Source organism: Stenotrophomonas sp. Y6 (assembly GCF_022436665.1).
GTDB classification, from domain to species: Bacteria; Pseudomonadota; Gammaproteobacteria; order Xanthomonadales; family Xanthomonadaceae; genus Stenotrophomonas; species Stenotrophomonas acidaminiphila_A.
On record NZ_JAKUKB010000009.1, the window covers coordinates 173014 to 229002 of the forward strand.

General features: G+C 67.2%; 54 protein-coding genes and 1 pseudogene (2 of these 55 cut by a window edge). 33 read left to right on the forward strand and 22 right to left on the reverse strand.

Annotated features, from left to right (window positions below; genetic code table 11):
• From mcrC to MKP15_RS12335, 6 genes are all read left to right on the forward strand, one after another.
• A protein-coding gene (gene mcrC / locus MKP15_RS12310) for a 5-methylcytosine-specific restriction endonuclease system specificity protein McrC (protein ID WP_240212883.1) crosses the window boundary here: on the forward strand, window positions 1-935 show its 3' portion. 226 nt of this gene lie to the left of the window's left edge; 935 of the gene's 1161 nt are visible here — the last part of the coding sequence; its start codon lies beyond the left edge, outside the window; it ends in the stop codon at window positions 933-935.
• A 241-nt stretch (window positions 936-1176) separates the two neighbouring features.
• A complete protein-coding gene (locus MKP15_RS12315) occupies window positions 1177-2133 on the forward strand; it encodes a DUF932 domain-containing protein (RefSeq protein WP_240212884.1) in 957 nt (318 codons plus the stop codon).
• Window positions 2133-2510 (forward strand): hypothetical protein, encoded by a 378-nt coding sequence (locus tag MKP15_RS12320; protein WP_240212885.1) that lies wholly within the window; start codon window positions 2133-2135, stop codon window positions 2508-2510. Before MKP15_RS12315 ends, MKP15_RS12320 begins: the two co-directional genes overlap by 1 nt.
• A gap of 67 nt (window positions 2511-2577) precedes the next feature.
• The gene (locus MKP15_RS12325; RefSeq protein ID WP_240212886.1) at window positions 2578-3573 is read left to right on the forward strand and encodes a lambda-exonuclease family protein; all 996 of its coding nucleotides are present in this window, start codon (window positions 2578-2580) and stop codon (window positions 3571-3573) included.
• On the forward strand, window positions 3567-4463 hold the full coding sequence (locus MKP15_RS12330; RefSeq protein ID WP_240212887.1) for a hydrolase or metal-binding protein: 897 nt from the start codon (window positions 3567-3569) through the stop codon (window positions 4461-4463). Before MKP15_RS12325 ends, MKP15_RS12330 begins: the two co-directional genes overlap by 7 nt.
• Window positions 4460-4768, forward strand: a complete 309-nt coding sequence (locus MKP15_RS12335) for a hypothetical protein (RefSeq protein WP_240212888.1) — start codon at window positions 4460-4462, stop codon at window positions 4766-4768. Before MKP15_RS12330 ends, MKP15_RS12335 begins: the two co-directional genes overlap by 4 nt.
• A gap of 508 nt (window positions 4769-5276) precedes the next feature.
• On the opposite strand, the gene MKP15_RS12340 is transcribed toward MKP15_RS12335, so the two are convergent.
• The gene (locus MKP15_RS12340; protein ID WP_240212889.1) at window positions 5277-6659 is read right to left on the reverse strand and encodes a DUF3987 domain-containing protein; all 1383 of its coding nucleotides are present in this window, start codon (window positions 6657-6659) and stop codon (window positions 5277-5279) included.
• 296 nt (window positions 6660-6955) lie between these two features.
• Here MKP15_RS12340 and MKP15_RS12345 point away from each other — a divergent pair, with 296 nt between their 5' ends.
• The 7 genes and pseudogenes from MKP15_RS12345 to MKP15_RS12370 all read left to right on the forward strand — a co-directional run bounded on the left by MKP15_RS12345 (window position 6956) and on the right by MKP15_RS12370 (window position 14408).
• Window positions 6956-7159, forward strand: coding sequence for an AlpA family transcriptional regulator (locus tag MKP15_RS12345; protein ID WP_240212890.1), 204 nt, complete (start codon window positions 6956-6958; stop codon window positions 7157-7159).
• Between the two features lie 302 nt (window positions 7160-7461).
• A complete protein-coding gene (locus MKP15_RS12350; RefSeq protein ID WP_240212891.1) occupies window positions 7462-8790 on the forward strand; it encodes an inovirus-type Gp2 protein in 1329 nt (442 codons plus the stop codon).
• Window positions 8791-8879: 89 nt separating this feature from the next.
• Window positions 8880-10166 (forward strand): hypothetical protein, encoded by a 1287-nt coding sequence (locus tag MKP15_RS12355; protein ID WP_240212892.1) that lies wholly within the window; start codon window positions 8880-8882, stop codon window positions 10164-10166.
• A gap of 659 nt (window positions 10167-10825) precedes the next feature.
• A complete protein-coding gene (locus MKP15_RS12360; protein ID WP_240212893.1) occupies window positions 10826-11140 on the forward strand; it encodes a hypothetical protein in 315 nt (104 codons plus the stop codon).
• A 9-nt stretch (window positions 11141-11149) separates the two neighbouring features.
• Window positions 11150-11245 (forward strand): annotated as a pseudogene (locus MKP15_RS17030) (transposase); the annotation flags it as partial.
• A gap of 479 nt (window positions 11246-11724) precedes the next feature.
• Window positions 11725-12869, forward strand: a protein-coding gene (locus tag MKP15_RS12365) for an IS3 family transposase (RefSeq protein ID WP_240212894.1) whose coding sequence is annotated in 2 segments (ribosomal slippage) — window positions 11725-11968 and window positions 11968-12869 — 1146 coding nt in all. Because the reading frame shifts where the segments join, the coding sequence is not laid out codon by codon here.
• 318 nt (window positions 12870-13187) lie between these two features.
• Window positions 13188-14408, forward strand: a complete 1221-nt coding sequence (locus MKP15_RS12370; RefSeq protein WP_240212895.1) for an AAA family ATPase — start codon at window positions 13188-13190, stop codon at window positions 14406-14408.
• Window positions 14409-14901: 493 nt separating this feature from the next.
• Here the strand turns inward: MKP15_RS12370 and MKP15_RS12375 are convergent, their stop codons facing one another.
• The 10 genes from MKP15_RS12375 to MKP15_RS12420 form a co-directional block, all read right to left on the reverse strand.
• Entirely contained in the window at window positions 14902-15078 is a 177-nt protein-coding gene (locus tag MKP15_RS12375) for a hypothetical protein (protein WP_240212896.1), read from the reverse strand.
• Between the two features lie 361 nt (window positions 15079-15439).
• Entirely contained in the window at window positions 15440-16003 is a 564-nt protein-coding gene (locus tag MKP15_RS12380) for a fasciclin domain-containing protein (protein WP_104940080.1), read from the reverse strand.
• A gap of 143 nt (window positions 16004-16146) precedes the next feature.
• Complete coding sequence (locus MKP15_RS12385; RefSeq protein WP_240212897.1) at window positions 16147-16821, reverse strand: hypothetical protein; 675 nt, start codon at window positions 16819-16821, stop codon at window positions 16147-16149.
• A gap of 524 nt (window positions 16822-17345) precedes the next feature.
• Complete coding sequence (locus tag MKP15_RS12390; RefSeq protein ID WP_104937865.1) at window positions 17346-18425, reverse strand: cyclopropane-fatty-acyl-phospholipid synthase family protein; 1080 nt, start codon at window positions 18423-18425, stop codon at window positions 17346-17348.
• A gap of 22 nt (window positions 18426-18447) precedes the next feature.
• The gene (locus MKP15_RS12395; RefSeq protein WP_240212898.1) at window positions 18448-19221 is read right to left on the reverse strand and encodes a DUF1295 domain-containing protein; all 774 of its coding nucleotides are present in this window, start codon (window positions 19219-19221) and stop codon (window positions 18448-18450) included.
• Window positions 19218-19751: a DUF2878 domain-containing protein gene (locus tag MKP15_RS12400; RefSeq protein WP_104937867.1), complete on the reverse strand. Its 534-nt coding sequence runs from the start codon at window positions 19749-19751 to the stop codon at window positions 19218-19220. Before MKP15_RS12400 ends, MKP15_RS12395 begins: the two co-directional genes overlap by 4 nt.
• Window positions 19748-21001: a cyclopropane-fatty-acyl-phospholipid synthase family protein gene (locus tag MKP15_RS12405; protein ID WP_240212899.1), complete on the reverse strand. Its 1254-nt coding sequence runs from the start codon at window positions 20999-21001 to the stop codon at window positions 19748-19750. The genes MKP15_RS12400 and MKP15_RS12405 overlap by 4 nt, the downstream gene beginning before the upstream one ends.
• On the reverse strand, window positions 20998-21774 hold the full coding sequence (locus MKP15_RS12410) for a DUF1365 domain-containing protein (protein WP_161614229.1): 777 nt from the start codon (window positions 21772-21774) through the stop codon (window positions 20998-21000). The genes MKP15_RS12405 and MKP15_RS12410 overlap by 4 nt, the downstream gene beginning before the upstream one ends.
• Entirely contained in the window at window positions 21771-23021 is a 1251-nt protein-coding gene (locus MKP15_RS12415) for an FAD-dependent oxidoreductase (protein WP_240212900.1), read from the reverse strand. Before MKP15_RS12415 ends, MKP15_RS12410 begins: the two co-directional genes overlap by 4 nt.
• A gap of 1 nt (window position 23022) precedes the next feature.
• Window positions 23023-23988: a fatty acid desaturase gene (locus MKP15_RS12420; RefSeq protein ID WP_161614231.1), complete on the reverse strand. Its 966-nt coding sequence runs from the start codon at window positions 23986-23988 to the stop codon at window positions 23023-23025.
• A gap of 144 nt (window positions 23989-24132) precedes the next feature.
• Between MKP15_RS12420 and MKP15_RS12425 the strand changes: the two genes are divergently transcribed.
• Entirely contained in the window at window positions 24133-24771 is a 639-nt protein-coding gene (locus tag MKP15_RS12425) for a sigma-70 family RNA polymerase sigma factor (RefSeq protein ID WP_104937871.1), read from the forward strand.
• Window positions 24768-25436: a ChrR family anti-sigma-E factor gene (locus MKP15_RS12430; protein WP_104937872.1), complete on the forward strand. Its 669-nt coding sequence runs from the start codon at window positions 24768-24770 to the stop codon at window positions 25434-25436. Before MKP15_RS12425 ends, MKP15_RS12430 begins: the two co-directional genes overlap by 4 nt.
• 64 nt (window positions 25437-25500) lie before the next feature.
• On the opposite strand, the gene folE is transcribed toward MKP15_RS12430, so the two are convergent.
• The 4 genes from folE to MKP15_RS12450 all read right to left on the reverse strand — a co-directional run bounded on the left by folE (window position 25501) and on the right by MKP15_RS12450 (window position 29181).
• Window positions 25501-26220 carry a GTP cyclohydrolase I gene (gene folE / locus MKP15_RS12435; protein ID WP_104937873.1) on the reverse strand — a complete coding sequence of 240 codons (720 nt, stop codon included), beginning with the start codon at window positions 26218-26220 and terminating at the stop codon, window positions 25501-25503.
• A 107-nt stretch (window positions 26221-26327) separates the two neighbouring features.
• Window positions 26328-27857 (reverse strand): cryptochrome/photolyase family protein, encoded by a 1530-nt coding sequence (locus MKP15_RS12440; protein WP_240212901.1) that lies wholly within the window; start codon window positions 27855-27857, stop codon window positions 26328-26330.
• On the reverse strand, window positions 27854-28606 hold the full coding sequence (locus MKP15_RS12445) for a hypothetical protein (RefSeq protein ID WP_240212902.1): 753 nt from the start codon (window positions 28604-28606) through the stop codon (window positions 27854-27856). Before MKP15_RS12445 ends, MKP15_RS12440 begins: the two co-directional genes overlap by 4 nt.
• Window positions 28603-29181, reverse strand: a complete 579-nt coding sequence (locus tag MKP15_RS12450) for a lipocalin family protein (protein WP_240212903.1) — start codon at window positions 29179-29181, stop codon at window positions 28603-28605. Before MKP15_RS12450 ends, MKP15_RS12445 begins: the two co-directional genes overlap by 4 nt.
• A gap of 213 nt (window positions 29182-29394) precedes the next feature.
• Between MKP15_RS12450 and MKP15_RS12455 the strand changes: the two genes are divergently transcribed.
• From MKP15_RS12455 to MKP15_RS12470, 4 genes are all read left to right on the forward strand, one after another.
• A complete protein-coding gene (locus MKP15_RS12455; RefSeq protein ID WP_240212904.1) occupies window positions 29395-29526 on the forward strand; it encodes a DUF2256 domain-containing protein in 132 nt (43 codons plus the stop codon).
• 11 nt (window positions 29527-29537) lie between these two features.
• A complete protein-coding gene (locus MKP15_RS12460) occupies window positions 29538-30203 on the forward strand; it encodes an oxidoreductase (protein ID WP_240212905.1) in 666 nt (221 codons plus the stop codon).
• A 78-nt stretch (window positions 30204-30281) separates the two neighbouring features.
• Complete coding sequence (locus tag MKP15_RS12465) at window positions 30282-31046, forward strand: EAL domain-containing protein (protein WP_104937877.1); 765 nt, start codon at window positions 30282-30284, stop codon at window positions 31044-31046.
• Window positions 31034-32326 carry a sensor domain-containing diguanylate cyclase gene (locus MKP15_RS12470; protein WP_240212906.1) on the forward strand — a complete coding sequence of 431 codons (1293 nt, stop codon included), beginning with the start codon at window positions 31034-31036 and terminating at the stop codon, window positions 32324-32326. Before MKP15_RS12465 ends, MKP15_RS12470 begins: the two co-directional genes overlap by 13 nt.
• A gap of 113 nt (window positions 32327-32439) precedes the next feature.
• Here MKP15_RS12470 and MKP15_RS12475 read toward each other — a convergent pair whose 3' ends face one another.
• Both MKP15_RS12475 and MKP15_RS12480 read right to left on the reverse strand, forming a co-directional pair.
• Window positions 32440-32727: a hypothetical protein gene (locus tag MKP15_RS12475; protein ID WP_104937878.1), complete on the reverse strand. Its 288-nt coding sequence runs from the start codon at window positions 32725-32727 to the stop codon at window positions 32440-32442.
• 207 nt (window positions 32728-32934) lie between these two features.
• A complete protein-coding gene (locus MKP15_RS12480) occupies window positions 32935-33180 on the reverse strand; it encodes a hypothetical protein (RefSeq protein WP_240212907.1) in 246 nt (81 codons plus the stop codon).
• A gap of 708 nt (window positions 33181-33888) precedes the next feature.
• On the opposite strand from MKP15_RS12480, the gene MKP15_RS12485 reads away from it, so the two are divergent.
• Window positions 33889-36522 (forward strand): EAL domain-containing protein, encoded by a 2634-nt coding sequence (locus tag MKP15_RS12485; RefSeq protein ID WP_240212908.1) that lies wholly within the window; start codon window positions 33889-33891, stop codon window positions 36520-36522.
• A gap of 10 nt (window positions 36523-36532) precedes the next feature.
• Here MKP15_RS12485 and MKP15_RS12490 read toward each other — a convergent pair whose 3' ends face one another.
• Entirely contained in the window at window positions 36533-37369 is an 837-nt protein-coding gene (locus tag MKP15_RS12490; RefSeq protein ID WP_240212909.1) for an SAM-dependent methyltransferase, read from the reverse strand.
• A 163-nt stretch (window positions 37370-37532) separates the two neighbouring features.
• Here MKP15_RS12490 and MKP15_RS12495 point away from each other — a divergent pair, with 163 nt between their 5' ends.
• On the forward strand, window positions 37533-38471 hold the full coding sequence (locus MKP15_RS12495; protein ID WP_240212910.1) for a hypothetical protein: 939 nt from the start codon (window positions 37533-37535) through the stop codon (window positions 38469-38471).
• 246 nt (window positions 38472-38717) lie between these two features.
• Window positions 38718-39791, forward strand: coding sequence for a chitinase (locus MKP15_RS12500; RefSeq protein WP_240212911.1), 1074 nt, complete (start codon window positions 38718-38720; stop codon window positions 39789-39791).
• Window positions 39792-39875: 84 nt separating this feature from the next.
• On the opposite strand, the gene MKP15_RS12505 is transcribed toward MKP15_RS12500, so the two are convergent.
• Window positions 39876-40340, reverse strand: a complete 465-nt coding sequence (locus MKP15_RS12505) for a hypothetical protein (RefSeq protein ID WP_240212912.1) — start codon at window positions 40338-40340, stop codon at window positions 39876-39878.
• A gap of 98 nt (window positions 40341-40438) precedes the next feature.
• Here MKP15_RS12505 and MKP15_RS12510 point away from each other — a divergent pair, with 98 nt between their 5' ends.
• Window positions 40439-42523 (forward strand): gluconolaconase, encoded by a 2085-nt coding sequence (locus MKP15_RS12510; protein ID WP_240212913.1) that lies wholly within the window; start codon window positions 40439-40441, stop codon window positions 42521-42523.
• Between the two features lie 799 nt (window positions 42524-43322).
• On the opposite strand, the gene MKP15_RS12515 is transcribed toward MKP15_RS12510, so the two are convergent.
• Both MKP15_RS12515 and MKP15_RS12520 read right to left on the reverse strand, forming a co-directional pair.
• Window positions 43323-46340, reverse strand: coding sequence for a TonB-dependent receptor (locus MKP15_RS12515; RefSeq protein ID WP_240212914.1), 3018 nt, complete (start codon window positions 46338-46340; stop codon window positions 43323-43325).
• A gap of 307 nt (window positions 46341-46647) precedes the next feature.
• Window positions 46648-47019 carry a YciI family protein gene (locus MKP15_RS12520; RefSeq protein WP_240212915.1) on the reverse strand — a complete coding sequence of 124 codons (372 nt, stop codon included), beginning with the start codon at window positions 47017-47019 and terminating at the stop codon, window positions 46648-46650.
• Between the two features lie 170 nt (window positions 47020-47189).
• Here MKP15_RS12520 and MKP15_RS12525 point away from each other — a divergent pair, with 170 nt between their 5' ends.
• The 9 genes from MKP15_RS12525 to MKP15_RS12565 all read left to right on the forward strand — a co-directional run bounded on the left by MKP15_RS12525 (window position 47190) and on the right by MKP15_RS12565 (window position 54795).
• Window positions 47190-47621: a YciI family protein gene (locus tag MKP15_RS12525; RefSeq protein ID WP_240212970.1), complete on the forward strand. Its 432-nt coding sequence runs from the start codon at window positions 47190-47192 to the stop codon at window positions 47619-47621.
• Between the two features lie 22 nt (window positions 47622-47643).
• Entirely contained in the window at window positions 47644-48081 is a 438-nt protein-coding gene (locus MKP15_RS12530; protein ID WP_161615534.1) for a VOC family protein, read from the forward strand.
• Window positions 48078-48488: a VOC family protein gene (locus tag MKP15_RS12535; RefSeq protein ID WP_240212971.1), complete on the forward strand. Its 411-nt coding sequence runs from the start codon at window positions 48078-48080 to the stop codon at window positions 48486-48488. The genes MKP15_RS12530 and MKP15_RS12535 overlap by 4 nt, the downstream gene beginning before the upstream one ends.
• Window positions 48489-48549: 61 nt before the next feature.
• The gene (locus MKP15_RS12540; RefSeq protein ID WP_161615535.1) at window positions 48550-48906 is read left to right on the forward strand and encodes a DUF1428 domain-containing protein; all 357 of its coding nucleotides are present in this window, start codon (window positions 48550-48552) and stop codon (window positions 48904-48906) included.
• A gap of 54 nt (window positions 48907-48960) precedes the next feature.
• Entirely contained in the window at window positions 48961-50214 is a 1254-nt protein-coding gene (locus MKP15_RS12545; RefSeq protein ID WP_240212916.1) for an RNA polymerase sigma factor, read from the forward strand.
• Between the two features lie 289 nt (window positions 50215-50503).
• Window positions 50504-52153, forward strand: coding sequence for a M28 family metallopeptidase (locus tag MKP15_RS12550; RefSeq protein WP_240212917.1), 1650 nt, complete (start codon window positions 50504-50506; stop codon window positions 52151-52153).
• 211 nt (window positions 52154-52364) lie between these two features.
• Complete coding sequence (locus tag MKP15_RS12555) at window positions 52365-53654, forward strand: histidine kinase (protein ID WP_240212918.1); 1290 nt, start codon at window positions 52365-52367, stop codon at window positions 53652-53654.
• Window positions 53644-54417, forward strand: a complete 774-nt coding sequence (locus tag MKP15_RS12560; protein WP_240212919.1) for a LytTR family DNA-binding domain-containing protein — start codon at window positions 53644-53646, stop codon at window positions 54415-54417. The genes MKP15_RS12555 and MKP15_RS12560 overlap by 11 nt, the downstream gene beginning before the upstream one ends.
• Before the next feature lie 33 nt (window positions 54418-54450).
• The gene (locus tag MKP15_RS12565; protein ID WP_240212920.1) at window positions 54451-54795 is read left to right on the forward strand and encodes a hypothetical protein; all 345 of its coding nucleotides are present in this window, start codon (window positions 54451-54453) and stop codon (window positions 54793-54795) included.
• Between the two features lie 36 nt (window positions 54796-54831).
• Here MKP15_RS12565 and MKP15_RS12570 read toward each other — a convergent pair whose 3' ends face one another.
• Window positions 54832-55434, reverse strand: a complete 603-nt coding sequence (locus MKP15_RS12570) for a hypothetical protein (RefSeq protein WP_240212921.1) — start codon at window positions 55432-55434, stop codon at window positions 54832-54834.
• 330 nt (window positions 55435-55764) lie between these two features.
• Here MKP15_RS12570 and MKP15_RS12575 point away from each other — a divergent pair, with 330 nt between their 5' ends.
• On the forward strand, window positions 55765-55989 hold the 5' end (the start) of the coding sequence (locus MKP15_RS12575) for an oxygenase MpaB family protein (protein ID WP_240212922.1). 696 nt of this gene lie beyond the right edge of the window; the window shows 225 of its 921 coding nt (coding positions 1-225); the start codon lies at window positions 55765-55767; its stop codon lies beyond the right edge, outside the window.

Here is a 55989-nt window from a genome sequence, read left to right on the forward strand (position 1 = left end):
GTCTTGGATATCGATCTCGTGACGCAGTCATCAATCGCGTGCGTGGCCGGATCGACGTCTTGACCACCGAACGCCATCAGTTGATGGATAGAGGCCTGGTGGCGTGCCGGTTCGACGAACTCACCATCGACACCCCACGCAATCGTTTCGTACGAGCAGCCTTGGAGTCCATCTCCAGGATCGTTCAGAGGAAGGACGTTGCCCATCGGTGCCGCGCACTTGCGGGTGGCATGAAGGCAATGGGTGTATCAGGGGACGCACCGACCCGCGCCCAAATGAGCACCGATCGTTTCGGCCGTAACGATGCGGACGACCGATTCATGGTGGCAGCCGCAAAGCTGGCGTTCGACCTAGTGCTACCTACGGAGGCGTCGGGTGCGAATGTGCTCTCTCTGCCGGACAGAGAAGCGACGTGGGTACGCCGTTTGTTCGAGCGGGCGGTGGGCGGCTTCTACGAAGTCGTATTGAGTCCGCAGGGCTGGCGGGTGCTATGCGGCGGGACGATGGGCTGGCAGATCGAGCAGAAGACGGCGGGGATCGACAAGATCCTGCCGACGATGCGAACTGATGTCGTGCTCGACCACCCGTCAACCGGGCAGAGGATCGTCATCGATACCAAGTTCACCTCGATTGTGACGGGCGGTTGGTACCGTGACGAAACCCTGCGCAGCGGATACGTGTACCAGATCTACGCCTATCTTCGCTCCCAGGTTGGGTGCGGCGATGCGCTTGCAGATCACGCGAGTGGGTTGTTGTTGCATCCCGCGATCGGCCAGATGGTCGACGAGACAGTGCTGATCCAGGGGCATCGCATTCGTTTTGCCACCGTGGATCTGACTGCGTCGACGGCGGATATTCGATCGCAACTGCTGCGATTCTTTGACCCGATCCAGTCCAATACTGAAAAAATTTTCAGACCTACATTACAACTCTGAAGCAGGCAGTTCTGCTTCTCGTCTGGGCGCTTCGGTTCAAGCGCCCCGTGGAGGTCAACGCATGTGCGATGACACCAAGGAGACGATTGTTCAGGTGCTGACCGTTGCGGCCGTGATCCTCGCGGCCATCTTCGGCAGGACCAACACTCGGATCTGACTCGCCACGTTGCTGGCAGCACAGAAGGCCCGCCCTCACCGGCGGGCCTTCTGCGTTTATGCCGCTGATTCAAGGAGCAGGAACATGCATCTGGTGGAAACGATGGCCTATACCGGCGAGAAGCCCTGGCACGGCCTTGGCAACAAGCTGGCCCCGCAACAACCCATCGAAGTGTGGCGGCAGCAGGCAGGGATGGACTGGAAGATCGAAGAGTCCGAAGTCCGCTACATCACCGGCAACAACAACCTGGGCGTGATCAACGCCTTCCCGGAGCAGAAGGTGCTGTACCGCTCGGATACGCGTTCGCCGCTGGCGGTGGTCAGCAAGCGCTTCAAGGTGGTGCAGCCGGGCGAGATCCTGGAGTTCTACCGTGACCTCACCAGCCAGAGCGGTTTCGAGCTGGAGACCGCTGGTGTGCTTCGGGAGGGCCGCAAGTTCTGGGCGCTCGCCCGCACCGGTCAGAGCACGACGCTCAAGGGTCGGGACAAGGTGGATGGTTACCTGCTGCTGGCCACGGCCTGCGATGGCACGCTGGCCACCACGGCGCAGTTCACCTCGGTCCGTGTGGTCTGCAACAACACCCTGCGGGTGGCGCTGGGCAACAACAACGGCGCGGTGAAGGTGCCGCACCGCAGCGAGTTCGACCCGGATGCGGTGAAACGCCAGCTGGGGATCACGGTGGCGTCCTGGGATGGCTTCGTGGCGCGCATGAAGGCGCTGGTGGAGCGCCCGGTCGATCCGGATACGGTCGAAGGGCTGCTGCGCCGGGTGCTTACCTACGCCGCACCAGATGGGCGTCCCGATATCGTCAACGAGCAGGCGCTGGCCAACGTCCGCGCGCTGTACGAGGGCGGCGGGCGTGGCGCAATGCTGCCTTCCAGCCGCGGCACAGCGTGGGGGCTGCTGAACAGCGTCACCGAGTTCGTCGATCACCATCGGCGGGCGCGCAGTGACGACCACCGCAGGGATGCGGCCTGGTTCGGCCAAGGGGCGCAGCTCAAGCAACGGGCGTGGGACGAGGCGATGAAGCTGGTGGCGTAATGGATCGCCCGCCACTGCAGCCAAGCCCGGCCGCACGGCCGGGCAAGCTCGCCGACGTTGTTCCGGATCCACTGGACATCGCCTACATCGCCATTGGGGCAAAGCGGGCCCTCGCAGAGTGGCGCGAAGGCCCGCCAGCGCCCTTCCCGTTCGAAGGGGAGCTTGCCTACATCGAGGCATGCATCGGGCAGGCCCCCGCCTTGCAACGCGCCTGGGAGGCTGTCCAGGACCGCTGGGACTTTGTCTGGTGCTACGAGGTGGCTGAGCCGTTCGGCCTGGCCTATGGCAGGCACCTGTTGCAGGGCGGCGGGCCGGACGCCGCCGCCGGATTGCTGCATGACCTCGTGGGCGATGCGTTGCTCCCGCCCTCCGCCTGACCCCCAACCTCTTGGGATGACACACAGCGCCCGGCCTTTGGTCGGGCGTTTTCTTTGGAGAAGACAGATGAAGAAGCAAAGCGCTCTGCGGCTGGTCGACACCCGCACCATGGACCGCGAGCAATGGCTGGAAGTCCGCAAGGGCGGCATCGGCAGCTCGGATGCCGCAGCTGCCGTGGGGCTGTGCCCGTACAAGAGCCAGCTCGAGTTGTGGATGGAGAAAACCGGCAGGACGCCGACCGAAGCGGCCCCGCCCGGGATGGACGATCCGCGTTACTGGGGCACGCTGCTGGAGCCGTATGTGGCCGTGGCCTATTCGCAGAAGACCGACCGCAAGGTACGGCGCTGCAATGCCGTACTCCAGCATCCGACGTTCCCTTTCATGCTGGCGAACATCGACCGGGAGATCGTCGGGGATCCCGAGGTCAAGATTCTGGAGTGCAAGACCGCGGGCGAGTTTGGCTCCCGCCTGTGGAAGGACGGCGTACCCGAGTACATCCAGCTGCAGGTGCAGCACCAGCTGGCCGTGACTGGACATGCGGCAGCGGACGTGGCCGTCCTGCTGTGCGGCCAGGCGCTGGAGATCCACCGGATCCAGCGGGACGAGGATCTGATCGGCCGCCTGATCCTGCTGGAGTGCCGGTTCTGGGAGTACGTCACCAGCGACACCCCGCCGCCGGCCGATGGCAGCGACTCGGCAGGCAGGGCGCTGCGGCAGCTGTTCATTGGCAACGACACCAGCCTGGACTTCACCGGGAACGCGGAGCTGTGCGCCACGTTCGATGCCCTGGCCGAGCTCAAGGGCGAGCTGGAAGCAAGCGAGCAGGAAGCCGAACGCCTGAAGCAGACCCTGCAGCAGGCGATGGGAGATGCCTCCAAGGCGCTGTTCGCCAATGGGGCCATCACCTATCGGCGTGCGAAGGACTCGCAGGTGCTGGATACCAAGCAGCTGGCAGCAGATCACCCCGCGCTCGCCTCCCGCTACACCACCACACGACCCGGTGCCAGGCGCTTCCTGCTGGCCAAACACACGCAAGACGATGCAAGGAGAACGACATGCTGAAGGGCTTGGCGATTACCCCGCCCATGGTCGGGCGGATCTCGATTGGCCGGGTGGTTGAGCGCAATGGCAAGCGCCTGCCGGAGAAGGACGACCAGTTCACCCTGACCAGCCAGGTGCAGAACCGCGAAGGCTGGGTGCTGCACCCGCTGGACGAAGCCCTGCGCAAGGACGCCGGGGGCAAGCTGCGGGCGATCCCGGTGCGGCTGCTGTTCAACGACCCGGCCCTAAACCTGCGGGCCGACTACTCGCTGTTCGACCGGGCGACCGGCAGACCGGTCTGCGTGGGCAATGGCGAGAGCTGCCGGCGGATGACGCCATCCGGGGTGGAGTCCTTGCCATGTCCGGGGCCGCAGGAATGCGGGTTCTCGAACGGCGAGTGCAAGGCCTATGCGCGACTCAACGTACTGATCGGCGATGGCGAGGAGGACGCGCTGGGCAGCTTCGTGCTGCGCACCACGTCCTTCAACACCATCCGCACGCTGGCGGCCCGGATGGCCTACTACAGCGCGCTGTCGGGCGGCCAGCTGGCCAGCCTGCCGCTGGAACTCAAGCTGCGGGGCAAGTCCACCACGATGAGCTACCGGGCACCGATCTACTACGTGGATCTGGTGCTGCGGACGGGCTTCACGCTCGAGACCGCCATTGCCGAAGCACGCGAGCGCGCCGAGCGCCGAACCGAGGCCGGGATCGATCTGGTGGCCATGGAAGCAGCGGCCAGGCATGGATTTGCCAACGGTGCGTTCGAGGATCTGGAGGAGGACGTGCCCGCGGTGGTCGAGGAGTTCTTCCCGGAAGCCACCGTGACGCCGGGCCCGATGGCTGTGCCCAGTGATCTGAAGGGCAAGCTCGAAGCGAAGGTCGGGCAGATGCCCAAGGAGTCGGCGGCATGAGTCGCAGGCGCCACCTGCCCCCACCGGCATTGCTGGAAATCGACGAGCAGACGTTCTGGGAGAAGTATCGGCCCATCGTCGAGCCGGCCGAGGGGCAGGTCATCCGTGGCCCGGAACACGTGGCCAACCTGATGGCTGAAAACGCCTCGATGGCCGATGCCATCCTTGCGCTCGCCGAAGCCAATGCCCGACAGCAGGCCGACTTGGGTTTGCTGTTGAAGCAACTCAACGCCGTTCCGGAACTGGTCAAGGCGCTGCTCCAACTGCCGCAGCTATCCAGCGCCAGCAAGGAAGGCGCTGCTTGAGCTGGTTGGCGAGGATGGCGGCGCTCGCTGAGCAGGCTGGCTAGGGCCTCACTCGCTGCTCGTGTTCTGCCTGCGTTCGTTGAAGCGGCTTTCCAGATACGTGGTCAAGCCCAGCAGGGCGAAGCCGTAGACGACGACACCACCGATCACCTTGAACATGACCGCTTCTTTCTCCCGCCGAGGGATCAATGGGCGAGCAGTCGTTCGGCGTGACGATTACTGGCCATCGGTCAGTTCATGTCTGCGACCGATGGGGGCCATCTTCCTGATGGGTGCGACAGGGTGCGTCGCTGTCGATTCGGGGCGTGGGATCAGGAGGCAATGGGCCTGAGTGTCGGCAAGCAGATTGGATGAAGGGATGTCAGCGGGACGGGAGCCCATGCTCCCGTCCCGCTGATGCCAGCAGCTTTTTTCGGTTCGACGGCGGGTTGTGCATGCGATCCCACTCCGCACGCATGGTTGGCCGAATAATAGGGAAGCATTCCGCTCGCCTAGTTGAATTCAGCCGTCAACGAGTACGAACCACCGTGGCGGACTCGTCAGAGGTCGTACTGATAATGCTCTCTAGCTTCAGCCAGTTCACTGCGGCCTTGAAGCGCCGCTCGGACAAGCCAGATAGGTTGTACAGGTCGGACATCTGCGGCGCGGCCGCGCTGGCGCGAAGGCGATCAAGACAGGTGAGCACGAAATGCGCGTCCTGCAGTGGGCGCGGCAACGTCGCGGGCTTTGGCATCTTCGGAATCCGTTGCTGAACCGGAACCCCTCGCCCGGTACCATTCTGGATCTTACTGGCCGCCGGGCCGGCAACAAAGATCAGATAATGCTGATACAGCGACCACGCAACGACATCCCAGGCGCGGCGAACCATATCCAAGGTGACAAGGCCTGAGCCGTTGCAGAAGATGTGAAAGACGGTGGCCAGCCTGAGGGTATTTTCCCACCCACGGCCCGCCGCTTCTTGAGTTTCCCGGTAGAACGTCGTCCGCCATTGTTTCATGTAGTAACCCAGTTCCAGCATGAAACCGGTGGCGCTTTCGTCTAGTGCCACACCAATTCGCTGGCGACAACCATCGAAACGACGATTGTTGATCTCGTCTGCGAGTTCATCAAGGCGCGCATGAAACGCCTTGCCATTCGCTGCGCGCGGATCGAGCGGAAGAGGCGATCGGCTCTGGGGGAACATATTCGGGTCATACAAGGCCGCAATGGATCGGGGCCAAAAGCCCAACTTGACCGCATTGCGGCCTCGCCTTAGAAGGTACTCGTACATCAGATCGGGCTGGATCCTGAACCCCAGGCTGACGCGTGCTTCCGCCGCCACGATTTCCTTGCCCATCACAAAGTCGTCAAGCGGAGGATCCCCGCTCCAAAGCTGCGTCAGTGCGTCTGTGTTGTATTTGAACAAATCAGTATCCAGGAAGCTGGCTCCCTCTTCGCGCTGGATGGTCAAATTCATCCCGTAGCCATCAATTTCCTGCATCAAGCGCGCATGACTGATCCGGTTGATCATTGCTTCCACGGCAGGCACCCTGACCCTGCACGGCCCCCCTACCTTTCCCTTGGGGTCAACATACAGGCTGGAGTCCTTGGTTTTCTGAGCTTCAAGGAAGCGCCTGAAGAAAAATCGCAACGAGCGCCCCTTGCCATCTGCAGAGGGCGCAACGGCACACGTGTTGATCGTCGTCGGCAGGCGCTCGCCATCCGGCGCGATACAGTCATATCCGCAATGGACAACGGCTGCAGTTGCGGCGATGGCGTCGGTGACGGCAATCGACACAGGGACATCCTTGGCCATGGCGACCTGAAGTACCGCGCCGCGAATGGGTTCAGGCAGCGAATCGAGAGGAACGGCAGGGCAATAGCCGGGGGACGGGGTGAGCGGAATGATCATTGAGCGTGGGCCTTGATGACGGGGGCATCGTTATACGGACACAGGCCACCGCCCCAAAACAATTCCCGGAATCTGTCCAGCCGCGGAGTAGCGCCACGTCATGGGCCGGATCCCGCAGCCGACCGGACGCTACCGGACGAGTCGATTTAACCCCGTATGCAGCCACTTGCCGGATGTCCGTGCTACGGGGTAAGCGGCACATTTCGGGACGCGGCGCTTCTTTCCGGGAAAAGAATGCGGCCCCCGGGCCCGCGTGTCAGGCTTCCTGCCATCACCAGCAGGGCGTAGGCAATAACATGGAACAGCACCACGCAAATTCGATTCTCAGGCTCGCGCAGGTCCTAGAAATTACCGGCCTTGGGCGCTCCACCATTTACGATCTCATTCGTCGAGGCGAATTTCCTAGCTCGCGGCAGTTGGGCAGGCGAGCCGTTGGATGGATTTCCAGCGAAATCTTTCAATGGGTAGCGTCCCGCGATATTTCCCGCAAAGGAGGCTAACTCGACAAGTCGCATATGTATTGGAAATGGGGCGATATTGGAAAATACATGCCTAGTGCAGGGCATGTTTATCTGCGCCAGGAGTCGGCAATTACGGATATATATTTTATCTGTAATCTGTAATCTGTATCTGTGAATCTATGATCTATAGCACCTGAGGCCTGGATATCTCCAAGTATCCAGATCAATGGGAATTGCATGATCACTACCGAGTCTGACAATTGAGCGAATGGCAAACACCGCGTTCTTGGCACATCCAGCATGGGTCGTGTTTGCGGCAACCACCTACCTAATCCACGTCAATGAATAACTACGCTGAACTTCACGTTACAAGCACATCAGGCAGCACGCCTCCGGAGATGGATTCGGATGTGCGGCGGGGTGTGATCGCTATCGTCAGGGCAGAGGCGGCGCGCCAAGACCGCGCCGAGAAGCTCGTGCTTGTTGAAAGTCGGGATGGGTACGTCCATCTCCCGCGCAGTGACCAGCGGATTCCCACCGATCGGAAGGCCTTGCTGCTTGCAGGAACGGACGATCAGGTGTTCAAGGAGTTCATCGAAGGCCCACTGCGGAAGGTGGAGAAATCCTTCAACGGTCAGGACACGGGCGCATGGACGCTAACGGAAGCATCGCTCGGCCCTGGTTCGAGGCGCACGCGCGCCTATAGGTTCACCGCACTTGGCAGGGCTATTGTCCATTGCTGTAGCCACTACCGCGAAGAGTGGGGACTGGCGTATGTCAATCATATTTTCAGCCCGTCGGTCTCCGTACTGCTTAGGGCGCTGAAGCGCTATGCAGGTAGGATCAATCTTGCCACACAAGGAGCTAAAAGGATTTCGGGCTCTAACGTGCTTGCGACGCTGATGAATAGGTTTGGCCGATTTGTCCGGCGTGTATTTGCTCATTGGTCATTCATCAATGCGAACAGGGATTACGTCAGGCAGGCGCGAGAAAATTTCAACAGTGCGCGAGACCTGATTTACCAGCTTGCCGGCAAGCACTCCAGGCTACTCCTGCTACGGATTGATCTGTATTACAAGCCCTACTACCAATCACGGGAGGCAAATCAGCATATTCACAATTTCCTCAGGTGGTTACGGAGCGCAAAGTGTAAGCGTGGCCTGCTCCCCGCATATCTCGGTTTCATCATCAAGCGCGAGAACGGCATTGTTCGGGGCATGCACTGGCACCTCATGGTGATCTGCGATGGCAACCTTCAGCACAGCGGTGGGTATCTCTCGCAAATGCTGGGGGAGGAGTGGGCAAGGCGGACTGGTCAGGGTGCCGGCAGTTACTACAACTGCAACTCCGAGAGGGAAAAATATGAATTCGATGGGCTAGGGGTGCTGAGTCTCGATGATTGGCGGAAAATGGCGGGCCTGCGTGCCGCCTTGTACTACATGAGCAAGCAGGACTGCGTTTTGAAGGTGTCCAACGACAAGGTAAGAAATTTCTGGAGATCCCCTATCCGTCGCGATGACGTTCAGAAGAAAGGGCGGCCGCGCATGGATAGCGAAAGCTTGGCGCTACTTCGACGCATGCTCGGTGGCAAGCGCAGCAAGTATCCACCGCGTCTCGTTGACAGGTTGCGCAAGCCAAGCTCTAACCCTGTCGCCATGGATTCGCTATAAGTCTGCTTCCTGTCGCCGAGTGGCGGACTCGCCTCGAAGAAATGTTGCGGAGTCCGTGCGTTCGGCTAAGATCCGACCGACCAGCAGCCATGAGTCAAGACGTGTCCACATTTGAAATAAATTCAGGCGTCGCTGCCATCAGATATGTAGATGTGGACTGGCCCAGCCTTAAAGCAGTTGAAGGACACCCTCTGGAGTTCGTGCTGAACCTGGGGATTCCGGTCTATTACAAGATCGATCGAGCCATCCATGCACCGCTGATCACCAGCAGGCTGTTCCTCGATCGAATGCCGTCTGAGCTGCATTCGAACACTGACAAGGACCCCCCTTCTCTTCCCTTCGTCGGATTCAGTGAGCGGCTGCTGTTGGTGCAACTTGATGACGCCGACGTGCATGAGATTTTGCTGACCGGATCTCGCCATGTGGAAGAATTCGTCGTGGGTGGATTAGGGATTGATGACCCCCAGACGCTTTCAGGCGCAGCAAGTGCTGGTCTTGTGGATATAGATTTTCAGAATTGTCGCCTCATCAACCGGAAGCGGTTGCGGGCCGCAGAGGAATTGTCACGGCATCCCGGCTTTCTGAGAAATGAGGATTACGCTGATGCACTCCAGATTGGGTTTTCTGATCTTTATCTGGAGGCGAGTGACGTCAACGCGCTGGCAAATATCAAACGAGGCACCGGAGTGGAGCGCCAGCCGTACCCTCTTGGAGCCGAGGGGCGTCAGTTGCCGCAACCAATTAACTGGGTGTTCCAGGCTTGGTACGCCGTTTACCGCGAGAAGGAAATTGAGCCTACCGAATCGAATATCAAGTCTTGGCTGAGGGCAAATGCTCCTGGCAAGATCATGAACAAGCGCTGGATTCGGACCGCCGCAAGCCTGATTCTTTGCGAATACAAGTTCTCAGAAAGATTTAATTTAAGAAATCTGACTCAGTGCTCTGCCGCTGCTATTATTTTCGAACTAAACCTGAGCTCGCAGCTTGCCTCTGCATTGGTAATTACTGAGTGGTGGATGGATCTGGATAAGGCGGACATTTCTGCTCAGCGAGTGGAGCTTGCCGGTCGCTTAGAGGATGCAGGATTTTTGCCGACGGCGGTTCTGGATCTTACAGGTATGATTTCTGAGGAAGCTGTCGGCGAAGTGGAACGTCCTCATTTTGAACGAGCGCTGGATACGCTACAGAAAAGGAAGGGGCGTGATCAACTCAAAGTCTCTGGGGGTACGGCTCCTGCCGCTAAATCGGAGGCTTCACCAATAGAACAGTTAGAGCCTGAAAATAGCGCTGTGGCTAACGTAGTTCCGGACAGCGAGGAGGAGCCCTTGGAGTGCCCAAATTGGGATGGTCGCCGTCCATTCGCCCCTCAGTTGTAGTTCGCCATTCCCACGCTCAGTCTGGTTGAAGGGTTCGGCCTTGTCGTAGGGGTAGGCCGTGTAGAGACGTGTACGGATGTGCTTGGGTACTCGATGGCTATTAGATCAAGCCCCAGCCGAAGCCTACGACAATTTTGTCGAACGTCTCGCACGAGAAGAAGTAATGATGCTTGCTCGTCTCAGATCCGCAGAGGAGCGGAAGTCAGCCATCACACTGAAGGAATCCGTTTCACCGGAGGCCGGTGTGAAGGCGCATGATGAAAAGCGGACTGAGGACTCCCCTCCCGCACAAACAGGTGACTTAAAGGCCCGCCTGTAGCTGAACTCAACTCGCCGCCTAGCCCAAGAAGGGGCCTGGCAATAGCTTCGATCGTAAGCCACGCATCAGCATCGCCCTGCGTGAGCGCTACGACATCCCGGTTACCGTAGTGGGTGCGATTGCGGAGGGGGGGGAGTTCTGTGCCATATTGCGTGGCTCCTACGCGAAGAGTGCGTGCGATGGGCAAGTTCTTGAAGTGGGTGGCCTTCAACGGTTCAGCAGTACTCGCCGGCTTGCTCGCGGCGGCGATGATCTGGTTCATTCGCGATTGGTGGACGCACTACGGTCCTTGGGCCAGCTAAACGGTCAACTGGCGCAAAAGCAAACGGGGTGAAAGTCGGTGGCGACACTGCGCGTACTGCCTACGTTCCAAAACGCTTCGGAAGAGGCTCGACGGCTTGCAGCAAAGTTCGATTGCATCGTAGGTCTGCAGCGGTCTGCAGATGGCTGGGTAGTCCATGGGCCGGTTGACGAAACTGATTCCCACCAATGGCGCCAGACCATTGAACTGGCGGAATGGACAGAGCGCGCGAGCCAATTAGTCAGCACGTACGCCGACTACGAAGAGTACGAGTACGACGGATTGCAACTTTGCAGCGACGGCTCCGACCCGCGCTGGAGCGAACACGACAACCTCAAGAATGAATCGTATTGACGGCACCGACTTTGACGCAGCAAGTTCGGCGGCATGAGTGTGCCCGATGCCAAGCGGCCCAAGGAACTGGAGACGGAGAACACCCGACTGAAGAAGCTGCTTGCCGCCTCGCCTCTCTACCTCTGGTAGCGTAGGCCAGAAAGTACGACCCATGAGCGGCTTGTTGGCAATCATGATCTGCGCGTCGAGGTTAACCGCAGCCGAGGCGCGCTCCAGTTGCTTCCTTGGACTGCGAGGCTTGAGTCCAATAGGGTGTTGTAGTGTTCGACTACATCAATGCCAAGTGTGAGTCAGATTGTGAGTCATTTTTTTGCATAACCTTAATGTTTTGATGCAAATCAATAACATAAGAACTTAATGTGGGTGCTGGTGGGCACCTCATCTTCCTATGTTGTCCTATGAAGGCTGAAATATCCTGAAAAACAGGAATTTCGGCCTTTTTTGCGTCTGATTGCGTCCTATGTGATCCAGCAGAATCCAGGCTTCTCTGGCGGTATCTTTGGCGGTAACCTCCACCCGCTTGAATCGCCCCGGGTTCAGTAGACATCTCCAAGTCGTACATCACGGCAATCACGGAGGTGTGTATGAGCGGCAAGCGGTACTCGGATGAGTTCAAGGCCGAGGCGGCCAAGCAGGTGATCGAACAGGGGAGTTCGGTGCGAGAGGTCTCGAGCCGGCTGGGAGTCAGCATCGACTCGCTGTACGCGTGGGTCAGGGAGCAGCGTAAGGTGCCGGCTATGCGGCAGGCTGATGCTTCGTTGGCGGCTGAGAACCGTCGTCTGCAGGCCGAGCTCAAGCGGGTGACTGAGGAGCGCGACATCCTAAAAACGGCCGCCGCGTACTTTGCCAAGGGGTAAGGGCGAAGTACGCGTTCATGCAGATGCACCTTGACGAGTTCCGCGTAGCAAGCATGTGTCGAGTACTGGGTGTGCAGCGCAGCGGCTTTTATGCGTGGCAGGGCCAGCCACAGAGCGATCGCCATCGCGAGGATCAACGTCTTCTGGGCATGATCAAGCAGGCGTGGCTGGAGAGCGGCACGATCTATGGCTACCGCAAGATCACCGACGACTTGCGCGACTTGGGCGAGGCATGTCGCAAGCACCGCGTGGCGCGGCTGATGAAGAAGGAAGGTTTGCAGGCGCAAGTGGGTTATGGGCGTCGTCCGTGGCCTCGTGGTGGTCGGGTATCGACGGTCGCGCCGAACCACCTGGATCGGCAGTTCGACGTGGCCGCACCCAACACGCACTGGGTCACTGACATCACCTACATCCGCACGCACGAAGGCTGGCTGTATCTGGCGGTGGTGCTGGATCTGTACTCACGCCAGGTCGTGGGCTGGGCGATGCAAGCTCAGATGCACGCCGATTTGGTGTTACAGGCGCTACTGGCAGCGGTATGGCGTCGAGAACCGGCGTCCGCCCTGATGCTGCACTCGGACCAGGGCAGTCAGTTCACCGGCGCCGAGTGGCAGGCGTTCCTGAAGGCTCATGGGATCGTCTGCAGCATGAGCCGGCGCGGTAATTGCCACGACAACGCCGTGGTCGAGAGCTTCTTCCAGTTGCTCAAGCGGGAGCGGATCAGGCGAAAGATCTACTCGACCCGGGATGCGGCGCGTAGCGACGTGTTCGACTACATCGAGATGTTTTACAACCCCAAACGCCGGCACGGCTCCAACGGGGGCGTCTCTCCGGTAGAGTTCGAACGGCAGGCGGGACTATCAGGCTCGTAGGTGTCTACGAAACCCGGGGCGATTCAGAAATCGTACACACCGTCTCGCCAAGCGCATGCCCAAGTGGGGATATCTGCCTGCCGATCAGCAGCTCCGCAGATCGTGCAGCGCTCAGTACAGGGGACGCTGAAAAGCCAATGCCCCCGCCAATTTCTTGGTGCAGGGATTTGCAGGCGTCCCCATCTCCCCACAGTGCTCCCGAAAGCCTTGCTGGGCCTGCTACTGGCCCGTGTGCAGGTAGTGCAGAAAAAGCACCCTGTGAAGTGCGCAGGTGTGGCGGGGAGACAAGTGCGCGCGCAGGGGGGGCTGACCTCGGCTATGATCCGCTACCCGTTCTCGGGAGGCTTCGGCTACACCATCCGTTGGCAGCACCAACCCCGTGTTTTCATTGCGAGCTTGGCAGCTAGTGGCAGTGCCCTGTCTTCGCTTAACAAGGAAAGTTCAATGCCAAAAGTAATTTCAATCTTTAACAACAAAGGCGGGGTGGGGAAATCCACTATCGCGTGGAATCTCGCACATTCCCTTGGTTGCCAAGGTAAAAGAGTTCTTCTTGTGGATTTTGATCCGCAGTGCAACCTTTCCATCGCTATGCTAGGCGAGCAGTCCTTCCATGAGCAGATGCCTACTCGCGACCAGCCATACGGGCGTACCGTCCGCTCTTTTCTTCAGCGATTTCTGCAGAACACTCCTGGTGAAGAGGTCTTCTTGCACAAGGGGGCGCACACAAGCGAGCTAGTCGATTTGGTTGCTGGCGATTTCTGGCTTAACGTTTACGCAGATTCCCTTAACGTTGGTAGCGATTTGTTGGCCGGCACTGGTCTTGCACGCTATGTTGCTCTGCGAAAGCTAATAGATAAGGCTGAAGAGCGGGCTGGCTATGCATACGATTTCGTGCTTGTTGACCTGCCGCCATCTTTTGGCGCTCTAGTGAGAGCGTCCTTTTACTCTTCCGACTATTACGTTGTTCCATGCACGTCAGACAACTTCAGTGTCTACTGCGTTGGCTTGATCGGTCAGATGGTTCCAAACTTTGTGGACGATTGGAGGAATGGTCTGCAACGGTTCAAGCAAGCTAATGACAATTTCACTGCTTTCGATGGTCTGGGCAAGCCAGTATTCGCGGGATGGGTGTTCAATGGGTTTGACACTGCAGCGCGGCGGCGCAGCGCCGTAGAGCTCGGTGCTGGCGTTCCACTTAGGCCGCTGGAAATGAATCGCGCCGATCAGACAATGCATGATCGGATCGTAGAGGCAGTTGAGGACGACCTTGCGGAGAAGTTGGGCGAAAGGATTACTCATTATCGCCCCGTGGCGAATCGCCTTCCCGACAACTATCGAATTGGCGACTTCGAGGATGCGAACGTGTTGATCCAGAACAGCCTCTGGCTCAACGTCCCCTTGGGTGAGCTCCGGGCTCATCGGCAGGTGGCGTCGCTGCGAGACCGCCAAGCTTGGGCGGAGAACCAACTTCAAAAAATTGATCTTTTCAGAGAGAAGTTTGACGAGTGCGCGCGCAACTTGATCGCAATCTGCATCTGATCAAGTCCAGGTTGGGGTGGCTCCCTTTTTGGGGCCACTTCAGCCCAACGATCCTTCGGGGAGGGGAGGTCGTAGTAGGCGAGTTCTGCGATCTGAACTGAACGACAGCCTATTGCTGTTTCGATCACACTGACCGACGTTGGATGCTTTGGCCAAGGTGGTTGCATCCTTCTCGGATCGAACTGGGACAGGTCGCTAGCCCGCCCTCCTGTCTCTCGATACTACCCTATCGAAGAATTCTGACGGTAACAATGGCGGTAACTTGGGTCTTTAAGAACGCATCTAGTCTTTAGCGGCAACGGTTTGTAGACGGAATTCGGTGGATGGTGGGCCACCGCGAAGCCCTGGCGCATGCCGCGCGTACCGGGGAAGCGATCTGCATGGGCGATGGCCCACCGCCTCAGTGCGTGGCATCCCTGCCGGGTTGCTGTTCCAGCACTGGCGCTCCATGCAATGTTCCTGGGCACCGGAACGCCTGGCAGCCGCGAACCGCTCAGGCATTGGGTAGTCCGTATTCCTGCAGCTGCTGCAGGGAACTGGCCTTCATCGCGTAGTCCAGGTTGCGTCGAGTCACGCTGCCATGTACCGCGCAGGTGGCCGCGTCCTTGTCCAGCTGCGCCAGGCCCATCATGGCCGTGATGTCCTCGCGGTTGATCGCGTAGATGTGCACGTAGTACGCGCGGCATTCGGCTGCCGATACATCACGCGAGCTGGAGCCTGCGGCTCCAGTTCAGGCGGCAAGGGGCAACAGACCTGTGACAACCAGAGGGCGGGCGATGCGCATGCGGGCTCCTTCATTGATGGGCTGGATCAACTGACGCGGAGTGATGTCCGCCATGCGCAGGCCGGTTGCTTATCGCTGTCACCTGTCAGCAGGAAAGGTGGCGCCCCCGGAGTCGGGCCTGAGGCTGGGCGCATTCTGCATTCGTTGGGGAAAGGCCGAACCGACAGACGCCGTGCGGCGGCCGGACCAAGCCTGCACCGCCCACGGCACGGGCCTGCGGATGCCGCAGGCCCGGCCGCACATGGCCTTACTTGGGCATCAGCACGCTGTCGATCACGTGCACCACGCCGTTGGACTGCATGACGTCGGCGGTGGTGACCGCGGACTTGCCGCCCTTGGCGTCGACCACCCACACCTTGCCGTCCTTCAGTTCGACAGTCAGCTCCTCACCCTGCACCGTCTTCAGCGTGCTGTGGCCGCCATGGCTGCGCGCGGCCGCGACCAGCTGGCTGGAGGGGTGGGTGCCGGGCACCACGTGATAGGTCAGGATGCTGGTCAGGGTGGCCTTGTTCTCCGGCTTGAGCAGCGTCTCCACCGTACCCTTGGGCAGCTTGGCGAACGCCTGGTTGGTGGGGGCGAACACGGTGAAGGGGCCCTTGCCGGCGAGCGTGTCCACCAGCCCCGCGGCCTTCAGCGCGGTCACCAGAGTGCTGAGGTCGGTGGCGGCCGACGCATTCTCGACGATGGTCTTCTTCGCATCCATGGCGGCGCCGCCCACCGCGGGATTGCCCGCGGCGAAGGCGGAAGAGGCGGCGGCACTGGCAAGCGCGAGGCCGGCGGCAATGGCAAGACGCTGGATCTGGGTACGCATGGTCATGTCCTCATGGGTATCGCCTCCGCGTGGAGGCAGGGGTGAACGCAGTGTCGGCTGCGGTTTTCGTCGATCAGTGCCGTGGGGGGCGCCCCCCCCCCGGGGGGGGGGGGGCGCCCACGGCGGTCGGAACACGGTGCCGCTCAGAAATCCCAGCGCGCGGCGACGCTCATCGGCACCGAGATGCGCTTGGCATCGTTGTTGATGCCGCCCAGGCCGAGCCCGCCGATGTCGGCGTCGTCGCCACTGAGCTTGTCCACGTAGCGCACGCCGGCCTGCGCGGTGACGCTGAAGGTCTTGCCCACCGGGATGATCACGCCCACGTCGACGCCACCGGAGGCCGACCAGGTCTTCTTGGTGAAGCGCGCATCCGGAATGGAGATGGCCGCGGCCGGAATGTCGAAGGAGGCCTTGATCGCGTCGGTATGCGTCGCGCCGATGCGCGCGGCGACGAACGGACGCACCGCGTCCGGCTCCATGAAGAAGCGGCGGTAGCCGAACTCCGCGCCGTAGCTCTTGTAGGCGCTGAAGCGGCCGTACACCGGCAGCTCGGTATCCAGTGCCGGCACGAACGCGCCGCCCACCTGCACGCGGCCGGGCGAGGCGTGGCTGTAGCGCACCTGGCCGAACACTTCGGCGCGGTCGCTCAGGCCATAACCCATTTCCACGCCATAGGTATCGGCCAGGCCGTAGATGCGGTCATGGCTGCGCGACTGGATGCGCAGCTCGGCATTGACGCCGGCCAGCGCGGGGTTGAGCGGGCCGAGGTCCGGCACCGGCGCGACGGCGCCGCCGTGGACATCGCCACTGGTCGGCATGTCCACGCCACCAAAGGCGGAGAAACTCCACTTTCCGGCTTCGACGCCGGATGCATGTGCGGTAGCGGATGCAGCCAGACCGGCGGCGAGAACGACAAGGGCAGCAGACTTCATTGGGGCTCTCCAGGCTGAATGGGAAACGCACGGGGTCATGCGTTTTCCAATACGCAGCACGCCCGCGCTTGGATGCATGCCGGTCGCGATACCGCCTGGAAAAACCGATGAAAACGACGTTGCGGCGTTGACGCGGCGTACACGCAGGCGGGTTCCGCGAACGTGGCAGCGGCCGGCACGATGGCCGCCGCGGGCGCGCGCCTGCGCGCGGCGCCGACCCATGCCAGACGGATGCGCGCTGTCGGTCCGACGCTGCGCGCCGGGCAACCGTGCGTGCCACCGCGCGGCGTGGTGACACGCGGCAAGACGCCGCATCCTCGCGTGGCACGCGGGTACGGAGGCAGGTGTCGCGGGCACGCCGTGCGCGCGTGGATGACGCCCGCACCGGTGGCGTCACCCGTGCGGCAGGCTCAGCGCCGTTCGAACAGGTAGTGCGACACCATCCACTGTTGCCCGCCGGCGTACCCGAACAGTTCGGCGCAGGCCATCCAGAACATCCGCCAGCGCTGGAACCACAGCCCGGCGGCATCGCCGTAGGCCTGGCGCAGTATTGCCATCACCGCATCGCGCTGTTCGTCCTGGCGCTGCAGCCAGTGGTTGGCGGTGCGCTGGTAGTGGGTGCCGTCCACCAGCCACTGCTGGGTGATCGACAGCGGGCCCTGGAAGTGCAGCAGCGTGTCGGCGGCCGGCATCAACCCGCCGGTGAAGAAGTGCCGGCCCATCCAGTTGTCGGCACCCTGGGTCTCGAACGGGTAGAGCAGGGTGCGGTGCACGAAGATGTGCACGAACAGCCGGCCACCCGGGCGCAGCCAGGTGCCGATGCGGGCGAGCAGGCTGTCGTAGTTGCGCATGTGCTCGAACATCTCGATCGAGACGCAGCGGTCATAGGCCGCGGCGGGCAGCGCCAGGGTGTTCACGTCGCGGGTGAGCACGCGCACGTTGTGCAGGCCGCGTTCGCGGCAGCGTTCTTCGATGAAGGCGCGCTGGCCGTTGGAGTTGGATACTGCGGTGATCCGCGCGTTCGGATAGCGCGCGGCCATCCACAGGGTCAGCGAGCCCCAGCCGCAGCCCAGTTCCAGGATGTCCTGGCCGTCGGCCAGCCCGGCGCGTTCGCCGTACAGCGCCAGCATCGCCTCCTCGGCCTGCTCCAGGGTCTCGTTGCCGGTCGGGTAATAGCAGGATGAATACTTCAGCCGCGGCCCGAGGCAGTGGCCGAAGAAGGCCGGCGGCAGTTCGTAGTGTTGGCGGTTGGCAGCTTCGGTTTCGATCGCCAGCGGGCTGTGGCGCAGCTGTGCCAACCGCTCGCGCTGGCGCAGCGACTGCGCCTCCACGCCGCCGGCCAGCTCGTCGTGCAGGCGCTGGGTGCACAGGCGGCGGATGCCGGCGCGCAGTACCGCGTCCGGTACCCAGCCGCGTTCGGCCAGGCCCAGCAGGCCGGGGGCGGGCACGTCGTGCGGCAACTCGTTGCGATCCAGGGCGGTGGTGGTCATGACGCGGTCCTCGGCAATGCGATCAGGATTTGGGAAACCAGGGGAAGAACATCGGCGTGCGCCGCTGGTACGCGCGGTAGTCGTCGCCCCGCGTGCGCAGGGCCTGTTGTTCGGTGAACGGAATGCCGCTGATGAAACGCAGGAACAGGTACATCAGCACCGGTCCGAGCAGGCCCAGCCACGCGTGCGGCGCGCCCACCGCGGCAATGGCCCAGGCGCACCAGTGCAGCCATTCGAAGAAGTAGTTGGGGTGGCGCGAATAGCGCCACAGGTCGCGGTCGCAGGTACGGCCACGGTTGCCCGGATCGGCGCGGAAGCGCGCCAGCTGCGCGTCGGCCAGCGCTTCACCCAGCACCGATACCACCCACAGCAGCGCCGCGGCACCCAGTTGCAGTGGCGAAGGTTGCGGGTGTGCGACCACCGCCGCCAGCGGCAGCGAGAACAGCACCACCAGCAGGGCCTGGAACAGGAAGAAGCCCAGGAATTTGCGCTGGTCGCCGTCCCAGTGCCGGCGCAGCGCACGGTAGCGGCCGTCCTCGGCCTCGCTGCGCACGCGCCGCCACAGGTGCAGGGCCAGGCGCAGGGCCCAGGCCGCGCCGAGCACGCCGACCAGCATGCGTGCCGCCGGGGCGCCGCTGCCGGTCAGCGCCAGCCATGGCGCCGCCCCGGCCAGGCCCAGGGCCCACAGCACATCGACGATGCCGGCATTGTCGTGGCGGCGCTGCCAGTGCCAGCCGCACAGCATCAGCACGCCGGCGAACGCGCCGATGCCCACCAGTTGACTGCCCAGGTTCATGACGTGTGTCCTCGCGGTATGTCACGTTGCAGGCCCCGCGCGGCCAATGCGGCCAGCGCCGGCATCGCCAGCGCCCAGCCGGCGCCGAGTGCCAGCAGCGCGTGCCAGCGGGGTTCGGAGAAGCGCAGCGCATCCCAGCCGCTGGCCGCGCCCAGGTACGCCAGCGGCCCGCCGACGGCGCCGAGCGCGGCGGCCAGCCACGGGCGCCGGTGCAGGTAGCCGAGCAGCGGCACCACCACCAGCGCGAACGCGCACCACAGCGCCAGGATCCACGCCGGCGGACCGGCCCACGGCCAGGCGGCGTAGTCCAGCAGCCCGCTGCCTACCCACACGGATTCGAGCAGCAGGCCGATGCCCAGCGCCGCCAGCAGCAGGCGCAGCTCCAGCGCACGCGCCGGCGAGACCGCCAGCCGCCACAGCGCGAACAGCGCGGCCGCCAGCACGCCCGGCCACCACGATCCGCGGCCGGCACCGATCACCGCCACGAACCAGGTCGCCTGGTAGGCCAGCAGGATCGCCAGCGTGTTCATGCCGGCTCCGCGTCCGCCGGGCGCCAGCCGGGTTTGGCCAGGACCAGGTGGGCCACGCCGATCGAGCGCTCGCGGAAGCCACCTTCGCAATAGGCCAGGTAGAACTCCCACAGGCGGATGAACCGTTCGTCGAAGCCCTGCGCGCGCACCGCCGGCAACTGCGCCAGGAAGCGCTCGCGCCACGCCTGCAGGGTGCGCGCGTAGGACAGGCCGAAGTCCTCCAGCGCGATCAGCGCCAGGTCGCTGCTGCGGGTCTTGGAGGCCAGCATCGCGCTGATCGAGGGGATGAAGCAGCCGGGGAACACGTGGCGCTTGATGAAATCCACCGACTCCAGCGCCTGCGCGTAACGGTGGTCCTCGATGGTGATCGCCTGCACCAGCGCCAGCCCGTCGGGCTTGAGCAGGCGTCCGATCTGGCCGAAGTAGCTGTCCTGGAACTCGGCGCCGACCGCTTCGATCATCTCGATCGAGACCAGCTTGTCGTATTGCCCGCGCAGGTCGCGGTAGTCCGACTGCAACAGGGTGATGCGCCCGCCCAGCCCGGCTTCGGCGATGCGCGCGGCGGCCAGGTCGTGCTGCTCGCGCGAAATGGTGGTGGTGGTGACTCGGCAGCCGTAGTGGCGCGCCGCGTGCAGCGCGAACCCGCCCCAGCCGGTGCCGATCTCCAGCACGTGGTCATCGGGCCCGAGCGCGAGCTTGCGGCAGATCAGGTCCAGCTTGCGCGTGGATGCCGCTTCCAGGGTGTCGTCGGCCCCATGCCAGCAGGCCGACGAGTACATCAGGTCCGGCGACAGGAACAGCCCGAAGAACGCGTTGCCCAGGTCGTAATGGGCGGCGATGTTGCGGCGGCTGCCTTCGCGCGTATTGCGCCGCAGTGCGTGCAGCGCTTTCATCGCCAGCCCGCCCAGGCGCGCGCTGCCGGTCTCCATGCCGTCGAGCAGGTCTCGGTTGCGCACCAGCAGGCGGATCAGCGCGACCAGGTCGCTGCACTGCCACAGCCCATCCATATAGGCCTGGCCGGCGCCGACGCTGCCGTGGGTGGCCAGTGCGCGGTAGAAGCCCGGGTCGTGGATCTGCAGGGTGACCTTGGGGCCCGCGTCGGCCGGGCCGGCCTGCAGCGTGCCCAGCGGGTCCTCGATCCGCAGTTGGCCGTGGGCGAAGCCTGCCAGCCGCCGCAGCAGGTGCCGGCGCAGGAAGCGGTCGAGGGTGCCGAAGCCCGGTGCGGTGCCGCGCTGCACGATGCTGTTCAAGGGGAGTCTCCGGAAACACGGGGGTGGGGATGGAAGGGGGTGCGCCTGAGCCACAGGCGCAGGGCCTGCCAGTAGATCGCGGCAAGCACCTGCGCGGTCATCAGCGGGTAACGCCACAGCACCCGCGCGAGCGAGCGCCCGTCCAGCGGCAGCCGGCGCAGCGACAGGTGGGCGTCGAATTCGCGGCGGTCGCCGTCGGACACGTTCATGCGCACCAGCAGCCGCGACTCCGGCAGGCTGAAGCGCCAGTCGTAGCCGCGCTGCATGCCCATGAACGGGGACACGTGGAAGGTCTTGTCGAACGTCCATGCCGCCAGCCGCCCGGACTGCCGCGCCTGCGCCAGCGGCAGCACGTAGGCATGGCGCTCGCGCCACGGGGTGTTGGTGATCTCGGCCACGATGCTGTGCAGGGTCAGGCCGTCGGCCTGGAAGCAGTAGTAGAAGCTGACCGGGTTGAAGCTCAGCCCGCCGTAGCGCAGGTGGGTGAGCAGCCGTACCGGCCCTTCCGGGCGCTGCCCGGTGGCCGCCTGCACCCGGTCCTTGACCGCCTCCTTGAGTGGCCGCGTGGCCGGACCGAGGAAGTCGTCGCGGTGGAACGCGGCCAGGTTGCGGCGGCCCACCGACCACAGCCAGCGCCCGGCGAACACCTGGTCCAGTTCGTCCAGGTCCAGGTACAGCTGCGCCAGGCGATAGCTGAAGGCGTGCGCGCGCGGGTGATGGCGGCGATGGTGCACCACGCCCTCGTAGACCGCGCTGTGCAGGAGCGGCTTCATGAGGTGGGCCAGCGCACGCCCAGGCCGGCGGCGACATCCACCGCGCTGCGCATGCCGTCCTCGTGGAAGCCCCAGCCCCAGTAGGCGCCGGCGAACCAGGTCCGGTTCTGCCCCTGGATGACGGCGCGGCGCTGCTGCGCGGCGACCGATTGCGGGGTGTACACCGGGTGCTGGTAGGCGAGGCGCCGCAGTACCCGCGCCGGGTCGACCGCCTCGCTGCGGTTCAGGGTGACCACCAGCGGCTCGGGGGCATCCAGGCCCTGCAGCAGGTTCATGCAGTAGCTGACGGTGCACGGCGCGTCGGCATCCCCCGGGACGAACGCGTTCCAGGCCGCCCATGCCTTGCGCCGGCGCGGCAGCAGCGACGCGTCGGTGTGCAGCACCACTTCGTTGGGCTGGTAGCCGATCGCGCCGAGGATCGCCTGTTCGTTGTCGCTGGCGTCGGCCAGCAGCGCCAGCGCCTGGTCGCTGTGGCAGGCCAGCACCACGTGGTCGAACGCCTCACTGCCGGCGGCGCTGTCCACGCTCACCCGGTCGCCATGACGGTGTATGGCCCGCACCGGGCACGCCAGCCGCTCCTGCACCTTCCAGCGCGCGCGCAGCGCGTCGACATACCGCGCCGAGCCGCCGCGCACCACCCGCCACTGCGGGCGCCCGCTGACCTGCAGCATCTGGTGGTTGGCCATGAACTGGACCAGGTAGCGTGCCGGGAACTGCAGGATCTGCCGCGGCGGCGAAGACCACAGCGCCGAGGCCATCGGCACCAGGTGTTCGTCGCGGAAGGCCGCACCGTAGCCATTGGCCTGCAGCCACTCGCCCAGCCCGGGGCCCGGGCCGTCGCCCTCAAGCAGCGCCGGCGCCTGCCGGTAGAAGCGGAACAGGTCGCGCACCATGCCCAGGAAGCGCGGCGAGAGCAGGTTGCGGCGCTGGCAGAACAGCGCATCCAGCGAGGTGGCGTTGTACTCCAGCCCGCTGCGCCCGTTGTGCACCGAAAAGCTCATGGTGGTGGGCTGGGTCTGCACCTCCAGCGCCTGGAACAGCCGGGTCAGCAGCGGGTAGTGGTCCGGGTTGTGGACGATGAAGCCGGTGTCCACCGCGTACGGGCGGCCGCCCACGCTGACGTCGTGGGTGTGGGTGTGCCCGCCCAGGTAGTCGGCGGCCTCGAACAGCACCACCTCGTGCGCCTGCGACAGCAGCCAGGCGCTGGCCAGGCCGGCGATGCCGGAACCGACGACGGCGATGCGCATCTCAGCGCTCCCGCCGTTCCAGCACCCAGGCGGGCACCGGCTTGAGGTCGCGCACCAGGCCCAGCAGGGCGAGCAGGCGCAGGCCGTACCAGGTCAGGTCCACTTCCCACCAGCGGAAGCCCTGGCGGGCGCTGCTGGAGTAGAAATGATGGTTGTTGTGCCAGCCCTCGCCGAAGGTGAGCAGCGCCAGCAGGAAATTGTTGCGGCTGTCGTCGGCGGTCTCGAAGCGGCGGCTGCCGAAGCGGTGCGAGAGCGAATTGATCGTCACCGTGGCATGGAACAGCACGACGGTGGAGATGAAGAACCCCCACACCAGCAACTGCGCGCCGCTGGTGTCCAGCGCCGGCCACAGGTGCTGCAGCAGCGCGCCGGTGGCGTACAGGGCGATGGCCATGGCCACGGGTACCGCCACGTCGTAGCGGTCCAGCCAGCGCAGTTCCGGGTAGCGGGCCAGGTCCGGCACCCGGCTCAGGTCGGTGGCGAATGCGCGCGGGGTCATGAACCAGCCCATGTGGCTGCGCCAGAAGCCGTGCCGCGGCGAGTGCAGGTCCTGCGCCTGGTCGGCATGGCGGTGGTGGTGGCGGTGGTGGGCGGCCCACCACAACGGGCCGCGCTGCACGCTGGCCGCGCCGATCAGCGCGAACACGAACTGCAGCCCGCGCGAGGTGCGGAAGCTGCGGTGCGAGAAGTAGCGGTGGTAGAAGCCGGTGATCGCGAACATCCGCACCACGTACAGCACCCCGGCCACCAGCAATGCCACCGGCGAGACCCCGACCCAGATCACCCCGGCGCAGCCCAGGTGCAGCAGCACGAACGGCAGCACCCGCAGCCAGTCGACGCGGTCGGCATCGGCATCGTTGGCCGGCGCCGCGGCGGCGCTGTCGAACCACAGGCGCAGGCTGCGCAGGACACGGGCGGGCGCCGGGGAGGCGGGCGGGGCAGGGGGAGGAGCTGGGTGCAGGGGCATTGCCGGTGGTCCGCGGGGTACGCCCTTCTATACGGTATTGCCGCGCCGTTGGATGCAGGCGCCGTGGCCGCCGGCCTGCATCCAAACCGGGGCCGTCCGCGTACAAGCAGGCAGATGCCCGCACCGCCTGCCAACTGCCCTACCATGTGCCCGGACGCCCACCCTGGAGACCTGTCGCCCTTCGAGGCGGCCAGAGTCATGTCGATCGCCGAAACAAGCCTGGGCAGTGCCGGGTACTGGTCCGCGCAGATGCAGGCCGTCGCCCTGCAGCGCGACCAGCGCTGCTTCATGCGCATCTACGATCACTTCGCGCCGCGCGTGCGGCTGTACCTGCGCGGGCTCGGTGCACCGGAGGTGGTGGCCGAGGAGCTGGCGCAGGAAGCCCTGCTGCGGCTGTGGCAGCGTGCCGACAGCTACGATCCGGCGCGCAGTACGCTGTCGACCTGGCTGTTCCGGGTCGCGCGCAACCTGCACATCGACCGGCTGCGCCGCGAGACCCACTGGACCGCGGTGGAGATCCAGGACGATGACGGCCTGGAGTTCTGCCAGGAGACCGAGGATCCGGATTTTTCCTCGGCCGAAAGCTATGCGGCGCATGCCGACCTCAACGAGCGCATCGAACGCCTGTCCGCCATCCAAGCACGCCTGATCCGCATGTCCTACTTCGAAGCCAAGTCGCACCAGCAGATTTCGGACGAGCTGGGCATGCCGCTGGGAACGGTCAAGTCGTACATCCGCCGCGCCTTCCAGCAGCTGCAGTCCAGCGTGAAGGGGGCCGCATGAGCCCGCGCCATCACCTGGATCCGGCCACCCTGGTCAGCCACGCCGCCGGCGCCCTGTCCGCGGCCATGGCGGCGGTGGCGGCGACCCACCTGGAGGGGTGCGCGCACTGCCGGCGGCAGCTGGCCGCGGCCGAGCACGTCGGCGGCGCGCTGCTGCTGCAGCAGCAACCGGCCGTGGCCTCGGCGCGCGAGGCGCAGCTGCGCGGCGACATCCTGGCCCGGTTGCAGCAGCCGCTGCCGGCGGCCGCGGCCGAACCGGCCCCGGCGCCGATGCACCGGCCGGCCGAGCTGCTGCCGCGGGCGCTGCATCCCTACTTCGGGCGCACCTGGAAGGCGCTGCGCTGGCGCTGGGTCGCCCCCGGCGTGCATCTGGTGCGTGCCGCGGCGGGCAGTGGCGACACCCTGGTCATGCTCAAGATCGCGCCGGGCAAGAGCATCCCCCTGCACAGCCACCACGGCAGCGAGCTGACGCAGATCCTGCAGGGCGCGTACGACGACGAGCTGGGCCATTTCGGCCCGGGCGACATGGCCGACCTGGACAGCGACATCGAGCACCGGCCGATCACCTCGCCGGGGGTGCCATGCGTCTGCGTGGCGGCGCTGGACGGCCCGCTGCAGTTCCGTGGCTGGCTGGCGCGCAAGATGCAGCCGATGGTCGGCCTGTAGCCGGGCACACCCGGACACCGCTGCCGGGCCATTGCCGGCCCGGCAGCACGGCAGCGCGGCTGGCTCAGCCGCGGTGGCGCAACGACAGGAATTCGCGGCGCAGCGCCGGGTCGCTCAGGAACTTGCCGCGCATCACGCTGTTGGTCATCTTCGAGCCGTCGTCCTTCACCCCGCGCCAGTGCATGCAGTAGTGGTCGGCTTCCATCACCACGGCCAGGCCGTCGGGCCGGAGCCGCTGTTCGAGCAGCTGCGCGATCTGGCTCACCGCCTCCTCCTGGATCTGCGGCCGGCTCATGATCCACTCGACCAGCCGCGCATACTTGGACAGGCCGATCAGGTTGGAGTTGGCGTCGGGCAGCACTCCGATCCAGACCTGGCCGATGATCGGGCACAGGTGGTGCGAGCAGGCGCTGCGCACCCGCAGCGGGCCGACGATCATCAGTTCGTTCAGGCGCTCGGCATTGGGGAATTCGGTCACCGCCGGCGCTGGCTGGTAGCGCCCGGCGAACAGCTCGCGGACGAACATCTTCGCCAGCCGGCGGCCGGTGTCGCGGGTGTTGTGGTCGTTGTCGGTATCGATCACCAGCGCGCGCAGCAGCTCCTGCGCGCGGGCGGCAACCTCGTCCTCGATCGCGGCCAGCTCGCCGGCATGCAGGTGCCCGGCGATGTTGTCGTTGGCATGGAAGCGCTGGCCCGCGCGCAGCAGGCGCTGGCGGACGCGCTCGGACACCGGCAGCGGCAGCAGGGTGTCGAGCAGGGTGGGGTCGTTCGGTGGCTGGGACATGGGAGAGCGCTCGGTAGCGGGGCGGGGGAGGCCCGGTCCGGCGGACGCCGCAGGCCCGGGGCATGGTCGTGCTTACGCGGGCATCGGCGCGTTGGATGTGCCCAGGGTCACAGCGCGTCCAGCCGCGCCCGCAGCTGCGCGGCCTGCTGGGCCAGGGCCTGGCGCTCGCCGGCCGGCATCCGCGCCAGCTGCCGGTAGGGCAGGGCCAGGCGCGGGTTGTGCGCCAGCCGCGGCGCATGCCGGTCCAGGAAGTCCCAGTACAGCGCATTGAACGGGCAGGCGCGGGCGCCGGTGCGCAGGTCGCGCCGGTAGCGGCACTGGCCGCAGTGGTCGCCCATCCGGTGCAGATAGGCGGCCGCCGATACATACGGCTTGGTGGCCAGCAGCCCGCCGTCGGCGAACTGGCTCATGCCCAGGGTGTTGGGCAGCTCGACCCACTCGAAGGCATCGATGTAGATGCCCAGGTACCAGCGGTGCAGGGCCTGCGGGTCGAGCCCGGCGAGCAGCGCGAAGTTGCCGATCACCATCAGCCGCTGGATATGGTGGGCATGGGCGTGGGCCAGCGATTGCCCGATCGCCCCGCGCACGCAGGCCATGTGCGTATCGCCGGTCCAGAACCAGGCCGGCAGGGGCAGGTCATGGCCGAAGGCATTGCACTGGTCATAGCCAGGCATCCGCGCCCAGTACACCCCGCGCACGTACTCGCGCCAGCCCAGGATCTGGCGGATGAAGCCCTCCACCGCGGCCAGCGGCGCGCGGCCATCGTGGGCGGCGGCCTCGGCGCGGGCGATGACCTCGGCCGGGTCGAGCATCTTCACGTTCAGCGCGAACGACAGCAGCGAGTGGAACAGCCGCGGCGCCCGCGCGCTGATCGCGTCCTGGTAGTCGCCGAAATGCGCCAGCCCGTGGTCGAGAAAGGCCTGCAGCTGCTGCAGGGCTTCGGCGCGGTCCAGTGGCCAGCGCAGCGCATGCGCCTGCGGATCGCCGAAGCTGGCGACGCCGGCGGACTGGATGCACTGCCAGAGCGCGCGCAGGTCATGCCGCGGGCGGGTATCCGGCGGCTCCGGGGGATCGCCGCGCCACGGCTTGCGGTTGTCCGCATCGAAGTTCCAGCGCCCGCCCATGGGCCGGCCGTCGGGTTCGAGCAGGACGTGGTGGCGGCGGCGCATGTGGCGGTAGAACGGCTCCATGGTCCAGCGCCCGCGGCTGCCGAAAAAGCGGGCCGCCTCCCCGCGTCCGGCCAGGAAGTGGTGGCTGTCCACGCAGCGCACCGGGATCGCCTGCCGCGCCGCGTACCGGCGCAGCTGCGCGTCCAGCCGCCATTCGTCGGGCGCCTGGTATTCCAGCGCGGTGGCGGCGTGCTGCGCCAGCAGCCGGTCCAGGTTGTCCACCAGTGACGGGCGGTTGCCGGCATCGTCGATCGCCAGGTAGTCGACCCGGTGGCCGGCCGCGCGCAGGTGCGCGGCGAAGCGCCGCATCGCCGCGAAGATCGCCAGGATCTTCTGCGCGTGGTGCAGTACGTAGTCGGTTTCCTGGCGGACTTCCATCATCACGTACAGCACGTCCGCATCGGTGTGGTCGAACCACGGGTGCCGCGGATCGAGCTGGTCGCCCAGCAGCAGCCGCACGCAGGTCACGGCGGGTCCGGCGGCAGCGCCGGGGAAAGCGCGTATTTCAAGGCCACCGCGACCAGCAGCACCGCCAGTGCCAGCGCGACCAGCGCCGCCACGGTGGCGCCGGCAAGCGGTGACTGGATCTGGCGCACATAGACGCCCAGCAGCCCCCACACCGCCGGCAGGGCGTACCACGGGTTGCCGCGCAGGATGGCCAGCATGCTGAGCAGCAGCATCGCCGCCAGGCCGAACAGGGGCAGCGTCCACGGCAGCATGTGATCGACCGGCAGCAGTTCGAACGCCACCACCACCTGGGCGACATTGAGGAACACCGCCAGCGACACCCAGCCGGCGTGCAGCGACAGCGGCAGCCATTGCCACCATGGCTGGCGCGCGTGGCGGCGGGTATGCGAGGCCAGCCACGCGGCCGCCAACAGGCAGCCTAGGCTCAGCCAGATCACCGCCAGCGCCAGCCAGAACCACTGCCGCGTGAACACCACCATCCACAGCGAGGTCAGGGCGAAGCCGGCGGCGGTGAACCGGCGGATGCGGCGCAGCCGCCAGCTGTCCTCGCCGGTGACCAGCTGGCCGATGCCGAACACCACGTCCAGCGCGAAGATCGGGCCCCAGATCGCGAACGCGTAGCCGGCGGCGACGATCAGGGTCGGGTAGCGCGCGGAGATTTCGCCGTTGGTCGGGCCGAGCAGGCCGCTGTTGGACAGCCACCCGACCAGCGGCATCGACAGCGCCAGCAGCAGTACCGCCCATCTCATCGGCATGCTCCATCGAAGGTGTCCTTGTCCTGGCCGGTTTCAGGCCAGTGCTGGGGAACCCGCTCGATCCGCGTTGTGTCGTAGCCCAGCGCCGCCGCGCGCTGCAGCATGGCCTGGTAGTCGGCGTCGGGCACGCTGGGGGTGCGCGCCATGTACCACAGGTAGTCGCGGGCATCGCGCACCACCATGACCTGGCTGTAGTCCGGCGCCAGCCAGCCGATCAGGTACTGCGCCTTGAACAGCCCGAAGAAGCGCACCTTCCATTCGGCATTGCCGGTGCCGGGCTGCACCAGCCCGGTGGATGCCAGCAGCTTCACCGGCGCCTGGAACCCGCCGGGGCGGTAGCGGTACCAGGTGCACACCTGGCCCTTGCTGTCCAGGCGGTAGGTTTCCACCGGGTTGTGGTTGCCGCGCTCCAGGCGGGTGGGAATGATCCCGATCACGTACCAGCGGCCCATGAAGCGTGGCAGGTCCACCGAACTCACCGGCGTGATCGGAGGGTGCTTGGCCTGGGCGCAGCCGCTGAGCAGGGTGGCCATCAGCAGCGGCAGGAGGAAGGGCCGGGCAAGGCGCATGGCATGCATCCGTGATCGGGGAGATGCCGGGGTTTACGCAGCAACGGCCGCCATGGATGCATCCAAGTGCCCATCGCCTGCGTACAAGCCGGTGACTGCACTGCCGCCCCGGGCCACCGCCATGTCCACCCGTCGCACCGTCATTGCCCCTGCGCTCGCCTCTGCATCGCCGGCTCCGCGGGCCCTGTGGACGGGGGGGCACTGATGCCGCGCATGCGCACGAAGGCCGAGCTGCCGCAGCGCATCTGCGCGGCCTGCGGGCGTGCGTTCGCGTGGCGCCGCAAGTGGGCGCGCGACTGGGAAAGCGTGCGCTACTGTTCGCGGCGTTGCCGTGGGCGCAACTGAGGAACGACGTCATGGGCAAGCGCATTCTGCTGGTGGGCGCCACCGGCCTGGTCGGCCAGGGCGTGCTGCGCGTGCTGCTGGGCTCGGACCAGGTGGAGGCGGTGAGCGTGCTGGTCCGGCGCCCGCTGGCCTCGCCCGATCCGCGCGTGCAGGTGCTGCTGGCGCCGGAGTTCTCCGCCGGGGCGCTGGCCGCGATCGACCTGCGCGACCACGACGCCTGCCTGTACTGCGCCGGCCCGATGCCGCTGGGCCTGTCGGAGGCGGCGTACCGCGAGGCGACCGTGGCGACGCTGGAACGGGTGCTGGCGGCGTACGCCGGCGCCAACCCCGGTGGCTTCGTGGCGTACATCTCCGGCATGGGGGCCGATGCCGGCAGTGCGCTGATGCCGCTGCGGGTCAAGGGTGAAGCCGAGCAGGTGCTGGTGCGGAGCGGGCTGGCCCACACCAGCGTGCGCCCCGGCGTGGTCCGCCCGGTGCACGGCACGGTGTCGCCGCACCGGCTGCGCCGCGGCCTGTACGCGCTGGGCGACCCGCTGCTGGCGCTGCTGGCCGGCGCCTGCCCACGGGTATTCACCACTACCGAGGCGATCGGTCGCTGCCTGCTGCGGCTGGTGATCGCCCCCGGGCCGCGGCCGGCAGTCGTCGAGAACGCCGATATCGCCGCCCATGCCGGTTGACCGCCAGCGCGGGTGGCTGGCCCGGGTTGCGTGGCAGCCGCTATCCTTCGCCCACCCACGGCGCAAAGAACCCACCGCATGAACTCCACCGACACGCGCGCCGGTTGCGCCCTGTGCGTCGACGCGCAGCCGCTGGATTTCGAGTTCAGCTATGCGTTCCAGCCGATCGTCGATGTGCGCGCGCGCCGCATATTCGCGCATGAAGGCCTGGTGCGCGGCACCGCCGGCGAGCCGGCCGCTTCGGTGTTGTCGCGGATCACCGCGTCCAACCGCTATGCGTTCGACCAGGCCTGCCGCGACAAGGTGATCCAGACCGCGTCGCGGCTGCAGATGGGTTCGTACCTGTCGATCAACTTCCTGCCCAACGCCATCTACCGGCCCGAGCTGTGCATCCGCTCCACGCTGCGCGCGGCGCGGCGCTACGGCTTCCCGGTCGAGCAGATCATTTTCGAGACCGTGGAGGGCGAGCAGGTCAGCGATGGCAGCTGGCTGGCCGAGATCCTGAGCGAGTACAAGCGGATCGGCTTCAAGACCGCGATCGACGACTTCGGCGCCGGTTTCGCCGGGCTCACCCTGCTGGCCGATTTCCAGCCGGACATCGTGAAGCTGGACATGGCCCTGATCCGCGCGATCGACCAGAGCCCGCCGCGGCGCGCGATCGTCGCCGGCGTGGTCGCGATGTGCCGGGAGCTGGGCATCGAGGTGATCGCCGAAGGCATCGAGACCGCGGACGAGGCGCGCTGCCTGGCCGACCTCGGCATCGGCTTGATGCAGGGCTACTGGTTCGGGCGCCCGCAGTTCGAGCGCATCGCGCATGAGGCGGACATACCGTGGGTCGCCTGAGTGATGACGGGCAGGCGCTGGACCTGCTTGGCGCCGCCAGTCCCGCGGTGCTTGCCCACGCCGTCGACCAGAGCACCAGCGCGGTGCTCATCACCGATGCCGGGCTGGAGGGCGGCGGCCCGCTGATCGTCTACGCCAACCCGGCGTTCTGCCGCATGAGCGGCTACCGGCCGGAGCAGCTGCTCGGCCGCAGCCCGCGCCTGTTGCAGGGTCCACTCACCGACCGGGCGCTGATGGCCTCGCTGCGCCGGCACCTGCAGCAGGGGCTGCCATTCGCCGGCAGCACGGTCAACTATGCCGCCGACGGCCGTGCCTACACGGTGGAGTGGAGCATTTCCCCGGTGCGCGACGCCAGCGGTGCGATCGCGTATTTCGTGTCGGTGCAGAATGACATCAGCGCGCGGATTGCCGCCGAGCAGGAACGCCGGCTGCTGCTGCAGGCGCTGGATGCCGCGATCGACCCGATCCTGATCACCGGGCGCGACACCGGCGTCGTGTTCGTCAACGAAGCCTTTGCCCGGCTCACCGGCTATGCGCCGGAGGAGATCCTCGGGCAGTCGGCGCGGATGCTGTACCCGTCGCACCAGGACCCGCTGTTCTACCGCAACCTGCGGGTCTGCCTGCGCGAGGGAAAGCCGTTCCGCGCCACCTTCACCTACCGCCACAAGAGCGGCCGCCAGATCCACGTCGAGCAGAGCATTGCACCGGTCGGCGACGGCCGTGGCCGGATATCGCATTACATCAGCACCGGCAAGGACGTCAGCGAACGCGTCGAGCGCGAGTGCCGGCTGATGGAGATGGCGACCATCGACTCGCTGACCGGGCTGTTGAACCGGCATGCCGGCGCCGAACAGCTCTACGGGCTGGTCGCGCAGGCGCAGGCGTCGGCCCGGCCGCTGAGCGTGATCATGGCCGACATCGACCACTTCAAGGCCATCAACGACGTGCACGGGCACAAGGCCGGCGACGACGCGCTGGCGTGCATGGGCCGGGTGCTGAAATCCTGCGTGCGCGCCGACGACCGCGCCATCCGCTGGGGCGGCGAGGAGTTCCTGGTCATCCTGCCCGGCGTCACCCTGGCGCAGGCCATGGAGCTGGCCGGGCGCCTGCGCCAGCAGGTCAACACGACGCGGGTCAATGAGCTGGACCTGTTCTCGCTGTCGATCTCGGCCGGCGTCGCCGAGATGGCCACGGGCGAGAGCGCATCGGAACTGCTGCGGCGCGCGGATCTGGCGATGTACCGCGCCAAGCGCCAGGGCCGCAACGCCGTCAGGTGCTGAGCGCGCGGCAGCGCACCCAGGCCGGCACCGGGCATGGGCCGGCCCGGGCGGTTGCCGCGGCCATGCGCTCGCTGCGCGGTCCGGAGACGGTCGCCTGGCGGCGCCGCGCCGGCTCAGTGCGCCGGATGCCCCGGCGCGCCGGGATCGCGTGCCAGCTGGGTGAGCATGCGCATGTGCTGCTTGGCCCAGCGCGCGCCCCAGCGCATGCCGGCGCTGGCCGAGCGCACGGCGATGATCGGCAACGGGCGCGACGGCTCGTGCAGGTAGACCTCCACGATCCAGCCGAGGTTGCGCCGGCAGATTTCCAGCACCTTGACCCCGCCCAGGCACAGGCGTTTGCGATCGGGTTCCTCGACCCAGTGGAACGGCGGGGGAAGGCGGCTCGGGACGGCTTTGACCATGGCGGGTTCCTCCTGTGGCTGCGCGGTACCCCGGCCGGGGGCAATGCCGGCCGCCTGCCAAGGGCGCACCGGCTGCCGCCGACCCTGCCGCCGTCCGGACGCCGCGCGGCGCCATCGCGGGGGCGGCCGGTACCGCGGCGTCAGGGTAGCGGGGGCCGCCGTTATCCCCGCGTCGATGCGCGCGCGGGCGATTTCACGCCGCGGCGGTCAGCTGACCACCAGCACCCAGGTCGCATTCGAACCGCTGAACCGGTAGCGCAGGCCCTCATGGTCGATCTGCCGGGCCAGGTTGCCCTGCGCATCGACCAGCACATGCAGGTCGACAAGGACGCCGGCGCCGGCGTTGGGAGCGTGGCACAGCAGTGTCTCCAGGGGCACGCGCTCGGTCGCCAGCACGCTGACCGCGCGGCGCTCCGCCCCGGGTCCCTGCAGGAACATGTTCACATCTTTCAAGGGCACTCTCCTGCGGGGCGACGGGCCCCGGGTCATGGTGGCGTTGCCCCGTCGCGGCCGGGCAGGGCCGGCGGCAACGGCGTGGGTGGGCCGTCGCGCGGGCGCGCGACGACGGTCCCGGCTCCCGCAGGCGGGAACAGGGTTTGCATCGGGTCTGTCTGGAGGCCCGCCCCGTGCGGCGCCATGCATCTGCGGATGGCCGGAAGTGCGCACGGCGGGGGCCGGAACCGGCGGCAGATGCAGGGCCCGGCGCGTGCCTGTGTGCGGCAGGGCGCCGGGTGCGGGGAGGCGTTGTCCGGTGTCGAGATATACCCGGATTGGCGTTAAGAGAAAGGGACGACACGGCGGGTGCGCCGGTAACGGGAGCGGGCATGGTGGTCAAGGCGGGTGGGGCCGGCACGGACAGGTGCGTTGACGGCCGCGTGGCCCGGACGGCGCGTAGAATCGCCCGGGTGGTACAGGATCCTGCCGGTGGCATTGACGCTCGGCGGTACGGCGGGAAGGCCGTTCGTGGTGCGTTGCCGGGGCCGGTTGCTGGCGCCGGCGAACTGGGGTTCGGGCCGGGCAGGGGCGGTGATATGGACGATGGCGGGGCGATGACAGTCCACGGCGGCACGCTGGCCAGCGGCGGCCGGTGCAGCGCACTGGCGGTGCCTGCAAGGGCTGCCCATGCACAATGACGCCCCGCTACCCGCAGCTGACGGCGGGATGCCGCGCTCCCTGTTCGCCACGCCGCTGTGGGCACTGCTGGTGCTGGTCACCGGCCTGGCGCTGACGGCGCGGGTGGCGCTTGGCGAATGGCGCGGCGAGCGCGAACGGGTGCAGTCGCTGCAGCGCTCGCTGGCCGATGCCGCGCCCGCGCGCCTGCGTGAACCGCTGGCCGGCGCCGCGCTGGGGTTGCGGGCGATGCAGACCGTGCTGCTGGCGGGCACCGCGCAGCTGGACCAGGGCACCTTCGACAGCTACCAGCGCAACCTGCGTTCGCAGGAGTGGATCCATGGCTACGTGCTGATCGCCTTCGCGCAGCGCCAGGTGGACGCCGCTGGCCAGGCCACCTACCGCTACCAGTACGTCGCGCCGCTGGAAGGCAACGAGGTGCTGGTCGGTTTCGATGTCGCCCGGCAACCGGAGAACATGGAGGCGCTGCGGCGCGCGCGCGACGCCGATGCGGCCGCCCTGTCCGCGCCGTTCCCGCTGCTGCAGTTCCGCGGCCAGCGGGCGGCGGGCGACATGGGCATCACCGTGCGCCTGCCCGCGTACACCCCGGGCGCCATGCCGGCCACGGTCGCGGAACGGCGCGCGCGCGAGCTGGGCGCGCTGGCGGTCAGCGTGCGCCTGGAGCCGATGGTCCGCCAGGCGCTGTATGGCCGCATCCTCGACCACATGGACGTGGAGATCCGCGACCTGGGCGCATTGCCGGCGCATGCGCGGGTGTTCGCCAGCGCGCCGTTGCCGGCCGACCCGGCGGCGCTGCAGGTGCGGCGCATGGAATTCGGCGGGCGCACGTGGGAACTGCGGCTGTGGCCGCGCGTACCGATGGGCGAGTGGGCGCAGCTGCGGTTGATCGTGATCGGCGGCAGTTCAATCAGCGTGCTGCTGGCCCTGTTCCTGTGGTCGCAGGCAAGCGTGCACCGCCGCGCGCTCGAACTGGCGCGGCGGATGAGCGCGCGCTTCGGCGAAAGCGAGGCGCGGTTCCAGGCCCTCAACGAGATGCTGCCGGCGCTGGTGCTGGTGGCCGACGCGCGCGACGGGCGCATCACCTACGCCAACCGCGCGGCCAGGGCCCAGCTCGGCGCCGTCGCCGGCGCGCCACTGGAGGGCCTGTTCGCCGATGCCGTGCACGGTCGCGAGGCGGTCGCCGCCACCCGCGCGCACGGCGCATGGAGCAGCCAGGAGGCATTCGTGGTGCGCGGTGCCGATGCCGCGCTGTGGGTGAATGCCTCGCTCGCCATGCTGGAGATCGACCACGTGCCGCACCTGCTCATGGTGGCCGGCGATACCAGCGCGCAGCGCGAGATGACCGAGCGCCTGCGCTACCAGGCCGCGCATGACGAGCTCACCGGGCTGTGCAACCGCCGCGAGTTCGAGCGCTGCCTGCGCCAGGCGCTGCTCGACCGCGACGCCGCCGGCGAGGGGGCGTTCGCGCTGATGTACATCGACCTGGACCAGTTCAAGCTGATCAACGACCTGTCCGGGCATAGCGCCGGCGACCAGTTGCTGGTGCAGCTGGCGCAGGCGATGCGGCGCCACGTCCGCGATGGCGACCTGCTGGCGCGGCTGGGCGGCGACGAGTTCGGGCTGCTGGCGTCCGGCGTGGACCAGGCCCAGGCCGACCTGCTGGCCGAGCAGGTGCGCGCGTGCATCGAGCGTTCGACGTTCTGCTGGCTGGGACGCAGCTACACGGTGAGCGCGAGCATCGGGCTGGTGCTGGTCGACCAGCCCGGATGCACCCTCAAGGACCTGCTGGCCTGGGCCGACACGGCCTGTTACCAGGCCAAGGAAGACGGCCGCAACCGGGTGCGGGTGTACCGCGACGACGCCGACGCCACCCGGCGCATGGGCGAGATGGAATGGGCCAGCCAGCTGCGCCGGGCGCTGGAGCAGGACCGCCTGCTGCTGGACTACCAGGAGATCGTGCCGTTGTCGCCCGGCGCCGAACCGGTCACCCGCGTGGAGCTGCTGCTGCGCATGCGCACCGACGACGGCAGCGTGATCGCGCCGGGCGTGTTCATGGTGGCGGCCGAGCGCTATGGCCTGATGCCGGCGGTGGACCGCTGGGTGATCCGCACCGCGCTGGCCAATTTCAATGCCCTGCATCCCTGCGGCGAGCGCCTGCAGAGCTGCGCCATCAACCTCTCCGGCGCCAGCCTCGAGGACGAGGGGCTGGCCGATTTCATCCTCGATGCGATCGCCCGCAATGGCGTGCCGCCGCAGCGGCTGTGCCTGGAAATCACCGAAACCGTGGCGGTGCGCGACCTGCTGCGCGTGGTGCGGGTGATCGAGCGCCTGCGCGCAGCCGGCTGCCGCATCGCGCTGGACGACTTCGGCGCCGGCATGGCCTCGTTCGGCTACCTGAAGAATCTGCCGGTGGACGTGATCAAGATCGACGGCAGTTTCGTGCGCGACCTCGGCCGCGACCCGATGAGCCGGACCATCGTCGATGCCGTCACCCGCATCGGCCACCAGCGCGGGGCCCGGGTGGTGGCCGAGTGGGTGGACGACCTGGACACCCTGGACCTGCTGCGTGCGCTGGGCGTGGACAGCGCGCAGGGTTTCGCCCTGCATCGCCCGGAGCGGGTGCTGTTCCAGCGCGACAACACCGGGCAGCCGCCGCTGCCATGACGCGCGCCGCTCAGTTACGGACCGCGAACACTCCGTCCAGTTCCGGGCGCGCGCGGAACCCCGCCTTGCCCAGGCGGGTGGCGACCTCGCGCGGCACGTCGCGGCCGCTGGTCAGCCGGTTGGGCATGCCGGTGTAATGGAACAGCTGGCCGCCGCGGCGCAGCACCCGCGCCAGGTGGTCGTAGAACGCCTGCGAATACAGTTCGCCGGCGATGCCGAAGCGTGGCGGGTCATGCAGCACGGCATCGACCGAGGCGTCGGCGATATCGGCGATGGCCAGCGAGATGTCACCGTGGGTCAGCGTCAGGCGGCCGCCGGCGGCGGCCGGGTCCGGTGACCAGGGATTGAGCGTGCGCAGCCACAGCACTTCCGGACTCTTCTCGAACGAATGCACCGCCGCCACCCCGGCCTCCAGGCAGCAGGCGGCGAAATAGCCCATGCCGCCGCAGGTATCGAGCACCTGCTTGCCGCGCGGCGCGACCAGGGCAACCTTGCGGCGCGCGTCGTCCATCGGCGACAACTGCGCGCTGACCAGCATCTTGATGCCGTCGATCTCGAAGGTCGGCACGCCCCAGTCGGTCGGCACCAGCTTGTACAGGCCATTGCCGAACCGCGAGGCCGGCGCGAAATCCCCACCGTCCCAGTAATACACGGTGCGGTCCTTGAGCCGCTCCGGCCACGGATAATCGTGGCCGCGCCACTGCCAGCGATCGGCCTCCAGCCGCACCGCGTCGGTGCCGCGGCCCAGGTCGAGCGAGCCGTTCCAGGCCGCGTCGCCGCGCCGCTGCGCGTCGCGCATGGCGTCCAGCAACGGGCGGGTGAGCAGGGGGCCGGAGTAGTGGGTCATGCGCTGGGAGTGCCGCGGAGCGGCACCGGTGCCGGAAAGGGCGGCCATCGTAACCCGGGCATCGGCGCGCGACGGCGATGGAACTCGCCGCCCGGCCTCCGGTCTGTAGTTGCCACGGTGCACCGCGGGGCTCCCGCCGCGTGCAGGTCTGCGATGGAGAGGCATGCACGATTCCCGCGTCAGCGAACCCCTGTCCCACCGCATCGGCGCCGGGCTGGCGACCGTGGCGATTCTCTGCCTGGCCGGCCGCGTGCTGTGGCAGGTGCCCGAACCCGCCGCGGAGCATCGGCAGCAGCGCCTGCAGGTGCGCTGGCTGGCGCGCGCGGCGGAACCGGCACCGGCGCCGTCGCACTCGTCGCTGCCCGCCATGACCCGGGTGGCGGCGCCCGCCGTTGCGCCCCCGCCGTTCCCGCCCGATGGCCAGCGGCCGCCCGCGCCGACACCGCCACCGGCCGCGTCATCGCCGCCGGTGCCCGCCGTCGGCGCCGCGCGTCGCCTGTACGCCGCCGATGGCGGGATCGCGCTGCCGGACGATGTCGCGGCGCGGGCACGCACCCCGGGCAAGGACGAGCAACTGTTCACCCACCGCGACGAACTGGCGACGGGCGTCGGCGAGCGCGCCACCGCCGGCCTGTTCTCGAAGCGTGCGGCCGGGACCCGGCAGTCACGCAGGGAGAAGTGGCTCTACGGCGAGGACATCCAGCCGGCGCAGGCACGGCGCGCGCCGGATGTGGCATTCAACCCGTCGTTGCACGAGCGCGCGTCCGACCTGGGCAGCGAAGCCACCGGCGATGCCTACAAGGCCGCGCCGATCCGCCATGAGCCGCTGCCCGGCCTGGATGGCGAGGCCAGCCGTCGCATCCGTACCGCCATCGGCGAGCTGGAACGGCGCTACCCGCGCTGCGACGATGCGGTACGCCGGCGCTGGTTCGGCAACGCGCTGCAGCAGCTGGACGCGCTGGAGCGGCTGGAGTACCGCTACCGCCATGGCGCCGACCCGGTCGAGGCCGAGCACACCCTGCCGTCGGCGGCCGACAGCGCCTATGACCTGGCGCGTCGCGCCCTGTGGGATGCGGAGCGACGCATGAAGACCTGCGGCTGAGCGAACCCGCCGGCATGAGTCATGCCCGGGGCATGATGGCTGCGCCCGGTTGCCTGCGGATGTCCTGCGCGGTGGCCCTCGCGGCGGGCCGCGACACCGCGCCGCGGCCCGCCGGACAGGCCCGCCGGACAGCGCCCGGACGGCCGCGGGTCATTACCGGACAACTTCGCCAACTTCATGTTCCGGAAGGATTTTTGGTGCCGGTGGCTGTCTAGAATCGGCGCTCCTCCACCGCTTGGGATTGCGATGAAGCCGAGCCGCCTGTTGTCGTGCATGTTTTTCCTGGTCACCAGTTTCGGCTGCCACGCCGGGCAGGTCGGCGCCGCCGAGCCGCGACCCGGCGTGACGCCGGGCTACAGCCACCCGCTGCCGCGCCATGCCCTGGTCGGCTACCTGCACAACTTCGACAACGGATCGGGGGTGCTGCCGCTCGGCCAGGTGGACGACGCCTGGGACGTGGTGGTGCTGGCGTTCGCCGACGACATGGGCGAGGGCAGGGTCGCGTTCAATCCGGCGCCGGGGCTGGAGCGCACGCGCCTGGTCGCCGACATCGCCGCGCGCCGCGCGCGTGGCGGGATCGTGGCGCTGTCCTTCGGTGGTGAGCTGGGCAAGGTGACGTTGCGCACGCAACGCGACGAGGACAACTTCGTGCGCACCACCGCGCAGGCCATCGACGCCTACGGGCTCGATGGCATCGATATCGACCTGGAGAAGGTCGCCGGTGTCGTGCACGGCGCACCGGTCACCGGCCACCTGGTCTCCGCGGTCAAGCGCCTGCATGCCATGTACCCCAACCTGTACGTGTCGATGGCGCCGGAGCACCCCTACGTGCAGGGCGGCTGGGTGTCGATGGAGGGCATCTGGGGCGCCTACCTGCCGTTGATCGACGGGCTGCGCGACGAACTGGACCTGCTGCACGTGCAGCTCTACAACAACGGCGGCCTGCCCACCCCCTACCGCGCGGACAGACTGCCGGCCGGCAGCGTGGACATGATGGTGGGCTCGGCGAAGATGCTGATCGAGGGCTTCGCGCTGGCCGGCGGCAAGGGCCGCTTCCACGGCCTGCGCCCGGACCAGGTGGCGCTGGCCCTGCCCTCCGGCCCGCGCGCGGCCGGCACTGGCTACGCGCCGCCGGCGGCCATCATCCGCGCGTTCGATTGCCTGGCCCGCGGCACCGGCTGCGACACGCTCGAGCCGGCGCGGCCGTATCCGGACTTCCGCGGCGTGATGGCGTGGTCGATCAACTGGGACGTGGCCGACAACGGCGCGTTCTCGGTGCCGGTCGGCACCCACCTGCGCGCGACGCGCGGCAGCCGCTGACCGCGCGGGCGCGCGGGCGCGCAACCCGCCGCGCGGGGCGTGCCTGCGCGGCGCCACGTCGGGGCGTGCGGCCCGGGGCGGCACTCAGTCCGTCGCCGGCCGCAGCCGCAGCGCCGGCAGTGGAATGTGGTGCAGCAGCTCGCGCACCACCACCAGCGCGGCGGCGAAGCGCGGCTGCGCGGGCAACCCCAAGCTTTGCGCGGGAACGCCGGCCGCCACCCGCGCGAGCCGGTCGAAGACGTTCTCGACGTCGGCGATGGACAGCGTGGCCACCGTGCCGGGGGCCCGTCCACTGGCCGCCCACAGCGGCGCCAGCACCGGATCGGCGCATTCCAGCAGCAACGGCGCCGGGTGGCGCAGCGCCGGGATCGCCGGCATCAGCGCATCCTCGACGCACTGGATGGCCTGCTCCAGCGCGCTGGGCTGCGGCGGAAAGGCGTGCAGCCCCGCCGCCAGCAGGTCCGCCAGCGACAGCGGCAGCACCACCGCGGCACCCTGCGGTGGCTGCAGCCGGATCGGGTTTTCCTGCAGGTGCAGTTGCAGATTCATGCATGACTCCGTGGGACGGGTGGCGATCCTGTCGGTGCCGGGTGGTTCCGTGGCCGGCGAGCGTCTATGGTGCCGGGTCCGCAACCGCTGGGATGTACATGGAACGCAGGCATTGGGTGATGGTCGTGGCATTGCTGACCGGGGGCGCGCTCGCGGCCAGCTATCTGTGGCCGCCACGCACGCCTTCGGTAGCGCCGGCCGCCACGCCGCTGGGCTGGCGCGCGCAGGTCGCGCTGCTGGCCGGCGACGGCATCGAAGGCGACAGCGTCGGTTCCGGCATGCACAGCCGCTTCAGCGATCCCTGGGGCGTGGCGATGGACACCGGCGGCACGCTTTATGTTGCCGATGCCGGCGACAACAACCGCATCCTCTACCGCTGGCTGGACGGCGTGTTCCACGTGCTGGCCGGCGGCCGCGAGGGCTTCGCCGACGGGCGCGGGGACGCCGCCGCGTTCAACACGCCCTCCGGGCTGGCGCTGGACCGCCACGGCAACCTGTATGTCGCCGATACCGGCAACCATGCGATCCGCAAGGTCACCGCGCAGGGCGACGTCAGCACACTGGCCGGCGACGGCGTGGCCGGGTTCGCCGATGGCATCGGCCGGCAGGCGCGTTTCGACGGGCCGATGGGCGTGGCGGTGGATGCGCAGGGGCGGGTGTACGTGGCCGACACCTGGAACGACCGCATCCGCGTGATCGAGCCGGACGGCCGGGTGTGGACGCTGGCCGGCGGCGGCCGCCCCGGCTGGGCCGACGGCCAGGGCGAAGCGGCGCGTTTCGATACCCCCACCGACCTCGCGCTCGCCGCCGACGGCACGCTGTGGGTGGCCGACCTGCGCAACGACGCGCTGCGCACCGTCACCGCGGCTGGCCACGTCGCCACGCCGGTGGGTGGGCCCGAGGGCCCCCAGGTGCTGTGGGGGCCGATGACGCTGGCGCTCACCCACGACGGCGTGGCCTATGTCGGCGAGCGCATCACCGGCCGCGTGGTGCAGGTCTCGCCCACCGGGCACGTGGTGGCGGTGGCCGGCGATGCGCAGCGCTTCGCGCGCCCGGCCGGCATCGCGCTGGCGCCCGATGGCAGCCTGCTGCTCGGCGATGCCGATGCCTACCGCCTCCATCACCTGCGGCCGCCGCTGGCGGGAATGGCGGCGGCCGAAGCGCCGGTCGGGCCTGCGATGGACAACCCGCTGCCGCGCAACCAAGGGCGCTGGCCGCTGGCGCCGCAGCTGGGCTGGCACGAAGTGGTCGGCACCCTGGGCGAAGTGCGCGGCAACTTCAGCGGCGAAAGCCGCCACCACCTGCACGGTGGCTTCGACGTCCGCGGCGACGTCGGCCAGCCCGTGCTCGCCATCGCCGCGGCCAAGGTCAGCAGCCCGGCGGCGACCTGGAGCCTGGGCGGGCAGGCCGAGGGGCTGTCGCTGGACACCGTCGACTACATCCACATGAAGGTCGGCCGCGACCCGCGCAACCAGCCGCTCGATCCGGCCCGCTTCCAGCTGGTGCACGACGAGGCCGGGCAGCTGCAGCGGGTGCGCGTGCGCCGCGGTACCCGCTTCCATCCCGGCGATGCGCTGGGCAGCATCAACAGCCAGGCCCACGTGCACCTGGCGGTCGGACCATCGGGTTACGAGCGCAATGCGGTACGGCTGGGCTTCGCCAATTACGCCGACCACGTGCCGCCACGCATCGACGACATCGCCCTGCTCGACGCCCGCGGCGAGCGCCTGCGCAAAAGCCGCGACGGCCGCCTGCGGGTGCCGCGCGACGCCGGCGGCCTGCAACTGGTGGTCGAGGCCTGGGACCAGGTGGACGGCAACCTGCCGCGCCGCCGCCTCGGCCTGTACGCGCTGGGCTACCAGATCCTCGACGCCGACGGCCGCGCGCTGCCCGGCCACGAACAGCCGCGCATGAACATCGAGTTCAACCGCATGCCGCCGCAGGCGGACGCGGCCAAGGTCGCCTACGCCGAGGACAGCGGCATCACCGTGCACGGCAGCGCGGTGACGCGGTTCCGCTACGTGGTCAGCAATGTGGTGCGCGACGGGCGCCTGGCAGTGGATGCCCTACGGTTGGCCCAGCTGTCACCCGGCGACTATATCTGCCGCATAACCGCAAAAGACTACAGCGGCAACACGGTACATGAAGAGCTTGCAATGACGATAGACGCAGCAGGACAGTAGGCGGTGGGAGAAACGGTGCACATAGGGCTCGCTGCTGCTATCGGCGAATGAACAAGGATGGTTCATTTTCCATGGATGCCCATCAATGCCCTCCGGGCGTGGGAGATGGAAAGTGTGTGATCCGGTAGGTCTGCGCATGGTGCTGGATGACCGCCGGGATGTCGGGCAGCCTTCGACGATGTGGGTTCAGGCCCGGTGCCGGCCGCTGGGTTGGTCTCAGTGCTGATGTGTGCTGGGGCGCAGCGCGAACAAGGCCGGGCTGTCCGGGCCTTTTCCAGCCAGTGGCGCAAGGCCGGCCGCACCCCGCCTGGGTACATTGGAGCCGCCGTCGTTGCACTCATCGCGTCCCAGGTGGACGGTCGACCGCTGCTGGCTGGCTTCCAGCCATCGTCGTGGCCGTGGGCCTGATCCAGGCTCGGGCGATTGCACGACAGCAGGCTTGGACCACCCGGCGTGGGGGAGGTGGAGCTCGCTTGCCTGTGTGACGAGGAGCTGGTCTGCTGCACCGCGTCCGCGCCCAACCGGGATGGCGTAAGCCCAAGAGGGGGCGGCACACCCCTCCCACCGTCGGGTAGTACCTCGGCGATGCCGACCGCCCGGAGTAGATCGCCATTGTCCGGCCACTGTCCCCGGGCTCTGCGACACGACCCACCTGGTGGACTTCCAGGCCTTATGGCATGAACTTCGTACGTCGAGCCTCGCAGCAATGCAGGACGCTGAGGGTTGCACATAGATCCGGGGGCATAAAAGAACCCGGCACGTGGCCGGGTTCAAGTACTGCACTTGGAGAAGATGGCAATCAGAAATCGTAGCGGAGGCCAAGCCGCATATAGCGCGGCGTCGAATAGCTGATCACGCGGTTGGTCGAATGGTATGGGTTGCCGACAGAGCCGATTTCGCCGTACTCGATGTAGTTCTGTGCCGTCTGGGAGTTGGTCACGTTGAACACATCAAGCGACAGTTCCAGCTTGTTGTTCAGGAACGACGGACGGTAGGCCACACCCATGTCCAGACGTCCCACCCACGGCGTGGTACCGGCCGAGCCGCGCGGCATGACCTTGCCATTGCAGTAGCGGTAATAGGGACCCGAATACTCAACGGTTTCGCTGAACTCGCCATCCGGATCCGGACCGGCGTAGATGCCAGTGCAGTTCTTCGGGCGACCGGACATCAAGGTGAAGGTGCTGGAGAAGCGCCACTCATCGTTGAGCTGGTAGTAGCCGAAGGACTTGAGGTAGTGGCGACGGTCGTTGGGCAAGTTGCCGTTCGCATGGAACATCATCTCCGGGTGGTCCCAGTCCATCGTCTGCGACACATCGCCCTGTGCCACGTCGGACTTCAGCTGGCCCTCGGCATTGCCGTAGTTGTGCGACCAGGTGTAGTCGATCTTGCCGTAGAACTTGCCGTCGAAGGAATGCTCCAGGAACAGCCCGATACCCTGGTAACGGCGCTTGAGCTTCGGGAATCCGAGCTGCTGGGCCGACAGGGGCACGGTGATCAGATTGCCGGTGCCGTCATCCAGTTGGAACGTATTGCCTACCCCGGGGTTGAACAGGCGGCAGCCACCCAGGCCATCGCCCAGCGCCTCGGCGACGCTTTCGGAGTAGCCGTTCTCGATGGCCCAGTAGTAGGCCGGGCGCCAATCGCACATGTCATCGATTGCGCTCTTGAGGTCCCGGAACATGTAACGCGCACCGAAGGTGAGTGATTCGCCCAGTTGCTTCTCGAAGCCAAGAACGAACTCATCCTGGTAGTGGGATTTCAGCCCCTTGGCTGCAACCGAGGCCGGATCCGGTGCTTGCCCATACTCGTTGTTGGAGGAGAACGGGCCGTTGCCCAGGGCCGTGGTGCCCAGGGGGGCGCCGGTATTCGGATCGATACCGGTGAAGGAGAAGTACTCCATCGTATACGTCGAACCGGCGGCACCGCGCAGCGCGACATTGTTCGGCATCGCCAGGTGGTAGCGGCCGGCATTGGCGAAGACCTTCAAGGACGAGTCGCCGAAGACATCCCAGGTGGCGCCGATGCGGGGAGCCCACTGATTCTTCTGCTCCACATAGACGATGCCATCGGCATTGAAGTTCTGGAAGCTCTCATTGCGCAGGCCCAGTGACAACAGCCAGTTGTCGGTGACCTGCCAGCGGTCTTCCAGATAGAAGGCCTTCTGCTCGACCTTGAAGGTACCGCCGTTGGCATAGACGTACTTGACCACGTAGTCGCCGTTGCCACCGGGGCCACGGGCGCCACCGCTGCCGGGGATCGTTTCGTTGGCATTGGCCGCGCCTACCGAGTTGTAGATCCAGCGGTACCCCGGCCCCGACGTCACTTCGCCCGCGCGTGATTCGGAGTTCTGCACGTCATAGCCACCACGCAGGGTGTGATTGCCCAAACGCCATTCCAGATCGATGCGATAGCCGTCGGTCTTGTCGTAGGCATCCGGGAAGCTGAGCTGGTCGAATGCACCAAAGCGGACCGGGTTGGATACGTTGCGGGAGTCGCTGACATACACCACGCTCGGGTCGTAACCCCACGGCTTGGCGATATGGTCCTGTTCCTGTTCGCCATACAGTGCGGTCAGGGTCAGGCTGTCGGTCAGGTAGCCGGTGTACTTCCCGATGTACAGCTCGCCGCCGTCTTCGTAGTAGTAACCACTGTTCTTGACGTTCCCGGGGTTGAATACATTCGACCCGGTGTAGTTGTAGGCGTAGGCACTCATCGTCTGCTTGGTCACATCGGAGATACCGGTGAACTCAAGCAGGTGGTTGTCGTTGATGTACCAATCCAGTTTCACCAGCCAGCGGGGAACCTCGTAGTTGCGCTTCTGATAGCCGGTGCCGGTATTGGATCGGGTGGAGACCGTGGTCCTGTCCTGGTCCTCAAATTCCGCGCCGGCATAGAAGAACAGCCGGTCCTTGATGATCGGGCCGCTCGCGTACGCGCCGTAGGTCAGAGAGTCGGTGGTCTGATCGCTCAGGTGCTGATAGATCAGGCCGTCGGTATTGGGGAGCTTGCCCGTACTGGGGTAGTAGATGTTGCGCGAGTGCGCGCGGAAATCCTTCGGAGTCCAGACCAGTTGGGCGCCGGCCTTGAAGTCATTGGTACCGCTCTTGGTGATTATGTTGACCACGCCGCCCGTTGCGCGGCCGAACTCCGAGCCATAGCCGCCGGTGATGACCTGGTACTGGCCGATGGCGTCGAACGGCAAAGTGGTGGAGCCGAGGTTGGTAAGCGGGTTGGTGACAGCGTAGCCGTTGATGTAGAAGGCATTCTCCGATGCTGCCGAACCGCTGAACGAGGAAACGTTACCGTAGCGTGAGTCAGCGGCGACGACGCCTGGCGCGAGCATGGCCAAGGCGTTGATGTTGCGGCCGATTGACATCTTCGATATCTGCTCGGCGGTGAACACCTGGCGGCTGTCGGTTGCAGAGACGTCGATTGGCGACATGGCGCTGGCACGCACTTCGATGCGATCCATGTCCGTGGCGCTGCCGCCAGCGGCGGCAAAGGAAACCTCACTACCCGCGCCCAGTTGCACCAGCACATCTGACTTGGAGGCTACAACTTCGCCGTCCTTTTTCAGGATCACCTCGTACTTGCCAACAGGCAAGGCCGAGGCGCTGTAGCGACCGTTGTTGTCTACACGGATCTCGCGCGTCAGCCCGGTTTCGACATTGCGGATGGTGACGGTAGCGCCCGGCTGGCCGCCGGCACCAAAGATCGAGCCTGAAGCATTGGATTGGGCGTAGGCGCCGCCGGCGATGCAAAGGCTCAAGGCCGCGCTCAACGCGGCGCGTTGGATCGTCTTGCGTTTGACCATTTCTCTCTCCAGTGGAAGTCCTTGGCGGAAACTAGAAGATGAACAGAAGTCGAATGCCAAGTGAGCCGACCATAACTCCCCACTGCCGGAAAGTTAACGATTTATGACTGATTTTTCCGGGCGAATTTTTTTTCCTTTTGTTTTTCAATTAGTTACAAGTAAACCCATCTTCGGTATTGTGACTTTTCTCACTGTTTATTGTGCGTTTGCTTTCTTCTGAAAGTGTCTTGACCAGTGTTGGCACGGTACTTGCCGGGCCGGGCAGGGTGCGGACGCCCGGCCCGGAGGTGGCCAGCGGCCAGTGCGCTCACCCCAGCCGCATCCGCTCGGCCTGCAGGTCATCCACTGCGCGTACTTCGATGCTGCCGTAGGCCGCCCACGGGAACTGTGCAGCGATGCGCATGGCCTCCTCCGCGTCGGCGGCTTCGATCAGGTTGAACCCGGCGAGGATTTCCCGGGTCTCGGCGAACGGGCCGTCGGTGATCCGCGGCTGGCCGTCGCGGATGCGCAGGGTCCGCGCGGTCGCCGGCGGCTGCAGCTTCTGCGACATCAGCACGGTGCCCTGTGCCTGCAGTGCGTCGGCATGGCGCAGGCATTCGCGCATCTGCGCGTCGTAGGCCGCTTGCGGCAGCGCCTCCAGCAGCGCCGGGTCGATATGGATCAACAGCAGGAATTTCATGGCCGGGTCCTGTCGGGAGCAGAGGGCCATGATGGCGCAGGGTGAAGGGTACGCCGCAACCATGAACGTGTTCATGAAAAACATCGCCGGTGTTGTCGATTCCGTCGGCGCGGGTTCGTCGTACCGGATGTGAAGCGGATCATCCGGTCCGCAACCGGAAGGGCATGGACATGAAAGTAATGGTGATCGTGAAGGCGACGGCGGAGACCGAGGCCGGGGTAATGCCGACCGAGGCCGAGCTGGCGGCGATGGGGGCCTACAACGAGCGACTGGTGGAGGCCGGCATCATGCTGGCCGGCGAAGGCCTGCACCCGAGCCGGCGCGGCGCGCGGGTGCGCTTCGATGGCGCCCGGCGGCAGGTCGTCGACGGCCCGTTCGCCGAGACCCGGGAGCTGATCGCCGGCTTCTGGCTGTGGCAGGTCCGTTCCCTGGACGAGGCCGTGGAGTGGCTCAGCCGCGCCCCGTTCGACGCCGACGGCACCGCGCCCGTGGAAGTGGAGATCCGCCCGGTGTTCGAGGCCGAGGACTTCGGCGAGGCCTTCACCCCGGAACTGCGCGCGCAGGAGCAACGTCTGCGCGAGCGCATCGAACGCAACGACTGATCCGACCGCGAGGAGACATGCGATGAAACTGATTCCTTTCCTGGGCTTCAATGGCGACACCCACGACGCCATGGCCTTCTACGCCCGGGCACTGGGCGGCAAGGTGGTGTCGGAGATGAAATACGCCGACATGCCGCCCGGCCCCGACATGGACGGTGAGGCCTGCGGTGGGTACACCCCGCAGCCGGACCACGTCGCGCACTGCCAGGTGGAGGCGGGCGGCGCGATCCTGATGGCCGCCGACGGCCCGCCTGCCCAGGGGCCGTGCGCCACCACCATCAACGTCGACGTGGACAGCGTGGAGGAAGCCGAGCGCGTGTTCGCGGCGCTGGCCGAAGGCGGCCAGGTGCAGATGCCGCTGGCCGAGACCTTCTGGGCCAAACGCTGGGGCATGCTGGTGGACCGCTACGGCAAGCCGTGGATGGTCAACTGCATGAAGCCGATGGACGGGGCGCACTGACGATGGCCCCGCCGCAGATGATCTTCGTCAACCTGCCGGTGCGCGACCTGGAGGCGTCCCGGACGTTCTTCGGCGCGCTCGGCTACACCTTCAACCCGCAGTTCACCAACCAGGACGCGGCCTGCATGGTCGTCAGCGACAGCATCTTCGTGATGCTGCTGGTGGAGCCGTTCTTCCAGGGCTTCACGCCCCGGCCGCTGTGCGACGCGCGCAGCCACACCGAAGTCATCACCTGCCTGTCGGCACCCAGCCGCGCGGCGGTGGATACGCTGGTCGACAAGGCGCTGGCCGCAGGCGCAAGCGAACCGATGCCGGCACGCGACTATGGTTTCATGTACCAGCGCGGCTTCCAGGACCTGGACGGTCACCTCTGGGAGATCGCGTACATGGACGGCGCGCCGGGCTGATCCAGCGGCGGCCGGGCCCCGGTGCGGCCGCTTCCGTACCTGCTGCAGCGAGGAGAGGACGATGAGCTACGTGGATGGTTTCGTTTTACCGGTGCCGCAGGCGCGGCTGGCCGAGTACCGGCGCATGGCGCGCCTGGGTGCCAGGGTGTGGAAGGAGCATGGTGCGCTGGCCTACGTGGAAGCGGTCGCCGACGACGTCAAGCCGGGCAGGCACACCTCGTTCCCGCAGGCGGTCAAGCTCAAGCCGGACGAGGTGGTGGTGTTCGCCTACATCGTCTACCGCTCGCGCGCGCACCGTGACCGGGTCAACGCCCGGGCCATGGCCGATCCGCGCCTGGCCGGCATGGATGCCAAGAGCGTGCCGTTCGACGGCAAACGCATGTTCTGGGGCGGGTTCAAGGCCTTCGTCGAGGCGTGACCCACGGCGCGCGCGCTTGCGCGCACCGTGGCGCGATGGTGTGATCGCGGGCGGATGGATACCCGCGAGACACAGCGCAGGCTCGACACGGTGTGGCGCATGGAGTCGCCGCGCCTGATCGCGCGCCTGGCGCGGATGCTGGGCGACCTGGACAGCGCCGAGGAGCTGGCCCAGGACGCGCTGGTCGCCGCGCTCGAGCACTGGCCGCGGCAGGGCGTGCCCGACAATCCCGCCGCGTGGCTGATGACCACCGCCCAGCGGCGGGCGATCGACCTGCTGCGCCAGCGCCGCCTGCAGGCCGGCAAGCACGAGGCGATGGCGCATGAGCCGGACCACCAGGGGAGCGTCGTGCGTGACCACGAGCGCGAAGTGGAAGACGACATCGGCGACGACCTGCTGCGGCTGCTGTTCGTCGCCTGCCACCCGGTGCTGCCGGCCGACGCCCGGGTGGCGCTGACCCTGCGCCTGCTGTGTGGCCTGAGCACGGCCGAGATCGCGCGCGCGTTCCTGCTGCCGGAGCCGACCATCGCCCAGCGCATCGTCCGCGCCAAGCGCACCCTGGCCGAACGCGGCATCGCCTTCGAGGTGCCGCGGCGGCAGGCGTTGCCGCGACGCCTGCGTTCGGTGCTGGAGGTGCTCTACCTGGTGTTCAACGAGAGCTATGCCGCCAGCCAGGGCGAGGACTGGATGCGCCCGGCACTGTGCGACGAGGCGCTGCGCCTGGGCCGGGTGCTGGCCGGGCTGATGCCCGGCTCGGCAGCGGTGCTGGGGCTGCTGGCGCTGATGGAACTGCAGGCGTCGCGGATGAATGCGCGCACCGATGCCGACGGCGCGGCGGTGCTGTTGATGGAGCAGGACCGCGGCCGCTGGGACTGGCTGCAGATCGGCCGCGGCCTGGCCCTGCTGGAGCAGGCGCAGGCACTGGGCGGCGAGGCGGACGCCTATGTGCTGCAGGCGGCCATCGCCGGCTGCCATGCGCGGGCGCGCCGCGCCGACCAGACCGACTGGGCGCGCATCGCGGCGTTGTATGGGCGCCTGGCGGCGGTCATGCCGTCGCCGGTGGTCGAACTCAACCGCACGGTGGCGGTGGCGCGCGCGCAGGGCGCGCAGGCCGCCTGGCCGCTGCTCGAGGCCCTGCAGCAGGACCGCCGGCTGGCGGACTATGCGCCGCTGCAGGCGGTGCGCGGCGATCTGCTCGAACACCTGGGCCGGCGCGACGAGGCCCGCACCGCGTTCGAGCGCGCCGCCGACCTGAGCGGCAACGCCCGCGAACGCGCGGCGCTGCGGGCGCGCGCGGCGAACCTGTAGCCGCGGCGCCAGCGCCCGGTCCGTAGCCGGGCTCGCCCGACACGGGCTTCGCCGGGAAGGCGTCATGCGGGGCGAGCCCCGCATCTACGGTCCGGCTGCCGTCGCGTGATTGTCACCGCCGCATGCGGGGCGAGCCCCGCGTCTACGCGATCCGGCGCGCCATCGCGTGATTGTCACCGCCGCATGCGGGGCAAGCCCCGCATCTACGGGCCCCATGCGTTCCGGCACTGCCCGCGCGGTCGTGGTGCTGGCTACACTGCGGTGGTTGTTCGACCCATTGGAGATGGATGTGAAGCGAATCGTGATCAGCCTGCTGGCAATGTCGGTATCCAGCGCATTGATGGCCGCGCCGCCGAAGTTCGACGGCGCGCGGATTTCCGCCGACGTGAAGGAACTGGCCTCCGACGCCTATGAGGGCCGCTCCCCGGCCACCGCCGGCGAGGCGAAGACCATCGCCTACCTGAGCCGCCAGTTCGCCGAGGCGGGACTGCAGCCCGGCGGCGACCTGCAGGACGGCAAGCGCCTGTGGACCCAGGCGGTGCCGCTGCTCAAGGGCGATATCGTCGGCACGCCGCGGCTGTCGCTGTCCAGCAAGGGCACCTCGCAGGCGCTGACCCAGGGCCGCGAGATCGCGGTGCGCGCGGCGATGAACGGCGCCAGCGCGGTCGCGATCAAGGACGCGCCGCTGGTGTTCGTCGGCTACGGGGTCAAGGCGCCGGAGCGCAACTGGGACGATTTCAAGGGCGTGGACCTGAAGGGCAAGATCGCGGTGGTGCTGATCAACGACCCGGACTTCGAGACCGGCGTCGGCGACTTCGACGGCAAGGGCATGACCTACTACGGCCGCTGGACCTACAAGTACGAGGAAGGCGCGCGCCAGGGCGCCGCGGGCGTGCTGATCGTGCACGAGACCGCGCCGGCGTCCTATGGCTGGGCGACGGTGGCCGGTTCCAACACCAACACCATGTTCGACGTGGTGCGCGACGATCCGGCCGCGGCGCATCCGCCGCTGGAAGGCTGGATCCAGCGCGACCTGGCGGTGGACCTGTTCAAGCGCGCCGGCCTGGATTTCGAGGCGCTCAAGAAGCAGGCGCAGTCGCGCGATTTCCGCCCGGTGGAACTGAAGGGCGAGGCGTTCTCGGCCGACTACGCGGTCAAGACCGAGGTCATCACCTCGCACAACGTGGTCGCGCGCCTGGAAGGCAGCAGCCACCCGGACGAGACCGTGCTCTATTCGGCGCACTGGGACCACATCGGCGTCGGTGAGCCGGACGCGCGCGGCGACCGCATCTTCAACGGCGCGCTGGACAACGCCAGCGGCACCGCGGCACTGCTGGAGCTGGCCCGCGGCTTCGCCAAGGCGCCGCGCCCGCAGCGCTCGGTGGTGTTCCTGGCGGTGACCGCCGAGGAAAAGGGCCTGCTGGGGTCGGAGTACTACGCCAGCCACCCGCTGTACCCGCTGGGCAAGACCGTCGCGCTGATCAACATGGACGGCATGGCGCCGTTCGGCCCGTCGCGCGACTTCGGCATCTACGGCTCGGCGCGCTTCGAACTGCTGGACCAGCTCAAGGACGTGGCCAAGGGCTGGGACATCCGCTACACCCCGGACCCGAAGCCGGAAGCCGGCCTGTTCTTCCGCTCCGACCACTTCCCGTTCGCCAAGCGCGGCGTGCCGGCGCTGTCGTACTCGGCCGGGCAGGACTGGATCGACGGCGGCGTGGCGGCGGGCAAGAAGGCCTCGGACGACTACACCGCCAGGCGCTACCACCAGCAGGGCGACGAATGGCAGCCGGACTGGACCTTCGCCGGCGCCGCGCGCGACCTGGAAGTGGTCTACACGCTCGGCGAGCAGCTGGCCAATTCGCGTGCCTGGCCGAACTGGAGCGCCGGCGAACCGTTCCGCGCGGTCCGCGACGCCAGCGCCGACGAGCGCCGCTGAACCCGCCCGGCGGCGCCCATCCGGCCCGGATGGACGCCGCCTGTGTCCGGACGCCGCCCCGCAACGGGCGGCGTCCGCGTTTCCGCCCGCCGGTTCCAGCCGCCGGCACCCGTGTTCGTTCCCCCGATTCCCGTCTTCGTCGCAGGGCGCTTGTGCATGGCGGCCCAGCGCCTATGCTCGCCACCACTGTCCAGCCGGGAACACCGCCGCCATGATCGCCAGCCTGTGGTTCTGCTTCCGCATCCTCGTGGCCTGGGCGCTGGCGTTGATCGTGCTGGGCATCATATGGGCGCAGGTCTTCGGCGACCCCGGCGCGATATTCGCGTTGCTGGTGATCGGCGTGCTGGCGATGGCGGCGATCAGTGCCGCCAGCCATCTGCACCGGGTCAAGCTGACGGCGGGCCGCCTGGACCACGACAGCCTGTCCAGCCGCCAGCGGCGCCAGATCGAACTGCCGTTCGATGCCGGGCAGGCGTTCGCGCTGGTCGAGTCGGTGATCGCGGGGCTGCCGCGCGTCACCGATATCGAAAGCTCGCCCGGCAGCCTGCAGCTGCGCGCCAAGCTCGTGCGCGTGGACCCCTACAACATGAGCCCGCCTTCGCGCTGGAACCCGCGGTCGTGGCTGGCGATCAAGCGCAACCAGGTGTCGGCGACGGTGACGCCCGGCCAGGGCACCAGCAGCGTCTCCCTGCTGTTCGAGCCCGAGGCCGGCGCCTGGGCCGACCTGCTGATACCGGACGAGGGCAGCAACCGCGAGAACGCCGAGGCGGTCAGCCGCGCGATGCGCCGGCGCGTGGCCGAGCTGCGCCGCGACGAACGCGAGACGGCCGAGCGCACCGAGGCGGAGAAGGAACTGAGCGTGGCGCGGTTGAACCTGCTGCATGCGCAGGTCGAACCGCACTTCCTCTACAACACCCTGGCCAACGCGCAGGTGCTGACCCGCACCGATCCCGAACGCGCCGAACGCATGCTCGGCCACCTGATCCAGTACCTGCGCAGCTCGCTGCCGGGCATCGACCAGTCGCTGTCGACCCTGGGGCAGGAGCTGGAGCGGGTGCAGGCCTACCTGGAAATCCTGCGCATCCGCATGGGCGCGCGGCTGGCGGTGCGGATCGACGTGCCCGAAGCGCTGCAGGACGTGGTGCTGCCGTCGATGGCGCTGCAGACGCTGGTGGAGAACGCGATCAAGCACGGGCTGGAACCCAAGCCCGGTGGCGGCACGATCTGGGTGCTGGCGCGCGAGGCCGATGGCCAGGTCCACCTCACCGTGGCCGACGACGGCCAGGGCGTCGGTGGCAGCAGCGGCGGCGGCACCGGCATCGGCCTGAAAAACCTGCGCGAGCGGCTGCGGCTGGGCTGCGGGGCGCAGGCCGGCTTCGCCCTGGTCTCCAACTTCCCCAGTGGCGCGGCGGCCACGATCACCCTGCCGCGCAGGCCGCCCACGGCACAGGCCGCGGCGGCCGCCACCATCCAGGTACCGGAGCTGCCCCATGCAACTTGATGCCCTGGTCGCCGAGGACGAGCCGCTGCTGCGCCAGGCGCTGGTGGCGCAGCTGCAGCGGCTGTGGCCGGAACTGCGCGTCGCCGCAGAATGCGAGGATGGCGCCGCCGCGCTGGAGGTGCTGGAAACGCTGCGGCCGGACCTGGCGTTCCTCGACATCCGCATGCCCGGCGTCACCGGCATCGACGTCGCCCGCGCGCTGGAAACGCTCAGCCCGCGCACCCAGGTGGTGTTCATCACCGCCTACGACCAGTACGCGATCGATGCCTTCGAGCGCGGTGCGGTCGATTACCTGCTCAAGCCGGTGGCCGACGAACGCCTGCTGGCCACGCGCCAGCGGGTGCTCGCGCGGCTGCAGGCCGGTGCGCCGGACCGGCGCCTGCTGGACCAGTTGCTGGAACAGCTGGCGCGGCAGCCGGCCGCCAGGACCAGCGCGCCGCCGCCGGCATGGATCACCGCCAGCAACGGCCGCGAGACGCGGCTGGTGCTGCTGGAGGACGTGCTGTATTTCCGCGCCGACAGCAAGTACACCGCGGTCGTGACCGCCGACGAGGAACTGCTGCTGCGCAGCTCGCTGCGCGAGCTGGCACAGGTGCTGGACCCGCAGTGCTTCCGCCAGGTGCACCGCTCCACCATCGTCAACATGAAAGCGGTCGCGGCGGTGAGCCGCGACGACAGCGGCCGCGGCGTGCTGCGGCTGAAGGCGCGCAGCGAGACGCTGGTGGTCAGCCAACCGTTCATGAGCCTGTTCCGCGGCATGTAAGTCCCGTCCGCGGCCCGTACAAGGAGAAGTGCCATGCAGTACCTGACGTTCCTGCTCGGCAGCCTGCTGGCGATGCTGGGCTACCGCGAACCCCAGGGCCAGACCTCGATCGTCCGCGTAAGCGGCGAGCAGGCCGTGCTCAGCCGCACCACGGTGTCCGGCGACCATGCCCGCTTCCAGTGCCTGCAGAGCCAGAGCGGCAACTGCTTCTACCGGCTCTACCGCGAGCACTGCCGCGACCAGGCGGGCGGGGAGCTGTGCCAGCGGCAGGCGCTGGGCGATTTCAGCCTGGTAGTGGGCGGGGTGCGCGACGTGCAGGGCCTGCCGCATGGCTTCGGCCAGCAGGTGCGGGCCCACGACGCGCAACGCCGCGACTGAGCGCGGCGTTGCGGGAGCGAGGCAGCGGCAGCGGGATCAGAACGCCGGTTGCAGGCGCAGCCCGTCGTCGCCGATGTGGTTGAGCTTGCCGACCAGTTCGGAGTGCTGCCGCATGCGGCCCAGCTCGCGCATGATGCGGATGTCCTCGTGGCGCAGTTCGCGGCGGGACGCCACCGCCTGCTTGTAGTCGAGCACTTCGGGGTAGTGCTGGGCCATCTCCAGCGCTTCGGCCACGGTTTCCACGCTGTCGGCGTCGGAACTGATGCGGGCGCGGCTGTTGAACGCCTTCATCCAGCGCTCGAAGCCGGCGGTGTGGTCGAACATGTTGGCCATGAACCAGATCACGAACAGGATCGACACCCACGAGCCGAACACGATCACCACGCGGGTGAAGGTGATATGGAAATCATCGCGCCACAGGTAGTTGGTGATCAGCCCCAGGATCAACAGCGAGGACGCCTGCCAGAGCACGATGGACGCCATCAGCCACTGGCACTTGGCCTTGGCCAGCACCGACACCTCGTCGCGTATCTGTTCGTCGCTGAGGTTCTTCCAGTGTTCGACCTGTTTCTCGAACGGACTGCGGTACAGCTCATTGTCCTGCAACAACAAACCCAAACCCTTGAACAACGCGATCATGTGGAGCTCCTTGCAGATACTGGCTGGAACGAGCGACGGATACGGCGTGGAACGATCTGGCGGCTCCAGTTCTAGCACTTTCGCGCCGCTTGGCAATGGGCGCGATGCGATGACGCCGCCGCGCGGCTGCGGACCGGCGTACGCCCGGCCCCGGAGTTTTGCGGTGCGTCATCGTGCAAGTGGCGGAATCGAAAATCGAAAGGGCAGCGGCATGCTGCGGACGCACATGCGGCGCGGCCGGGCCGGTCGCGGCCATTGCCCGGGCGGGCCGGCCGTCGCGCCGTGGCCGCTGCCGGCGGCGTGCGCGGCCGTTCCACTACGATGTACCGCATGTCGCTCCTGTCCACGCCCGTGTCCTCGGTGGTCACCGCGCAGATCCGGCGCTGGGTGCTCGACGCCTTCCCGCGCGAACCCAGCGGCATCGATTACGACGCGCCGGCCGGCGACCCGGGCTGGTTCGGCCCCGACAGCGTGACCTGGCGCATCCATTCCGAATTCCCGGGCATGCTCGCCGGCGGCCTGTGCGCGCTGATGCTGCAACTGCTGCACCCGCGC

Coding starts and splice junctions, on each gene's coding strand:
- MKP15_RS12315 (WP_240212884.1), top strand. CDS start 1,177: ATGCATCTGGTGGAAACGATGGCCTATACCGGCGAGAAGCCCTGGCAC.
- MKP15_RS12320 (WP_240212885.1), top strand. CDS start 2,133: ATGGATCGCCCGCCACTGCAGCCAAGCCCGGCCGCACGGCCGGGCAAG.
- MKP15_RS12325 (WP_240212886.1), top strand. CDS start 2,578: ATGAAGAAGCAAAGCGCTCTGCGGCTGGTCGACACCCGCACCATGGAC.
- MKP15_RS12330 (WP_240212887.1), top strand. CDS start 3,567: ATGCTGAAGGGCTTGGCGATTACCCCGCCCATGGTCGGGCGGATCTCG.
- MKP15_RS12335 (WP_240212888.1), top strand. CDS start 4,460: ATGAGTCGCAGGCGCCACCTGCCCCCACCGGCATTGCTGGAAATCGAC.
- MKP15_RS12340 (WP_240212889.1), bottom strand. CDS start 6,659: ATGATCATTCCGCTCACCCCGTCCCCCGGCTATTGCCCTGCCGTTCCT.
- MKP15_RS12345 (WP_240212890.1), top strand. CDS start 6,956: ATGGAACAGCACCACGCAAATTCGATTCTCAGGCTCGCGCAGGTCCTA.
- MKP15_RS12350 (WP_240212891.1), top strand. CDS start 7,462: ATGAATAACTACGCTGAACTTCACGTTACAAGCACATCAGGCAGCACG.
- MKP15_RS12355 (WP_240212892.1), top strand. CDS start 8,880: ATGAGTCAAGACGTGTCCACATTTGAAATAAATTCAGGCGTCGCTGCC.
- MKP15_RS12370 (WP_240212895.1), top strand. CDS start 13,188: ATGATCCGCTACCCGTTCTCGGGAGGCTTCGGCTACACCATCCGTTGG.
- MKP15_RS12380 (WP_104940080.1), bottom strand. CDS start 16,003: ATGCGTACCCAGATCCAGCGTCTTGCCATTGCCGCCGGCCTCGCGCTT.
- MKP15_RS12385 (WP_240212897.1), bottom strand. CDS start 16,821: ATGCCGACCAGTGGCGATGTCCACGGCGGCGCCGTCGCGCCGGTGCCG.
- MKP15_RS12390 (WP_104937865.1), bottom strand. CDS start 18,425: ATGACCACCACCGCCCTGGATCGCAACGAGTTGCCGCACGACGTGCCC.
- MKP15_RS12395 (WP_240212898.1), bottom strand. CDS start 19,221: ATGAACCTGGGCAGTCAACTGGTGGGCATCGGCGCGTTCGCCGGCGTG.
- MKP15_RS12400 (WP_104937867.1), bottom strand. CDS start 19,751: ATGAACACGCTGGCGATCCTGCTGGCCTACCAGGCGACCTGGTTCGTG.
- MKP15_RS12410 (WP_161614229.1), bottom strand. CDS start 21,774: ATGAAGCCGCTCCTGCACAGCGCGGTCTACGAGGGCGTGGTGCACCAT.
- MKP15_RS12415 (WP_240212900.1), bottom strand. CDS start 23,021: ATGCGCATCGCCGTCGTCGGTTCCGGCATCGCCGGCCTGGCCAGCGCC.
- MKP15_RS12420 (WP_161614231.1), bottom strand. CDS start 23,988: ATGCCCCTGCACCCAGCTCCTCCCCCTGCCCCGCCCGCCTCCCCGGCG.
- MKP15_RS12425 (WP_104937871.1), top strand. CDS start 24,133: ATGTGCCCGGACGCCCACCCTGGAGACCTGTCGCCCTTCGAGGCGGCC.
- MKP15_RS12430 (WP_104937872.1), top strand. CDS start 24,768: ATGAGCCCGCGCCATCACCTGGATCCGGCCACCCTGGTCAGCCACGCC.
- folE (WP_104937873.1), bottom strand. CDS start 26,220: ATGTCCCAGCCACCGAACGACCCCACCCTGCTCGACACCCTGCTGCCG.
- MKP15_RS12445 (WP_240212902.1), bottom strand. CDS start 28,606: ATGAGATGGGCGGTACTGCTGCTGGCGCTGTCGATGCCGCTGGTCGGG.
- MKP15_RS12450 (WP_240212903.1), bottom strand. CDS start 29,181: ATGCGCCTTGCCCGGCCCTTCCTCCTGCCGCTGCTGATGGCCACCCTG.
- MKP15_RS12455 (WP_240212904.1), top strand. CDS start 29,395: ATGCGCACGAAGGCCGAGCTGCCGCAGCGCATCTGCGCGGCCTGCGGG.
- MKP15_RS12460 (WP_240212905.1), top strand. CDS start 29,538: ATGGGCAAGCGCATTCTGCTGGTGGGCGCCACCGGCCTGGTCGGCCAG.
- MKP15_RS12465 (WP_104937877.1), top strand. CDS start 30,282: ATGAACTCCACCGACACGCGCGCCGGTTGCGCCCTGTGCGTCGACGCG.
- MKP15_RS12475 (WP_104937878.1), bottom strand. CDS start 32,727: ATGGTCAAAGCCGTCCCGAGCCGCCTTCCCCCGCCGTTCCACTGGGTC.
- MKP15_RS12485 (WP_240212908.1), top strand. CDS start 33,889: ATGCCGCGCTCCCTGTTCGCCACGCCGCTGTGGGCACTGCTGGTGCTG.
- MKP15_RS12490 (WP_240212909.1), bottom strand. CDS start 37,369: ATGACCCACTACTCCGGCCCCCTGCTCACCCGCCCGTTGCTGGACGCC.
- MKP15_RS12495 (WP_240212910.1), top strand. CDS start 37,533: ATGCACGATTCCCGCGTCAGCGAACCCCTGTCCCACCGCATCGGCGCC.
- MKP15_RS12500 (WP_240212911.1), top strand. CDS start 38,718: ATGAAGCCGAGCCGCCTGTTGTCGTGCATGTTTTTCCTGGTCACCAGT.
- MKP15_RS12505 (WP_240212912.1), bottom strand. CDS start 40,340: ATGAATCTGCAACTGCACCTGCAGGAAAACCCGATCCGGCTGCAGCCA.
- MKP15_RS12510 (WP_240212913.1), top strand. CDS start 40,439: ATGGAACGCAGGCATTGGGTGATGGTCGTGGCATTGCTGACCGGGGGC.
- MKP15_RS12515 (WP_240212914.1), bottom strand. CDS start 46,340: ATGGTCAAACGCAAGACGATCCAACGCGCCGCGTTGAGCGCGGCCTTG.
- MKP15_RS12520 (WP_240212915.1), bottom strand. CDS start 47,019: ATGAAATTCCTGCTGTTGATCCATATCGACCCGGCGCTGCTGGAGGCG.
- MKP15_RS12525 (WP_240212970.1), top strand. CDS start 47,190: ATGAAAGTAATGGTGATCGTGAAGGCGACGGCGGAGACCGAGGCCGGG.
- MKP15_RS12530 (WP_161615534.1), top strand. CDS start 47,644: ATGAAACTGATTCCTTTCCTGGGCTTCAATGGCGACACCCACGACGCC.
- MKP15_RS12540 (WP_161615535.1), top strand. CDS start 48,550: ATGAGCTACGTGGATGGTTTCGTTTTACCGGTGCCGCAGGCGCGGCTG.
- MKP15_RS12545 (WP_240212916.1), top strand. CDS start 48,961: ATGGATACCCGCGAGACACAGCGCAGGCTCGACACGGTGTGGCGCATG.
- MKP15_RS12555 (WP_240212918.1), top strand. CDS start 52,365: ATGATCGCCAGCCTGTGGTTCTGCTTCCGCATCCTCGTGGCCTGGGCG.
- MKP15_RS12560 (WP_240212919.1), top strand. CDS start 53,644: ATGCAACTTGATGCCCTGGTCGCCGAGGACGAGCCGCTGCTGCGCCAG.
- MKP15_RS12565 (WP_240212920.1), top strand. CDS start 54,451: ATGCAGTACCTGACGTTCCTGCTCGGCAGCCTGCTGGCGATGCTGGGC.
- MKP15_RS12570 (WP_240212921.1), bottom strand. CDS start 55,434: ATGATCGCGTTGTTCAAGGGTTTGGGTTTGTTGTTGCAGGACAATGAG.